The 40,601-nt window shown below is 30.3% G+C and carries 40 protein-coding genes, 1 tRNA gene, 2 pseudogenes and 1 other annotated feature; of the genes and pseudogenes, 11 read left to right on the forward strand and 32 right to left on the reverse strand.

The genetic code is table 11. The annotated features are described in order from the left end of the window. Window positions 1-328 (reverse strand): annotated as a pseudogene (locus tag HUU89_RS10325) (PTS sugar transporter subunit IIC); the annotation flags it as partial. A gap of 480 nt (window positions 329-808) precedes the next feature. After that, window positions 809-2,098, reverse strand: coding sequence for a phosphopyruvate hydratase (gene eno, locus HUU89_RS10330; protein WP_175301693.1), 1,290 nt, complete (start codon window positions 2,096-2,098; stop codon window positions 809-811). A gap of 396 nt (window positions 2,099-2,494) precedes the next feature. Here eno and HUU89_RS10335 point away from each other — a divergent pair, with 396 nt between their 5' ends. The 4 genes from HUU89_RS10335 to HUU89_RS10350 all read left to right on the forward strand — a co-directional run bounded on the left by HUU89_RS10335 (window position 2,495) and on the right by HUU89_RS10350 (window position 6,001). Then, window positions 2,495-3,187, forward strand: coding sequence for an iron-sulfur cluster assembly scaffold protein (locus HUU89_RS10335; protein WP_022001699.1), 693 nt, complete (start codon window positions 2,495-2,497; stop codon window positions 3,185-3,187). Between the two features lie 17 nt (window positions 3,188-3,204). Next, on the forward strand, window positions 3,205-4,203 hold the full coding sequence (locus tag HUU89_RS10340; RefSeq protein ID WP_022001700.1) for a GGGtGRT protein: 999 nt from the start codon (window positions 3,205-3,207) through the stop codon (window positions 4,201-4,203). Window positions 4,204-4,323: 120 nt separating this feature from the next. Next, on the forward strand, window positions 4,324-5,244 hold the full coding sequence (locus tag HUU89_RS10345) for an alpha/beta fold hydrolase (protein WP_175301694.1): 921 nt from the start codon (window positions 4,324-4,326) through the stop codon (window positions 5,242-5,244). A 238-nt stretch (window positions 5,245-5,482) separates the two neighbouring features. After that, window positions 5,483-6,001, forward strand: a complete 519-nt coding sequence (locus HUU89_RS10350; protein ID WP_175301695.1) for a TetR/AcrR family transcriptional regulator — start codon at window positions 5,483-5,485, stop codon at window positions 5,999-6,001. An 8-nt stretch (window positions 6,002-6,009) separates the two neighbouring features. On the opposite strand, the gene HUU89_RS10355 is transcribed toward HUU89_RS10350, so the two are convergent. From HUU89_RS10355 to HUU89_RS10385, 7 genes are all read right to left on the reverse strand, one after another. Beyond that, on the reverse strand, window positions 6,010-7,953 hold the full coding sequence (locus HUU89_RS10355) for an oleate hydratase (protein ID WP_175301696.1): 1,944 nt from the start codon (window positions 7,951-7,953) through the stop codon (window positions 6,010-6,012). Between the two features lie 91 nt (window positions 7,954-8,044). Next, a complete protein-coding gene (locus HUU89_RS10360) occupies window positions 8,045-8,845 on the reverse strand; it encodes a TetR/AcrR family transcriptional regulator (protein ID WP_254697760.1) in 801 nt (266 codons plus the stop codon). 143 nt (window positions 8,846-8,988) lie between these two features. Continuing rightward, a complete protein-coding gene (locus tag HUU89_RS10365) occupies window positions 8,989-9,243 on the reverse strand; it encodes a hypothetical protein (RefSeq protein WP_175301697.1) in 255 nt (84 codons plus the stop codon). A gap of 37 nt (window positions 9,244-9,280) precedes the next feature. Further along, window positions 9,281-9,430, reverse strand: a complete 150-nt coding sequence (locus HUU89_RS10370; protein ID WP_175301698.1) for a LysR family transcriptional regulator — start codon at window positions 9,428-9,430, stop codon at window positions 9,281-9,283. Between the two features lie 552 nt (window positions 9,431-9,982). Beyond that, window positions 9,983-11,716 carry an ABC transporter ATP-binding protein gene (locus tag HUU89_RS10375; RefSeq protein ID WP_175301699.1) on the reverse strand — a complete coding sequence of 578 codons (1,734 nt, stop codon included), beginning with the start codon at window positions 11,714-11,716 and terminating at the stop codon, window positions 9,983-9,985. Then, the gene (locus tag HUU89_RS10380) at window positions 11,716-13,503 is read right to left on the reverse strand and encodes an ABC transporter ATP-binding protein (RefSeq protein ID WP_217498473.1); all 1,788 of its coding nucleotides are present in this window, start codon (window positions 13,501-13,503) and stop codon (window positions 11,716-11,718) included. The genes HUU89_RS10375 and HUU89_RS10380 overlap by 1 nt, the downstream gene beginning before the upstream one ends. Before the next feature lie 68 nt (window positions 13,504-13,571). Beyond that, window positions 13,572-14,177 carry a TetR/AcrR family transcriptional regulator gene (locus tag HUU89_RS10385; protein WP_175301700.1) on the reverse strand — a complete coding sequence of 202 codons (606 nt, stop codon included), beginning with the start codon at window positions 14,175-14,177 and terminating at the stop codon, window positions 13,572-13,574. Window positions 14,178-14,289: 112 nt separating this feature from the next. Here HUU89_RS10385 and HUU89_RS10390 point away from each other — a divergent pair, with 112 nt between their 5' ends. The 3 genes from HUU89_RS10390 to HUU89_RS10400 all read left to right on the forward strand — a co-directional run bounded on the left by HUU89_RS10390 (window position 14,290) and on the right by HUU89_RS10400 (window position 16,373). Continuing rightward, entirely contained in the window at window positions 14,290-15,414 is a 1,125-nt protein-coding gene (locus tag HUU89_RS10390; protein WP_175301701.1) for a hypothetical protein, read from the forward strand. Continuing rightward, window positions 15,407-15,760, forward strand: coding sequence for a diguanylate cyclase (locus HUU89_RS10395; RefSeq protein WP_081918930.1), 354 nt, complete (start codon window positions 15,407-15,409; stop codon window positions 15,758-15,760). The genes HUU89_RS10390 and HUU89_RS10395 overlap by 8 nt, the downstream gene beginning before the upstream one ends. A 124-nt stretch (window positions 15,761-15,884) precedes the next feature. Beyond that, the gene (locus tag HUU89_RS10400) at window positions 15,885-16,373 is read left to right on the forward strand and encodes a hypothetical protein (protein ID WP_032090178.1); all 489 of its coding nucleotides are present in this window, start codon (window positions 15,885-15,887) and stop codon (window positions 16,371-16,373) included. 43 nt (window positions 16,374-16,416) lie between these two features. On the opposite strand, the gene HUU89_RS10405 is transcribed toward HUU89_RS10400, so the two are convergent. Together HUU89_RS10405 and HUU89_RS15455 are read right to left on the reverse strand one after the other, a co-directional pair. Continuing rightward, window positions 16,417-16,995, reverse strand: coding sequence for a transposase (locus HUU89_RS10405; RefSeq protein ID WP_175301702.1), 579 nt, complete (start codon window positions 16,993-16,995; stop codon window positions 16,417-16,419). Continuing rightward, window positions 16,986-17,390, reverse strand: a complete 405-nt coding sequence (locus HUU89_RS15455; RefSeq protein ID WP_175301703.1) for a transposase — start codon at window positions 17,388-17,390, stop codon at window positions 16,986-16,988. Before HUU89_RS15455 ends, HUU89_RS10405 begins: the two co-directional genes overlap by 10 nt. 161 nt (window positions 17,391-17,551) lie before the next feature. On the opposite strand from HUU89_RS15455, the pseudogene HUU89_RS15460 reads away from it, so the two are divergent. Then, window positions 17,552-17,680, forward strand: a pseudogene (locus HUU89_RS15460) (hypothetical protein); the annotation flags it as partial. Here HUU89_RS15460 and HUU89_RS10420 read toward each other — a convergent pair. Then, complete coding sequence (locus HUU89_RS10420) at window positions 17,677-18,873, reverse strand: pyridoxal phosphate-dependent aminotransferase (protein ID WP_175301704.1); 1,197 nt, start codon at window positions 18,871-18,873, stop codon at window positions 17,677-17,679. The pseudogene HUU89_RS15460 and the gene HUU89_RS10420 overlap by 4 nt on opposite strands. A gap of 174 nt (window positions 18,874-19,047) precedes the next feature. Between HUU89_RS10420 and HUU89_RS10425 the strand changes: the two genes are divergently transcribed. After that, window positions 19,048-19,791 (forward strand): SDR family NAD(P)-dependent oxidoreductase, encoded by a 744-nt coding sequence (locus HUU89_RS10425; protein WP_175301705.1) that lies wholly within the window; start codon window positions 19,048-19,050, stop codon window positions 19,789-19,791. Window positions 19,792-19,831: 40 nt separating this feature from the next. Here the strand turns inward: HUU89_RS10425 and HUU89_RS10430 are convergent, their stop codons facing one another. After that, window positions 19,832-21,532, reverse strand: a complete 1,701-nt coding sequence (locus HUU89_RS10430; RefSeq protein ID WP_048923931.1) for a carbon starvation protein A — start codon at window positions 21,530-21,532, stop codon at window positions 19,832-19,834. A gap of 60 nt (window positions 21,533-21,592) precedes the next feature. After that, window positions 21,593-21,825 (reverse strand) — a binding site (T-box leader). Between the two features lie 137 nt (window positions 21,826-21,962). Here HUU89_RS10430 and HUU89_RS10435 point away from each other — a divergent pair. After that, window positions 21,963-22,241: a hypothetical protein gene (locus HUU89_RS10435; RefSeq protein ID WP_032090184.1), complete on the forward strand. Its 279-nt coding sequence runs from the start codon at window positions 21,963-21,965 to the stop codon at window positions 22,239-22,241. Window positions 22,242-22,253: 12 nt separating this feature from the next. Here HUU89_RS10435 and HUU89_RS10440 read toward each other — a convergent pair whose 3' ends face one another. From HUU89_RS10440 to HUU89_RS10520, 17 genes are all read right to left on the reverse strand, one after another. Further along, a complete protein-coding gene (locus HUU89_RS10440; protein ID WP_175301706.1) occupies window positions 22,254-23,429 on the reverse strand; it encodes a polysaccharide deacetylase family protein in 1,176 nt (391 codons plus the stop codon). After that, window positions 23,419-24,321 (reverse strand): LysR family transcriptional regulator, encoded by a 903-nt coding sequence (locus HUU89_RS10445; protein WP_032090186.1) that lies wholly within the window; start codon window positions 24,319-24,321, stop codon window positions 23,419-23,421. The genes HUU89_RS10440 and HUU89_RS10445 overlap by 11 nt, the downstream gene beginning before the upstream one ends. Window positions 24,322-24,396: 75 nt before the next feature. Then, window positions 24,397-25,506 (reverse strand): metallophosphoesterase, encoded by a 1,110-nt coding sequence (locus HUU89_RS10450; RefSeq protein WP_175301707.1) that lies wholly within the window; start codon window positions 25,504-25,506, stop codon window positions 24,397-24,399. Between the two features lie 34 nt (window positions 25,507-25,540). Next, window positions 25,541-26,707, reverse strand: a complete 1,167-nt coding sequence (gene rho / locus HUU89_RS10455) for a transcription termination factor Rho (protein ID WP_175301708.1) — start codon at window positions 26,705-26,707, stop codon at window positions 25,541-25,543. A gap of 78 nt (window positions 26,708-26,785) precedes the next feature. Continuing rightward, the gene (locus HUU89_RS10460) at window positions 26,786-27,955 is read right to left on the reverse strand and encodes a MupG family TIM beta-alpha barrel fold protein (RefSeq protein WP_175301709.1); all 1,170 of its coding nucleotides are present in this window, start codon (window positions 27,953-27,955) and stop codon (window positions 26,786-26,788) included. Between the two features lie 76 nt (window positions 27,956-28,031). Further along, window positions 28,032-29,198: a cation diffusion facilitator family transporter gene (locus HUU89_RS10465; protein ID WP_175301710.1), complete on the reverse strand. Its 1,167-nt coding sequence runs from the start codon at window positions 29,196-29,198 to the stop codon at window positions 28,032-28,034. Then, window positions 29,195-29,536 (reverse strand): hypothetical protein, encoded by a 342-nt coding sequence (locus tag HUU89_RS10470; protein WP_032090190.1) that lies wholly within the window; start codon window positions 29,534-29,536, stop codon window positions 29,195-29,197. The genes HUU89_RS10465 and HUU89_RS10470 overlap by 4 nt, the downstream gene beginning before the upstream one ends. Window positions 29,537-29,594: 58 nt before the next feature. Further along, window positions 29,595-30,380 (reverse strand): histidinol-phosphatase HisJ family protein, encoded by a 786-nt coding sequence (locus HUU89_RS10475; protein ID WP_022001722.1) that lies wholly within the window; start codon window positions 30,378-30,380, stop codon window positions 29,595-29,597. Between the two features lie 81 nt (window positions 30,381-30,461). Next, window positions 30,462-31,946, reverse strand: a complete 1,485-nt coding sequence (locus tag HUU89_RS10480) for a family 1 glycosylhydrolase (protein ID WP_175301711.1) — start codon at window positions 31,944-31,946, stop codon at window positions 30,462-30,464. Between the two features lie 92 nt (window positions 31,947-32,038). Then, window positions 32,039-32,677 carry a bifunctional phosphoribosyl-AMP cyclohydrolase/phosphoribosyl-ATP diphosphatase HisIE gene (gene hisIE / locus HUU89_RS10485; protein ID WP_032090192.1) on the reverse strand — a complete coding sequence of 213 codons (639 nt, stop codon included), beginning with the start codon at window positions 32,675-32,677 and terminating at the stop codon, window positions 32,039-32,041. Further along, the gene (hisF, locus tag HUU89_RS10490) at window positions 32,677-33,444 is read right to left on the reverse strand and encodes an imidazole glycerol phosphate synthase subunit HisF (protein ID WP_175301712.1); all 768 of its coding nucleotides are present in this window, start codon (window positions 33,442-33,444) and stop codon (window positions 32,677-32,679) included. Before hisF ends, hisIE begins: the two co-directional genes overlap by 1 nt. Then, window positions 33,426-34,151, reverse strand: coding sequence for a 1-(5-phosphoribosyl)-5-[(5-phosphoribosylamino)methylideneamino]imidazole-4-carboxamide isomerase (gene hisA / locus HUU89_RS10495; RefSeq protein ID WP_175301713.1), 726 nt, complete (start codon window positions 34,149-34,151; stop codon window positions 33,426-33,428). The genes hisF and hisA overlap by 19 nt, the downstream gene beginning before the upstream one ends. Further along, window positions 34,145-34,753: an imidazole glycerol phosphate synthase subunit HisH gene (gene hisH / locus HUU89_RS10500; protein WP_175301714.1), complete on the reverse strand. Its 609-nt coding sequence runs from the start codon at window positions 34,751-34,753 to the stop codon at window positions 34,145-34,147. The genes hisA and hisH overlap by 7 nt, the downstream gene beginning before the upstream one ends. Further along, a complete protein-coding gene (hisB, locus tag HUU89_RS10505; protein ID WP_175301715.1) occupies window positions 34,754-35,341 on the reverse strand; it encodes an imidazoleglycerol-phosphate dehydratase HisB in 588 nt (195 codons plus the stop codon). It lies immediately after the preceding gene. 2 nt (window positions 35,342-35,343) lie between these two features. Next, complete coding sequence (gene hisD / locus HUU89_RS10510) at window positions 35,344-36,642, reverse strand: histidinol dehydrogenase (RefSeq protein WP_175301716.1); 1,299 nt, start codon at window positions 36,640-36,642, stop codon at window positions 35,344-35,346. 1 nt (window position 36,643) lies between these two features. Then, window positions 36,644-37,273: an ATP phosphoribosyltransferase gene (hisG, locus tag HUU89_RS10515; RefSeq protein ID WP_032090198.1), complete on the reverse strand. Its 630-nt coding sequence runs from the start codon at window positions 37,271-37,273 to the stop codon at window positions 36,644-36,646. A gap of 1 nt (window position 37,274) precedes the next feature. Further along, on the reverse strand, window positions 37,275-38,240 hold the full coding sequence (locus HUU89_RS10520; RefSeq protein WP_175301717.1) for an ATP phosphoribosyltransferase regulatory subunit: 966 nt from the start codon (window positions 38,238-38,240) through the stop codon (window positions 37,275-37,277). Between the two features lie 446 nt (window positions 38,241-38,686). On the opposite strand from HUU89_RS10520, the gene gdhA reads away from it, so the two are divergent. Continuing rightward, entirely contained in the window at window positions 38,687-40,030 is a 1,344-nt protein-coding gene (gdhA, locus tag HUU89_RS10525) for an NADP-specific glutamate dehydrogenase (RefSeq protein WP_032090200.1), read from the forward strand. 23 nt (window positions 40,031-40,053) lie between these two features. On the opposite strand, the gene HUU89_RS10530 is transcribed toward gdhA, so the two are convergent. Both HUU89_RS10530 and HUU89_RS10535 read right to left on the reverse strand, forming a co-directional pair. Beyond that, on the reverse strand, window positions 40,054-40,440 hold the full coding sequence (locus HUU89_RS10530) for a hypothetical protein (protein ID WP_119363492.1): 387 nt from the start codon (window positions 40,438-40,440) through the stop codon (window positions 40,054-40,056). Between the two features lie 27 nt (window positions 40,441-40,467). After that, window positions 40,468-40,543, reverse strand: a tRNA-Phe gene (locus HUU89_RS10535). Between the last annotated feature and the right edge of the window lie 58 nt (window positions 40,544-40,601).

Consider the following 40,601-nt stretch of genomic DNA (forward strand, 5'->3'; position numbering starts at 1 on the left):
CTGGAATGTAACCAGCTTTTTCAGCTCCCATGTTCCAAACACCGATTTCTTGGGCAATACCAAGAGTGATACCAACTGTGATACAACTGATTGTACAGAAGTTAACAGCTTGGAATGCTGGGTTTAAGAATTCTAAAGCCATAATTGGTTTGAAGAAGATACCTAACCCAGTACTTTCGTTAACCAATACGTTACACCATAAAACCCCAATTGCCCCAGCGATTGTTAAAGGCATGAAGTTTTGGAACGCATTTTTAATTGCAGATAAATATTTGTTTTGACCGCACCATGCACCAGCACGACCTAAGACATCTGCCATTTTGTCCATAATTATTTCCTCCCTTAATTAATTTTGACATGATTATCATAACGTGACATTTTTCTTTGTTAAAGGCTTACATTAGTTTTTGTTTTTTATTTACAACATTCTTTTCAACTTTTTAAAATGATGTAATTTATTTACATGTCTATATATAAAAAATCATTTGCAGCTGCAAATGATTTTCGTGTCATTTCCGCAAGTAGTCAAAAAAATACGGAAGGTATTTAATTTATTAAGTAAATGACAATCTTTATTTTATATATAGGATAAAAATTGTATACCTTTTTAAAATGTTTAGAGAGTTATTTTCATTAATTTCTCCTAATTAAATAAAGAATGTAATTTATTTACAAAAAAGATGACTTACATCACCTTTTTTATCTATATTATTAAAAGATAATATTTCTTATATGATTTAGTCTAAAATTGGGAAGTTACGATTTAATCGTTAAAGGGATATAACAATATTATCTTTTAATAGCAAAATTATTTATCTAATTGATAGAATGAATCAACGCCACCATATAAGCTTTGTTTTCCTAATTCATCTTCAATTCTTAATAATTGATTGTATTTAGCAATACGGTCTGTTCTTGATGCAGAACCAGTTTTAATTTGTCCAGCATTTGTAGCTACAGCAATATCAGCAATTGTTGTATCTTCTGTTTCACCAGATCTATGAGAAACAACAGCAGTATAATTTGCCTTTTGAGCCATTTGAATAGCTTCTAGTGTTTCAGTTAAAGTACCAATTTGGTTAACTTTAATTAAGATAGAGTTTGCAGTTTTCTTAGCAATACCTTCTTGTAAACGTTTTGTATTTGTTACAAAGAAGTCATCCCCTACTAATTGTACTTTTTTACCTAATTTTTCAGTTAAATATTTCCATCCGTCCCAGTCATCTTGATCAAGACCATCTTCGATAGAAATAATTGGATATTTTTCAACAAGTTCACCGTAGAAATCAACTAACTCTTTTGAAGTAAATGTTCTATTTCCTTCACCCGGTAAAACATATTTACCATCTTTATAGAATTCTGAACTAGCAACATCCATTGCAAGTTTAACATCTACACCTGGCTTATAACCTGCTTTTTCAATAGCTTCGATAACTGTTTGAATAGCTTCTTCATTTGATTTTAAGTTAGGAGCAAATCCACCTTCGTCACCTACAGCAGTATTTAATCCTTTATCATGTAATACAGCTTTTAAATTATGGAATACTTCAGCACCCATACGAATCGCTTCTTTGAATGTAGGAGCTGAAACTGGCATAATCATAAATTCTTGGAAATCAATGTTGTTATCAGCATGTGCTCCACCATTGATAATATTCATCATTGGTGTAGGAATAACATGAGCATTTTCTCCACCAATATAACGATATAATGGCATACCTAATGAATCAGCAGCACATTTAGCAACGGCAAGAGAAACACCTAAGATAGCATTTGCTCCAAGTTTTCCTTTATTATCTGTACCATCTAAATCAATCATTGCCTGATCGATTTCTCTTTGAGCAAAAACATCATATCCTAATAATTCAGGAGCAATCACTTCGTTTACATTTTTAACAGCTTGTAAAACACCTTTACCTAAATAACGTGATTTGTCTCCATCTCTTAATTCCACTGCTTCATAAATTCCTGTAGAAGCTCCACTTGGTACGATTGCTCTACCAAAAGCTCCACATTCACTTCTAACTTCAACTTCAACAGTTGGATTTCCACGAGAGTCTAATACTTCGCGTGCTTTAATACTTTGAATTAAATCCATTTTAATACTTCCTTCTTTCATTTTTGTTTTGTTTGTGTTTGTGATTTTTGTTTGTGATCTGGTATCAATAAAAAATGATTTATTAACACGAAGTTAGCCGTAACTAACTGTCTATAAGTTAGCATATACTAACCTTGTGTGTCAACCCTTTTTGACTACTTTTTTTCAACTTCAAATACTATTTTGTCCCTTTTTTTATAAAATATTCTTTGATAGATACAAAAAAATTTCTTTTTTCATTTATTTATCTTTCTTGTTTCATTGACTTTCTTTAATCGACACTTTATAATTTGTTCAGGTGAATTCCTTCACCTGAAGGAAGAAATTTATGTAGTTTTACGTTATTTCTTTTTTAATGTTTGTGATCATTAATGTGATGAAAGGAGAAAATAAAAAATGATTTATTCACATGAAGTTGAAGAAATGTGCACTGTAAATCGTGGTGCATCACACGGATGTGCTCCTATTCCTGAAGAAGGAAAATGGGTATATTCAAGAGAAATCAAAGATATTTCTGGTTTAACACATGGTATTGGTTGGTGTGCTCCACAACAAGGTGCATGTAAACTTACTTTAAATGTTAAAGAAGGTATCATTGAAGAAGCATTAATCGAAACTGTTGGATGCTCAGGTATGACTCACTCTGCTGCTATGGCTAGTGAAGCATTAGTTGGTAAAACTTTATTAGAAGGTTTAAATACTGACTTAGTTTGTGACGCTATTAACACAGCTATGAGAGAATTATTCTTACAAATCGTTTATGGACGTACTCAATCAGCATTCTCTGAAGGTGGATTGCCTGTAGGTGCTGGTCTTGAAGACTTAGGTAAAGGTTTAAGATCAATGGTAGGTACATCATACTCTACTAAATTAAAAGGACCTCGTTACTTAGAATTAACTGAAGGTTACATTACTCGTATCGCTTTAGATACAAATGATGAAATTATCGGTTACGAATTCGTTAACTTAGGTAGAATGATGGAAATGATTAAAGATGGAAAAGATGCTAATGAAGCTTTAGAAGCTGCTAAAGGTAACTACGGTAGATTCAACGATGCTGCTAAATACATCGATCCAAGAAAAGAATAATAGGAGGATACGAAAAAATGGCATTATTTGAAAGTTATGAAAGAAGAATTGATCAAATTAACGCTGCATTAGCTAAATATGATATCAAATCAATCGAAGAAGCAAAAGCTATTTGTGATGAAAAAGGTATCAACGTTTATGATATCGTAAAATCTACACAACCAATTTGTTTCGAAAACGCTTGTTGGGCATATACAGTTGGTGCTGCTATGGCAATTAAAAATGGTGATACTAAAGCAGAAGATGCTGCTAAAACAATCGGTGTTGGATTACAATCATTCTGTATTCCAGGATCTGTTGCTGATGATCGTAAAGTAGGTTTAGGTCATGGTAACTTAGGAGCAATGTTATTAAACGAAAATACTCAATGTTTCGCTTTCTTAGCTGGACATGAATCTTTCGCTGCTGCTGAAGGTGCAATCAAAATTGCTGAAAAAGCTAACAAAGTAAGAAAAAATCCATTAAGAGTTATCTTAAATGGTTTAGGAAAAGATGCTGCTAAAATCATCTCAAGAATCAATGGTTTCACTTATGTAGAAACTCAATTCGATTATTTTACTGGAGAAGTTAAAGAAGTATCTAGAACTGCTTATAGTGATGGTCCACGTGCTAAAGTTAACTGCTATGGTGCAGATGACGTACGTGAAGGTGTTGCTATCATGCATAAAGAAGGTGTAGATGTATCAATCACTGGTAACTCTACTAACCCTACTCGTTTCCAACATCCTGTTGCTGGAACATACAAAAAAGAATGTATTGAACAAGGTAAAAAATACTTCTCAGTTGCATCTGGTGGTGGAACTGGACGTACTTTACATCCTGATAACATGGCTGCTGGTCCTGCTTCTTATGGTATGACTGATACTATGGGACGTATGCACAGTGATGCTCAATTTGCTGGTTCTTCATCAGTTCCTGCTCACGTAGAAATGATGGGATTAATCGGTATGGGTAACAACCCAATGGTTGGAGCTACTGTAGCTGTTGCTGTTGCAATTGAAGAAGCTTGTAAATAATTAGGGTTTTCCTAAAAAAAGCTAAAAAGTCTTGATTTTATCAAGACTTTTTTTGTTATATTAATTCTTTATCATATCAAAATATTTGTTTTTTAGTTATAATATAGTTAGGTGATAAATATGTACAAAAGTTTTCAAATAAAATCAAATTATGATCAACTAAAATTAGATGGCATTATTATTTCTTGTGAAAGCCCAAAAGGAATTGTACAAATTTCTCATGGTATGTGTGAGCATAAAGAGAGATACATCGACTTTATGAATTTCTTATCAAATCAAGGTTATTTATGTATTATTCATGACCATCGTGGACATGGAAAAAGTATAAAAGACAAAAATGATTTGGGGTATTTTTATGATAATGGTCATCTAGCAATTGTTGAAGATCTCCATCAAATTACTTTGATGATTAAACAACAATATCCTTATCTCCCACTCTATCTTTTAGGACATAGTATGGGGTCTTTAGTCGTGCGCTGTTTTTGCCAAAAGTATGATCAAGATATTGATGGTTTAATTGTTTGTGGAAGTCCTAGTGATAATCTTCTTGCTCCTATAGGAATAAAAATAGCTCGTATCTATTCAAAAGTCAAAGATGATCATTATCGTCCTCAATTAATTCAAAATTTAAGTTTTCAAGCTTTTAATAAAAGGTTTCATACAGATATTCCTAACAGTTGGATTTGTAGTGATGAAAATATTGTAGATTCTTATAACAAAAATCCTTTATGTTATTTTACTTTTACCGCAAATGGCTTTGAATCTCTCTTTAATCTTGTAATAAATACATATCATAATGAAAACTGGACAATGTCTAATCCCTCTTTACCTATTTTATTTATTGCTGGTAAAGATGATCCTTGCATTACAAATGAAGTAAAATTCAACAAAGCTGTTTCCAACATAAAATCTAAAGGTTATATGTGTGTAGATTCCTATCTTTTTGAAAATATGCGTCATGAAATTTTAAACGAAAAGCAAAATCAGCTTGTATATCAATATATATTAGATAATTTAAACGCATGGCAAACAAATATATAAAAATTGTAATTTGAAATACTTATTAATCATTTAGATTATTTTTCAAATCATACCGTGATATAATAAATTAAATAAAAATGACTTGAAAGTGGCGATTAAGATGAACAAAGAAATAAATAATAATCTTCCTCTTAATATAATTGATATTTTTAACGCTTTGGAAAATAACTTCAGCAAAATTTATACAGTTGATTGACAAACAAAAAGTATTACCATTTATCGTTATAAAAATTCAAACATGAACGATGAAGAATTTCCTAAAGATGTTCTTCCTTTTGAAGAAGAAATAAAAAAATATATTGATAAATATGTTTTAGGAGAAGATAAAGAAGCTCATGTTTCAACATCCTCTTTTTATCGTCACTATAAAGATAAATATGACGTGATGAATGATAATTATAAAAGGATCTTAGATCAATATATGCATAGTAGTCAAAATCACAATTATGAAGATGTCTTCATTAATTTATTTAATATGAGTAAAGAGCTTCATTATTTAAAAAATGCTTTTGATTATACCGGTATCAATTCTTTAGGAGATTTTATCTACCAATATTCCTATAATACTGTTATTTGGATGTGTAAAAGAAAAAACATCCAATTTGAAGATAAAGATCTTCTTTTATTAGATGTTTTTTGTGGTGGCGCTTCTATCATGTACCAACATTATATTCTTGGTAAGTTTGATTTGTCTCCTCAACAAGCTGGTAAAACACTTTATCAAATGTTTCCTGACGTTTTTAAAATTTCATGGTAAAAAATCAATTACTTTTCATTTTCTTTTAAAATTTGATGCTCTTTTAATAATTTTTCAATAACCGTTCCTTTAATACTTCTTATTAAAGGCTTTTTGATTATATTTAAAGGACCTAAATTCATCTCTAAGGGTGATTTCCCATCCATTAATTTTACAGAACTATCTAAAAGTTCTCGAATATCGTAAACACTGCCCCATACTTCTGGAACACCTCGATCAACACCTAATAAACCATAAACAGCTTCCATCGCTGTTCTTACCGAATATTCTGTAGTAAATACAGTATCTCTTGGTGTATGTGCAAATTGTCCTAAAAAGGCAAAATTAGTTGCATCTTTAACAATAACATCCGGACGATCTTCTTTTCTTCTTGGCATAAAGAAAGCTGTAATATAAGGCATCATAGTTGGTATACAGATAGCACTGTTGGTTGCATAGTCTTCTATTAATTCTTCTGGAACACCAAGGTGATACAACCATTCCATGGTAATTTCTTTTCCTGTACAATCTTTCATTGGCTTTTTAACATAATCTCCTATTGTATCAGTAAACAATCCATAAACCCACACACAGACTTTATCTTTATCTTGTTGTTTAAATTGACCTTGACGATTAATGGTCCAACTTAAAAGCCATGATGAATCTTGACAACTGACAATACCTCCTGTAACAACATGTCCTGTTTTAGGATCTCTTTTACAAATATTCGTAATATAGGGAATAATCTTATCATCTAATGTTGTAACTGTTGCCGATTCCCAATTTGTTTTTTGAATATCACTACAGAATTTTTCAGGATGGCCAAAAGATTTATCTTGTTTAGCAATATTTTTCCATAAATTCCAACATCCACTTGTTCGCATTTCTGCATTTCCATTAGGAGCATGATTTTGATCTCCATAAATTGTACCCTCTGTACAGCTTCCATTGGTAATTAAAACCAAATCATTTTCGCTAAGGGAAATTCTTTTTTCTTTTCCTTTTACGTTACATTCAATCGTTTTAGCAACTTTTTTATCAGGTTTAATATCAAATAAAACATTCGTTACCTCTGTGTTAAATTGAAAATCAACCCCATGTTTTTCAAGATACTTTTGCATTGGTAAAATAAGTGATTCATATTGATTATAACGCGTAAATTTTAAAGCGCTAAAATCAGGTAAGCCCGAAATATGGTGAATAAAACGTTGAAAATAAAGTTTCATTTCTAAAGCACTATGCCAGTTTTCAAAGGCAAACATGGTACGCCAATACATCCAAAATGTTGAATCAAAGACTTCTTCATCAAAAACATCTTCAATCGTTTTATCATAAAGATCTTCATCTTTTGTCATAAACAGTTTCATGATTTCCATGCAACCTTTTTGACTTAAATTAAATTGTCCATTGGTTTTAGCGTCTTGTCCTCTGTTAATAGTTGCACGACATAAAGAATAATTTGGATCCTCTTTATTAAGCCAATAAAATTCATCTAATACACTGGCATCTTTGATTTCTAGTGAAGGAATACTTCTAAATAGATCCCATAAACATTCAAAATGATTTTCCATTTCACGACCACCACGCATGATATAACCTCTAGAAGGATCAAAAATACCATCACAGGCACCACCAGCAATATCCATTGCTTCTAAAATATGAATATTTTTTCCAGGCATTTGTCCATCTCTTACCAAGAAACAAGCTGCCGCTAAACTTGCTAGACCACTTCCTATTAAATATGCATTTTTATTTTCAACATTTTCTGGTTTTTTAGGTCTGGCAAAAGCTTCATAATTTCCATTTGTATAATAAATTCCTTTATCATTTTTATCATACTTTCCTAATTCTGTATTTCGATACGTATTTACCTTTTCATCCTTTTTATTATTCTTTACTTTTTTAGCAACAAGGACTGCTGATGAAACGGCCGTCACTGTTGTTGCAGCAATCGTTAAACTTTTACGATTCATAAACAACTCCACCTTTCTTTTTACACTTCAATCATAGCATTCCCTTATTTTAGATAAAATTTACAATAAAAAAGAAATGATAAATTTTTTATCATTTCTCCCTATTTGTAAAGTTTTGTATCGATAAATCGATTGTTCCTAATACCGTCATTTCTAAATCATCTAGAATCATTTGATAATCTTCATCCATTCCCGAATCAATCCAATCCAACATTACACCAACAAACCCATATTTATAAAAATGAGCAATAAAATCCTTTTGTTGATTTAAAATAAAAATATCTTTACTTCTTTCTTCAACAACAGATTCTATCAATTCATGAACAAGTTTGAATAATATCTTTTCAATTTTATCTCGAGAAATATCATGATAGACATTTAGAATAAATGGTTTATTAATATAAACCGCTTCAAAAATATTAGAAAGTCCTTCTTTCCAATGTGCATAATCTTTCTTTTCATTCAAAGCTTTTCGAGCATCTTCTATTAAAATCCATTCTGTTAAATCATACAAATCTTGAAAATGATAGTAAAAAGCCATGCGACTTATATGGCATTTATCCGTAAGATCTTTAATCGTTATTTTATGAAATGTTTTCTCTAATAAAAGTTCTTTAAATGCATCTTCTAATTGTAATTTTGTTCTATTTGACATATTTATCAATTCCTTTAAACAATCTTTTACTTGTTTTGATGGATTCTTCTTATAAAGCAAACCATAAGGCATCTGATAGTCCCATTCAACCGGTAAAGTAATTAAAGAAGGATGGATATTATCCCAAGCATCCAATGTTAATAAAAGACAACCTTCTTCTTCACAACGATTGAATGTATCTAAATCATAAAAGTAACCGACATCCTCTAAAATAATTTGAGGATAAAACATTTGCATATTCTTTCTAAAATCATCAATATTTAAACAATCCCCACTACTGACACATAAAAGTTTTTCATTATATAAATCCGTAATTGAAAGTTTTTTCTTTTTTGCTAGTGGATGACTTCTAGGCAGAGCTACACAAACGTTATAAGTTCCTAACTGTTTGCAAGAAGCAAAAATAGAATTTGACTTGAGTTAAAGGCACCAATTAAAAAATCAAATTTTATTCCTAACGATTGATAAACTTCCATGATTTTATCATGATCATCTTCATAAGGAACAACACGTAATTTATAACGTTGTATTAAGGTTTGTATACTATGCCATAAATCAATAAATTCTTTTGCCGAATTTAAAAATGAAGAACCAATATGAATCATAGAAGATGTTTTCTCTTGGATTTTATTCAAATAATTATCTGAATTTTCGATAGGTATTTTAGCTTCATCATAAATTTTTTTGTCCCTGTACTGTCAGTTTAATGCCACGATGGGTACGATTGACTAATTTTATGTAGAGATATTCTTCTAAAGCATTTATTTGTTTCATCACACTGATTAGTGTAATATACATTTTTTGTGTCTTAGTACTTTTCATAATAATTCTCCTCAGTTTTTACTTTTAGTAAATAAATTGTATCTTATACGGTTATTCCAATCAATAGAGAATAATTTATTTTAAAAGTCATAGAAAACAATGAAAAAGAATTTAGATTTGGCTGGATAAGATTATCTCAACTCTCTGAAGATCCAACAAATATTGATTTTGATCAATATAAAGATATTAAACCTCATGGTATTTCTTTAGCTTCTCTTTTAGAAACTTATAATAGTTGTATGGTTCAAGCTTAGAAGTAGAAGATGAAAAATTAAATCAACTTATAAAAGAAGCTGATGAATTTTTAGCAAATCATTCATTTGTAAATTACGATAGTAAATAGTAAATTAAAATAGAGTCCATTTTGAACTCTATTTTAATTTATTGCCTCTTTCCCTGTATTCCCTGTATCAATCATGTCAATTCCCCCTATTTCATGAATTTGTTATACAGTATAAATGATTATTTATTATCATGCAAGTATTTTATTACTGAAATATATTCTTATAAAGAAAAAACTTGAGCAAAAATAATCAAGTTTTCCTTTTAAATTTATTGATATTTCCATGCATTTGATTGCATTTGCATATCAACCATATGTTTATAAATCCCCTTTTGTTGTTTTAATTCTTGTGGCTTCCCTTGTTCAGCAACAACACCCTCTTTTAAAACAACAATTTTATCAACACCATCTACTGTTCTCATTCGATGCGCAATAACTAAAACTGTTTTATTTTCAATTAATTTAGAAATAGATTCTTGAATCAATGATTCATTATCTACATCTAATGAAGCTGTTGCTTCATCCATTAAGATAATTGGAGCATCTTTTAAGAAGGCTCTAGCAATAGAAATTCTTTGTCGTTGTCCTCCTGATAATTCAGAACCATTTTCACCAATCATTGTATTCCATTGATCAGGCATTTTTTCAACAAATTCATCACAATGCGCTAATTTTGCTGCAGCAATCACTTCTTCATCGGTTGCATCCTTTTTACCAATACGAATATTTTCCATAACTGTGTTATTAAATAATGTGACATCTTGAAAAACAATTGAATAAAGTTCTAATAATTTTTCAGGTTCAACCTTTGAAACATCCATTCCCCCAACGGTAATCTTTCCTTGATTAATATCATAAAAACGTGCAGCAAGTCGTGAAATGGTTGTTTTACCACCACCACTTGGCCCAATTAATGCTGTGACTTCTCCTTGTTTTGCGACAAATGATACATCTGATAATACTTTTTCTTTTTGATTATAAGAGAAAGCCACATGATCAAATACAATATCATAGCCTTCATTTGTAAGTGTATCAACTCCTGTTTGTTCTTCATGGGATAAAATCTTATCCATACGTTTACAATTCGTATCAAGACTAATCATAGCAGATAAATTTTGTAAAGAAATTTGTAAAGGTTCGTACATACGTGTCACAACAAGTAAAAACATAAAGAATGTAAGAATTGTAATTTCATCTTTTACTAATAAGTAACTTCCTACAAGGGTAACTGTTCCCATCCCAAGTTTTAAAACCATTTGAGCACTACAAACAAAAGCAGCATTCGTAAATTCTGCAAAGATAGCATGATTTTCAACAGCTTTGATTTTTTTATTAAGAGATTTCATATACGTATCACACATATTATTCGATCTTAAATCTCTTAATGTTTCTAATCCTTCTTGAATACCATCCAAACAATTGATACGATATTCATTTGTTTTTTCATGTGTTTTTCGCATTGCTTTTCTTGAATAAAGGACAATTGCAAATGCAATTGGCATCACCCAAATAGCAGCAAGAGCCATACGAAAATCAAAGAAGAATAAACTGATGACAATAATTGTTGTTGAAATCATGGCTCCTATTAATTCAGGAATCCAGTGAGAACTTGCTGTTTCTAAAAGAGCACAGTCAGACATGATCGTATTTGTAAGATCCGCTAAATCCTTTTTTCCAAAATAAGCTAAAGGAAGTTTTCTTAACTTTTCTGCAAGTGTACGACGTCTAACACCACTTTCAACATATGTTGATAAAAAAGTAGCACGATATTGAAATGTTGTCGTTAAAGCAATACAAATCAAGATTACAACACTCTCAACACTAAAGAAAGTAAGTTTTTCTTTAGGTAATTGTTGATCTAATAAATAAGATGATAATACATAAAGTAGTCCCACAGGGAGCATTAAAACAAGATTAGAAAGTGTCACTGCCACAAAGGCTCTTATCATGTCTTTTGCTCCTTTAGAAGATAAAGCATATTTATGTTTTAATTTTTCAATCATTATTCTTCGTCCCCTTTTTGTACTTTCCATTTTACAGATTGATTATATTGATGCCACATATGTGCATAAACACCTTTTGTCTCTAACAGTTCTTCATGTTTACCACTTTCAACAATATGTCCATTTTCTAATACATAAATACAATCTGCATTTGTAATCGTTGATAAACGATGAGCAATCATGACAACCGTTTTATTTTTTGAAAGTTTTTCAAAAGCTTTTTGAACAAGTACTTCATTATCAGGATCAGCAAAAGCCGTTGCTTCATCTAAAATAAGAATTGGAGCGTTCTTTAAAAAGGCTCTAGCAATCGATAATCTTTGACTTTCCCCACCGGAAACATAAACTCCTTTTGAACCTATAACGGTATGAACTCCATCAGGGAATTTATCAATAATATCTTGACATTGGGCATCTTTTAAAGCTTGGATAACTTCTTCATCACTTGCCTCTGGTCTTGACATACGAATATTTTCTAAAATACTCATTTTAAGTAAACGACTATCTTGGAAAACATAAGATACTTGATTCATTAATTCTTTTTGTTCAATATCTTTAACATCAACATGTCCTATTTTAATACTTCCTTCATTTACATCCCAAAAACGAGAAATAAGAGAAGCTACAGTTGTTTTACCACCACCACTTGGTCCAACTAAAGCAATATGTTCTCCTGCTTTAATATGCATACTTAAGTTGTCAATGGCTTTAGTAGAAGCATCTTGATACGTAAAGCTGACATTTTCTAAATCAATAGAAGCATCACTTGGTACTTGTATTTGTTTACTTTCAGGTAAAGGTTGTACATTCATAATTGAATTCATACGATTTAAAGCATCTTCTACAAGCATTTGCGATTCACCGGCATAAGCTACTTTCATTAAAGTCGTTGTTAAAATAGATGTAATTAAAATATAGAAAAAGAGATTCAAAATAAATTGATCTGTAATAGTATTTCCTGCAAATAAATAAGCAGCAATAATTAATGCCGCAAAGATTCCATTAGCAAAAGTTGTAAAACATACCATTGGTTTCATCATACTCTTTGTATAATCTAACGTCCATTTTTCATATTCATCAATTGCTTCTTTAAATCTTTTAAAAGAGAAAATTGTTTGTTCAAATGTTTTAACAACAGGTACCCCTCTTACATATTCAACAGCTTCTGATGACATCGTTTCCAAAGCATTTTGATATTGTTTCATATCTTCTGCCATCTTTGGTCCCATCATCGCTGTAAACATTAAGACAAAAGCAATAATTGCTGGAATAAGACTCATTAAACCTAGTCGCCAATCAAAGATTGCCATCATAATAAGTAAACCAATTGGTGTTGCTTTAGAAACAACTTTATCTGGCACATTATGTGCTAAAAAGGTTTCTGTTGTGGCACTTGATTCCATTACGATTTTTCTAATTTTTCCACTTCCTTGACTTTCAACATAGCCAAGAGGAAGTTTCATAATGTGTTCCATCATTTTCGTTCTCATTGTCGCTTGTACTCTAAAGGCTGCTTTATGCGAACACATTAAGGCTGCGATATAAAAAACCATAGCTAATAACGCAAATAAAACTGCATGCCATCCATAACTTTTGATATGGATTGCTTCATTAAAGTTTGGTCTTACTTCTAATACCTCTTTGATGATACGCCACATATCATAAAAAGGAACCAAAGCAATAAAGGCACTGATTGCAGCTAAAATACATGAAGCATAAACATAATACTTATGATTTCCTGCAAAGTGCATTAACTTCGATAATGTACTCTCTTTCTTTTCTTTCATAAAATCCCTCCTATTGGTTAGTTTTTGCTAACTATCGATGTTAACTTTAGACAGGTTTCCCTGTCTATTTACTCATCAATTCCCATAACTGCTTTCCAGCCAGCAACATTAAATAACTTTGTGCTATTCATAAATGATTGAGCTTCTTTATAGGAACAATCATGTGCAACAAGTTCATACATCGTTTGCCATCCTGCCCGGCAAAATACATGAATAAAGAATGGATCTACTGTAAAACCTTCTTTACCATATTTATCAACAAGCTCTTGGTAATAAGATTCTTCGATTTTTCCAAGTTCATCTAAAAAATGTTCATATTGAAAACCGGTAGAACAACAAAAAATCAATTTAAACTCTATAAAATGTTGATAAATATAATCTAAAACAAAATCTGTGCCTTCCTCTCCTTCAGAATTAGCTTGATTAAGATCAGGACTATAGGTTGCTTTTTGAATACTCTCGAGATAAATATCCATCAACCCATCCGCTGTTTCTTTGACGATTGCTGAAAACAAACCTTCTTTATCTTTAAAACGAGTATAAATAGAATTTGTACTAACTCCGCTTTTGGCAGATATATTTCTTAGACTTGCTTTCATAAATCCTTTTTCTAAAAATTCTTCTGTTGCACTTTTTAATAGGTTTTCTGTAACACCTACGGTTTCTTGCCTCATAGATTGCCCCCATCATTAAATAACACTGTTATTATAACACTGTTATTTTAAAACCGTCAATATTCTTTCGCTACCAAAAAGATGATATAATTATAGATAAGGAGGCATTTCTATGACTTATAAAATTGCTTTTTTTTCATCTGATTGGCTTTTTGAAATTGCCCAAGAAAAACAAAATGCGATCAATCAATTTTTAAATGATTATCAAGATATATCCATTGATATGTTTGAAATCTTTGGAAATTACGGTCTTGTTCACCCTATGGATAGCTTATTAGAACTCTATAAGCTTCCCGATATTAAAGATTATGACGTTTTGATTTTTCAAACAAACTCCAATTTTTATAAAGATTATCGCCAACAAATGATTGATGAAGCTCATAAATATCATATTCCTGTTGTTTCTATTAACGATCCTATTAAAGATTGCGTTTATGTAGGAACAGACAATCAACAAGCCATTTATAAACTTACTCAAACAATTTCAGCTGAAAGAAATTGTCAAAAAGTAGCTTATGTTTCTGGACCTATGTCTTCAAGAGAAGCACGACTTAGAAAAGCAGACTTTTTACAAGCAACTAAAGATTTAGAAGATATTCAAATCATTGAAGGTGCGAGTTGTGGTTATCCAACAAATGAAAAAGATGATTCTGAATTAAAAAAAGAATATTTATCTTATACTTATCATAGTAATTGTTTTTTTGAATCAACAGAACGTTTAGAAACACTCTTATCTCAGACATCTCATTTTTATGATTTATTTGATGTTTTTGAAAAAGAATCACAAAATTTTGGATATAAACAAATTTATCTGGTTATGAATTCAAAATATATTGATGAAATGTCTGAAAATATTATTCATTTTTCTGATAAAATGTATTTAATGGGTATGACTTATCACAAAAATTCACCTGATGAAAAACATATCTATCAAGAATTTTCTAAAAAAGAAGTTCTTCCTCAAGAATATAAATCACGTTATATGATTTATACTTCTTTAAGTAATAATGGTGTCGCTATTGGTTATTTAGCTTTTGATAATTACTCAAAAAATATTTCTATTAATTATATGACAATTATCTTAAAGCTATTAGGTCTTACTATTAAAAGTATACGAAAAAAACATGTTTTAAGTTTATTAAACAAGGAATTAGAAAATCTTTATGTTAAAGATTCATTAACCCATCTGAAGGTAGTGGGTTTCCGCCTATGGCAAACGAAAGGATTTAATTTATGAATCAACTAGAAAAAAACTTTATTATCAACTCATTGAAAAAGATCAACAAGCATTGATTTATTTTATTGATATGGATTTTATGAAAAAAACAAACGATCTTTATGGACATGATATGGGTGATAGTGCTATTAAAGAAATTGCTTCTATTATTTTAAAAGTCATTTCTAAAGAAGATATTGCGATTCGTTATGGTGGTGATGAATTTGTTATCATTACCAATTATTCATCGAAAGATCTTTCTACAAAAATAACTGATGAAGTGTTTTCTTTTTTGAATACCCACATTCCACAGGTGATTATCAAAATAAGAAATGATAGTTTAAATTTTTTTGGCTTTTATGTGTAAAAATGGTTTCAATAATTGGATTGACCTGTTGATTATGGGTAATTTAATCAAAATTAATTATATTAATTACGTTTTTCTTAAAAAGATCTAATTTTGAATATGATATATATGGAGAAAATTTTTGATGAAAGTTTTTAAAGAAATAATTGCTTATTTTAGTCATATGAATAATAAAAGAAGAACTTTAGTGTGGTATATTATATCATTGAGTATTGTTTTGATAGAATATCTTATTAACTCTAGACTAGACAAATTTGTCTACTTTCATCCGTTCATTAGTATAGTAATAAATATAGTTCTCTTAATAGATTTATTTTTTATACCTATTACTTTTATAGCAATTGATATATTAAAAGCACAAAAAAATTCTATTATAAAATTTTTTCAAATTATTTTATCAGGAATTGGTATAGGACTGTTATCTTTTACGGTTATTTTTGTTTACTCTTTCTTTAATAAATCATCATTTAACATTGATAGTGTAAGTATAGATTTTAGAAGTGATAAAATATATGTTGAAAATGTAGTTTGGTTAGAGGATAGTCACCATGTAGATGTGTATCAAATCGAAAACGCATTTTTTGTAAGGCGGATTGACAGTTATAAATTATAAAATGATAATGTTTTTTGAATCCCCATAATCAACAGGTGACGATTTAAGAGAAATGTGGAGCAGAAATATTCAGGATATATACTATCTGTCTATGACTGATAGGAAATGATTTCTGTAGGTATTTCTTGATTTTATCCATAACAGTCTTTCGCATATTTCTGTGGTTAAATCTATACTCCTGTTCATTCAGGAATAAAGGCATCTCTCTTTTAGTTATTCCATGATATATACCAGTAATATTATTTTTAATATTACCGATTATTATATTTAACCAGAGTAGTCTATGATTCTTTTCTTCGTAGCTGATCTTCTCGTTCTTTACCTGAATCTCTTCATTTAATGTATTAAAGCCTTTCTCGCCATCTGTATTAAGCAATGCAGCATGTGTTAATATACAACATTGTTCTATATTTTTCTTAAGTGACAGACCAGTATAATCATTGATGCGTCTTAACTTAATAAATCGGGGATAGTTATTCCCTTTATCTGTAGATAGAATACCAAGAATAGGCTGTTGCTCACTTGCACGACCCGCATTATTCTTGGATTTTGCACCAATATTAAAGACATCCGCCTCATAGAAAAGGCTGTTGAGCAGCTTCTCTGAATTGCTTAGTGACATAAGATTCTACACTCGTTCTCTAGAAGAAGTGCAGTCTTGTGGTTAACATCTAGTATTGAACATAAATTTATTGCACTGATTCCTTTATTTTCATTAAGGAAAAGGAAAACACCTAACAGAAGTTTGTATAGATCAAGTTTGCAGCTCTGAAAAATAGTGCCTGAAAGCAGAGAATGTTGCTTATGGCATGAGCTACATTCAAGAACATATGAAGTCTTGGTCTTTCCTACACGCTTGACTAGGTAATACTTATGACATCCGCAACGGTCACATGAAAATCCCCCAGGCCATTTCATGGATTTGAAGAATTCAATACAGTTACCAATATTGTTTGAATAATTTTGAGTGAACTGATAAAGAGAAGCTTTCTTTGGCTTTAATACTTTATTTGACATGTGGTTATACCTCCATCTGATTTCTAATCTAATTATAGAACGGATGGAAAATCCATGTATTCAATTCAGCTTCATGAACGCCGTCCAATCGGTGCTTATAGAATTTAATTTTCACTAACCTGTAGGTATTCAAATTTTCTTTTAATAAAACAAAAAAATATCCTTTTTCACTTTCAACAAGTATTGGATATTATTTAGCACATCAAAATGATGATTTTGAAACAGCTATTAATCAAGCGGATGCTTTAATGTATCAGATAAAGAAAGACAAAAAAGCTCAAAGAAATTAATCTTGAGCTTTTTTTACATCTGATAAAAGTTTTTTAATTCTAACAAATGCTTCTTCAATATTTTCTTTAGATGAAGCAAAAGAAATTCTAACAAAATCAATAAAGTCCTTACCAAAACCACTTGCTGGTACAACAGCTACGCCATAATCAAGTAACTTATCCGCAAATTCTTGCCCATTAAGCCCCGTTTTAGAAACATCAACCATAATATAGAAAGCCCCATGAGGTTTAATGTATGAAAGACTTTCACATTGATCTAATTGTTCCATAATAAATGTTCTTCTTTCATGGAAAGTATCTACCATATGTTGAACTTCTTCTTTTACATCTTCTTGATCAATTGCTTTTGCCATTCCTATTTGCGCAAATGTCATTTGTGATGTTGTTGTATATTGATGTACTTTTAAAATAGGCTCTATATTTTCTTGACTAGAAGCAATATATCCCATTCGCCACCCTGTCATAGCATACGCTTTAGAAAAACCATTAACAATAATTGTATAATCTTTCATGTTTTCAAATGAGGCAATAGAAACATATTGCTTTTCATAATCGAGTTGATTATAAATTTCATCAGCTAATATTAAAATATTGTTTTCTCGAGCTAGTTGGCATACCTTTTCTAATGTTTCCTTTTGATAAACAGCTCCTGTTGGATTACTAGGGTTATTGATAATCATCATTTTTGTTTTATTTGTAATTTTTGATTTCAATTCTTCAATATCAATTTGAAATTCATTACTTGCTTTTAATGGAATTTCTACAGGAATTCCCTCACATAATAAAACTATATTTTGATAAGAAACGAAGGCTGGTGTAAATATAATAACTTCATCTCCTGGTTCAATAAAAGCAAGACATGCATTATTGATTGCTTCACTACAACCACAAGTCATAATGATTTCTTGATCACTATCATAATCAACTGTTGTTTGTTCCTTTAATAATTGAGCTACTTTTTGTCTTAAACCTAAATATCCTCTATTAGAACTATAATGCGTTTGATTATTATTTAAAGCTTCTATTGTAGCTTTCTTAATTCCCTCTGGTGTATTAAAATCAGGTTCTCCTGCACATAAAGATACAACACTTTTCCCTTGACTTTTTAATTTTTCAACCTTTTCCATAACAACACGAATAGATGACATTTGTACTTGATCTATTCTTTTAGCGTATATATTTTCTTTTTCCATTTTGACACTTCCTTTTTGATAACTATTATATACTAATTATAGTCAAATACACAACAAAACATCTTAAATAAAAATACCTAATTTCTATAAAATATATCTATAAATTTTCTTCTTAATATCTATTAGATTTATCTATTTTTTGTTTTTATAATAAAGATAAGGAGGATTATATTTATGAATAAAGAATTTGAAGGAAAATATGCTGTTGTAACAGGTGGTGCGGGAGGAATCAGTTACGAAGCTGCAAAAACACTTGCAAAAAAAGGATTATCTGGTGTTGTTTTAGCTGATTTAAATATTGAGCAAGCAACAGAAAGTGCTAAAAAACTAGAAGAAGAAACAGGATGTCACTGTTATCCATGCAAAGTAGATGTTTCTAATCCTGAAGATATTGAACATCTATTTGAATTTGCATTAGAAAAAATGCCCGCTGTTCATATTTTGATTAATGGAGCTGGTGTTTGTCCAACAACCCCTATTGAAGATTTGGATGCTGATAAATGGGATTGGTGCATGAATATTAATTTAAGAGGTGCTCATTTATGTGTAAGAGAAGCCATCAAAACTATGAAAAAACAAAAATATGGAAAAATCGTAAACATTTCTTCTGTGGCTGCACGAATTGGAGGTATCGCTTCTTCTGTAAGTTATGCTGCAAGTAAAGGTGGTCTTTTATCTGCTACAAAAAGTTATGCAAAAGTTTTAGGAACTTATAATATTAATGTTAACGCTGTTTGTCCTAGTGTCATCAACACAAATATGACAGCTAATACAAATTACAGTGCTGCTGGTATCCCACTTGGACGTTTAGGCGAAACAGAGGATGTTGCAGAAGTTATTGCCTTTCTAGCAAGTGATGCCTCTAAATATATTACTGGTCAAGGTATAGATATAAATGGTGGTTCTTATATGAACTAAAACACAAAAAAAGCTTCATCATGAAGCTTTTTTATTATCTTTATTTTTCTTTAACAAGTTTACTTCCTGAGTTGAAACCAATCATTAATCCTAATGCAACAAGTAAGATTGCGACTACTAGTTGTAAACCATCAACCATTAAAACAAATCCACCTGTTACAAATAATTTCATAACGATTCCATAAATAGCTTGTACTAATGCTGTCATTGTAACGATAAACATTAATACCATTGGGATATATAACATAAATCCTTTTCTTCCAGTAACTTTTAAGAAAACAGCTAATGAAATTAAAACCATTGCAGCTAATAATTGGTTAGCTGATCCGAATAATGGCCAAATATTAACATATCCACCTAAACTTAATAAATATCCACAAACTAAAGAAATAATTGTTGAAACGTATTTATTAGTTAAAACTTTAACTAAACCACTTGGTTCTTGTCCTTCTTCTACTTCAAAGAATTCTTGGAAAGACATTCTTGAAATTCTTGCAACAGCATCTAATGAAGTTAAAGCAAGAGCTGAAACAAACATTGTCATAATGCATAATCCCCATGATTGAGGTAAACCAAGTTGAGCAACTAAACCAGTAACACCAGCTGAGAATTTAGTAAATGGTGTTGCTGTATCAGCTAAAGCCATATTAGCAAGTGTACTATCTAAGACACCAGATGCTTTTAAGTTTGGTAAAGCACCAACAATAACGATAACTAAGATAGCAAGTAATGATTCAAGTAACATAGAACCATAACCAACTTGTAACATATCTTTTTCGTTTTCTACTAATTTTGAACTTGTTTCAGATGAGACAAGTGAATGGAAACCAGAAACGGCACCACAAGCAATTGTAACAAATAATGTTGGGAAGATATAACTTCCTGAAGCAGATTTAAATCCTACAAAAGCTGGTGTTGTAATTGTTGGATTGCTTACAAATACACCAATAACAGCAGCAACGATCATTCCAATGAATAAGAATGTTGTTAAATAATCACGTGGTGTTTTAAGTAACCACATAGGTGTAACTGAAGCAAAGAAAATATATACAAAGACAACATAAATCCAAGTTGTTTTAGTAGCATATACTGGAAACATAATTCCAAGTGCTAACATAGCAATAATTAAAGCAATACCAAGAATCACTTTTGGTAAACCTTCTAGTTTAACTTTTTTCAAGAATAAACCAAAGGCCATTGCTACGAAAACATATAAAATTGAAATTGAAGCAGCACTCGCATTTGGTGCAAGTTTAGCTCCATCAGCACTAATTCCATTAAATGTTCCAGCAACCATATCAGCGAAAGCTGCAATAACAATTAATGTAAAAATCCAACAAAATAAGAAAAATAATTTTTTACCTTTACGTCCAATATATTTTTCAATGATTTGTCCCATTGATTTTCCTTCTGTTTTAACAGAAGCATAAAGTGCTCCAAAATCTTGTACAGCACCAAAGAATACACCACCAACGATAACCCATAAAAAGGCTGGTAGCCAACCAAACATCATTGCCATAACTGGTCCAGTTACAGGTCCAGCTCCTGCAATTGATGAGAATTGATGAGCAAAGACTGACCATTTGTTTGTAGGTACAAAGTCTGTCCCATCTTCTTTTGCAACAGCAGGTGTTGTTGCTTTTGGATCAATTCCCCATGTTTTAACTAAGTAACGACCATAGAATAAATAAGCCACTACTAAAATTAAAGCACTTAATCCAAGTAATAGTAAACCATTCATAAATGAATCCCCCTCTTTTAAATCAATCATCACATATAAAAAGGTTTTCGCTTAACTTTACGCTAAGACGAAAACCTTGTTCCGCGGTACCACTTAGATTGCGATATTTAATCGCCCCTTCACATCTTTTTATAATGCTATTTCTTTAACGCAGAAATTACGATTTCCCTACTTTTATTTCAAGATAATAGCTCACAAGTGATGGTCTTATATCATTACCTACATTCTTTCCACCAACCGAATGTTCTCTATAGGAAGCGGATGTAAAATCGTATCTTGTTCATCGCTCATTTATATGTATGTCTATATATTATACCTCTTTTTTTGTTTGTCAATAGTTTTTTATTTTAATAACTATATTTTTTATCAATAAATATTTTTTTCGTTCAGTCAACTCATCTTTTGATACATATAATATATTGGTGATTATATGTCCCTACCTTACATGAATACTGTTTTACTTAATCAGATGATTGTCATCATTTCACAATCATTTAATGAATGTTTTTCAAATGATGAACAGGCCATTATTGGCGCTTTTTTAACAACTCTAGGAGATATGCTCTCTTTAAATAGTGCTTATATCTCTTATTTACAAGATCAAAATTCCCTTTCTAAACAAAATCAAAATGATTATGATTTATTAGAAAAAAGTATTGAAAAAATAAAAGTAGAACTTAATAAAATGAAAAGTAATGTCCAAAAATGAACATTACTTTTATTAATTATTAACACTTTGATGTGGGGCATATGTCGCATCATCAATTCCTTTAAAAGTATAGCCTAAATTTTTATAGTGTTCAATAATAGCAGGTAAGGCTTGAACAGTGGTATCCTTAGCTTGTGTATCGTGGCATAAAATCATGACATTATTATCATGACATGATGTCCCGTTTCTAATCAACTTATCTACAGCTACATGATTTCCTGAAGCATCTGTTGAATCTCCATTCCAATCATAATATTGATATCCTTTTTCAACAACTTCTTTTGTAAGAGTTGACATAATTCCTTGACAATATCTTCTTGACACTGTATTTGAACTTCCACCTGGGAAACGAATATAATGTGGTACAAAACCGATTTCTTTTTTTACCATTTGCCCTACTTTATTTAAATCATCAAAATAAGCATCAACTGAAGCATAGACAGTTGAATATTCATGACTATACGTATGAAGAGCAATCGTATGTCCTGCATTATAAGCATCTTTAATCAAATAATTATAATCTTGATTTCTTCCTATTACAAAAAATGTTGCTTTAGCATCATATTTTGCAAGTATATCCATGATTTTTTTAGTATTTTCTGATGGACCATCATCAAATGTTAAATAAACAACTTTTTCATTAGATTGTTTATCACTACCAATTTTTTTAATTACATTTACTTTTCTTTTAACAGTTATTTTGTTTCCAGAACTATCTTTTGCCACATAAGTAACTTCATACGTTCCTTCTTTAGAAGTATCTAAATTTTTATCATCAATTTTATATTGGATATCTTCTAAACTATTATCACTTACTTCCACACCAGCTTTTAAATCAGGTGTTGTATTTAAAGAAACCGTCAAATCATCCAATCCCTTAAATACAGGTTTTTGTGTATCTACAACTTGAATCGTTGTTGTATATTCTCTATTTTTATATGTATATGTCACTTCATATTTTCCTAGCTTTTTAATATTTAAATTTTTGCTTTGACATGCTACATCTTTAACACTTCCATGTTCAACTTCACTAATATAGCTATTGGGATTAAACTTCCCATTAATTTCTACTGTCAGATTTTCTTTAAAATGCAGTTGTTTTTTTATAAATGTTTGATAAACAAATAAACCTATTCCTAAGACGATTACTCCAATCAAAGTAATCACTAATTTTTTTCTATTTTTCATATAGACTCCTACTCTTTTCTAAATATTCTTGTACTTTTTTAATAAACCTATCAATAACTGGTGAAAGACGTGTATATTTCTTCCATATAAAAACGGTATTTGTTGATAGTTCTGGATAAAAAGGAATGAAACAAATATTCTTTTGATTTAACACCTGATAGGCTCCTTCTACTGTAATCGCTGCTCCTTGATCATCTTGAATAAAAGGAAGAATTGCTGAAGCAAAATTATAAGAAAACATGCTGTGCAACGAAACATCCCCTTTTAACCAATTAGAAATTTCACTTTGAACAATTTCCCTATTTGTTAAAAATAATGGTAATTCTTTTAAATCCTCTTTTTTAACATAGGGCTTATTAGCCAAAGAATTAGTTTTTGAAACAATTATTCCCCATTTTTCTTGAAGCGGTATACGTAAATGATTATATTTTGAAATATCTACTGGTTCCAACAAAATCCCAATATCTACTAATCCTTGATCAACTCTTTCTTTAATCAAATCCGCATTTCCTACATAGATATCAAATTTTACAAGAGGGTATTCATCATGAAACTCTTCAATCACTTGCGAAAGAACCGTTTGTGAAGATGAAAAAATACCCGTTCCAATCATAATTTGACCAACCATTTCTTCTTCACTTTGAGTAATCTCTTGTTCTGTTTTATTAACAAGTGATAAAATTTCTTCTGCTCTTCTTCTAAGTAAAACACCCTCATCTGTAAGTTCTATTTTTCTTTTTCCTCGAATAAATAAAGGCTTCCCTAATTCATCCTCCAACTGCATTAATTGTCTTGATAATGTAGGTTGTGTCATATGTAGTTGCTTAGCTGCACGCGTAATATTTTTCTCACGCGCAACCATTAAAAAATACTGAAGTATTCTAAGTTCCATGATTTTTACCTTCCTTTTTATTTTAACCCATATTTCTTAAAAAAAATCTAAATTATTCTAAAGATTTCTAAAGAATTATATTTTTTCTAAATATCCGCTTTCTATCCAGCCTATTTCTTTATTTTTGATAATATAGGCAAATTTCCCATATAATCCTATTACTTTAACATCTTCATTTTCATGAACCGTTATAAAATGATCAATATAATCATCTAAACAATAAAAGTGTTTATTTTTCAAATAAATAAATTCATTTTTGATCCATAACATTTGGTTTGTATGAATAACTTTACAAAATGAAAATTCTTCTCTTTTTTCTAAAATTTCTATTTCAAAATTTGGCCAGGAAACCTTATGATTTTCCTTATTTTCTACAAATTTGTCTTGTTTTATTCTATAGATTGGTAAAGGTTGTACAAAATGATTCTTAAAAGTTAAATTCTTACCATCATTTTCAATAATAAGTGCATTCAATTGACTGATAAATTTAACCCCTGTTCCGCCATCAATACTAATTATTTTTTTATCAAAATCCATCAAAACATCATTTTTAATTTGATTTTGATAAAAATTTGACGTTGGTAAATGACCTACTATGACATATTTTTTTAAACAATGACCTACTTTTTGAAAATCTCTTTTTTCGATAAATGAAGAAAGCGGTGCATTTTGCCAATCATTTTTGTTTTCAATCCCAGCATGAATACATAAAAAATCATCGGTTTCTATTGAAGTAGGCAAACTCGCTATATAATTAAGTTCTTCTTGTAAAGATTCTCTTACAATTTTTTGTAAGATTTGTGGTTTTTCTTTCTTCAAATCTAAATGTTTTCGAGAAACAATTTGATCAATCATTCCACTTTTACCAATTTTACGTAAGTAATGTAACATTTCTTGACAAAGATCATCATCATTAATCAATGCATCTAAAGCATATTCACAATTACCTAGTAAAACATATACCCTTGGGCTTTTTTGTTGTAAATATTGAAGATAGTGTACTGTTTCTATGGCTTGTGTTCCCTTTTCTACAAAATCTCCATCAATAATCAAATAGTCTTGTGTAGTATATCGTGCTTCTTTTAAAAGCTGTTTGAAACGATCTAAATGACTATGAATATCAGAAACAACAATACATCTATAAGGTTTTTCTATATTTAGTTTTTCATGTCTTATTTCTATCATATATCACCTATTTAAAAAGGATAGAAATTCTATCCTACTTTCTTTTTAACATTGTTTCAATAAGTTCATCATTATTTTTAGTATTTCTAAATAATAAAAGCGCATCATCTAAATTTTGACTCGCACGTGTCCCATTTAATGAATAATGAATCATATGGTTCACTTGTAGTTCTTTTTCACTTAATAATAAATCTTCTCTTCTTGTTCCAGATTTAGCTATGTCGATTGCTGGAAAAATGCGTTTTTCTTGCATTGCACGAGATAATACAAGTTCCATGTTTCCTGTTCCTTTAAACTCTTCATAAATAACATCATCCATACGACTTCCTGTATCTACAAGAGCAGTTGCAAGAATCGTCAAACTTCCCCCTTCTCTCATATTTCTGGCCGCACCAAAAAATCTCTTTGGCATATAAAGACAGTTTGGATCTAATCCCCCTGAAAGTGTTCTTCCTGATGGCGAACAAATCAAATTATAAGAACGTGTTAAACGTGTTATACTATCTAATAAAATCATTACATCTTGACCATGTTCAACAAGACGTTTTGCTCTTTCAATGACCATTTCTGATACTTTTTTATGTCGATCTGGTGTTTCATCAAACGTTGAATAAAGAACTTCCACATTATCTCCTTCAACAGCTTCTTTAATATCCGTTACTTCTTCTGGCCTTTCATCAATTAATAAAATTAAAATATGTATATCTTTATTATTTTCTTTAACAGCTAAAGCTATATCTTTTAAAAGCGTTGTTTTTCCTGCTTTTGGAGGAGAAACAATAATTCCTCTTTGACCTTTACCAATAGGAGCAAGTAAATCTATCATTCTCATTGCTATTTTTCCATTTTTGCCAACACTAATTTTTTCATTTGGAAAAATTGGTGTTAAGCTTTCAAAGGATTTTCTTTTCATTGCTGTTTCTAAATCATAATGATTGATTTTTTGAATATGTAAAAGAGATCTAAACTTTTCAGATGCTTTTGGTTCCCTAACAACACCTGTAATAAAATCACCTGTTTTTAATTTAAATTTATAAATTTGTGATTGAGAGACATAGACATCATGAGGATCTGATAAATAATTTGCATTTCTAATAAAACCAAATCCATCAGGCAATACTTCTAAAAAACCTGTTGTAATGATTCCATCATCTAATGAATCTTTTGTATATTCTTTCTTTTCTTTTTTTGTATTTTCCATAATATCACCTCAACCATTATGTCATATTTTCTTCTTTTTAGCTATAAAAACAAAAGAAAAAGTAGATTTCTATCTACTTTATTCAACAAAGGTAAAAACATCTTTTGCTTTAAGATGTTCTAAAATAAAGATTTCATTTTCATCAATATGTCCTAATAAATTTCTTTGACCATCTACCTTCATTTCTTTTAAAACGATTTGAATTTCTCCTCGATAATGTACAAGATTGTCATTGACAATTACAACATCACCCCTTGTATAGTACGCTTTATCACAAGGACGACATGAAATTTCTTTTCCTTTATAAATCATTCTTGTCCAACGTGAACGTAACATATAATTCATACAATCACCTAAATCACTATGACTTGGATAATTAAATAAAATTTCTTTTTCCAAAGCAGTAATACCCTTATCTAAATGAATCTTAAAAGGTATTCTTTTAGTTAAACCATGGGGCACAAAATCTGCTAAAAAACCTAAAGATTCATTTTTAGGAATATCTACATACACTTGTTTCATTACTTGATCGATTGCTTTAAATTCTTCATCACTAGCATAGGCATTTCCAATGATTATTTCATCTACATTGTCTAAAGCTAAACAGTGTTTTAATTGAATTTCTATCGGCATATCTCGATGTTCTTCAATGGTTGGAAGACCATCACTCACTGGCCATGGTCCATGACTTCCTTTAACTAAACTTGAAATAAAGATAGCTACCGGAATATTTTTAGCTTTCCAATAATTATTAATATCATTAATAGTTTCTAAACTTGGAGCCGTATATCTTTCTGGATAGAAATTATGACATGTAGAAATATTTTCTAGTTTAGCTCCATTTTTAATAGCTGTTTCAATGATATCAATAAAACTTGTAGACATTTCAATTTTAATGCCTTCTTTATTATTAATAAGAGTGGCATCCCTTTCATCGTTAAAACTAAAATCCATTCTTAAAATATCTACCCCAATATCTTTAAAAACCGAAAGATCTGTTTCTGTTGCTTCTAATCTATGAAATAACTCACTATTACAGTCACCAGAAACAATCATGCCATATTTATGAACGATTTTTGTAAAATCTTTAAAATAAGCAATAATTTCTTCTTTTGTCCCTGGTACTGAAAACATGCTTGTAAATACTTTTTTAAAACCATAAGTCGATGCTTTTTTTAAATAGGCATCAATTTCTTCTAATGTTTCTTGTTCTGGATATAAAGAAACACCTAACATTACTTTTTTCATAAACATCCTCCTCATAAACATTATTTTATCATGTATATACAAGTATCACAATAAATAAAAAGAGGATTTCTCCTCTTTAAACAAAAGCATGATCAATTTCAATGACACAATGATATTCGTCACTGATTTGTTTGACTTCAGCACTTATTTTATTCTTTAAAATTTGATGACTAATTTGATCATTAGCTGGTATTAAAACATCAAATATTAAATTTGTATGATTCTTTCCTGGAACCATTCTAAAATCATGAATCGAATAATGTTCATCTATTCCTTTTACAATTTCTAAAACTTGTTGTTTTAAAGCTAATAACCTTGGATTATGCACATCCACTGGATCATAATGAATGGTCGTATGAATATGATATTTTTCTTGAATTGCTCTTTCAATATCATCGATTTCTTCATGAATTTTCATAATATCTTCTTGACAATCTACTTCCACATGAAGTGTCATAAACATTCTTCCTGGTCCATAATCATGCATCATTAAATCATGAATACCTAAAGGTTTATCATATGACATAATAAAATTTTCAATGTCATCTATCAAGGCTTTATCAGGTGCCAATCCTAATAAAGGATTGATTGTATCTTTAAATACATTAATTCCTGCAAAAATAACAATTAAAGAAACAATTGTCCCAATAATTCCATCAACTGGTAAATCAGTTATCAATGTAAGTATTAAAGAAACAAGTGTTGCAAATGTTGTCACAACATCATTTAAACTATCTTGTCCTGCAGCTTTTAAAGATGATGAATCAATTTTTTTACCAATTTGATTATTAAAATAATACATCCATAGCTTCACTAAAATAGAAAATATTAAAATCACTACTGCAACAAATGAAAACATAACTTTTTCAGGATTAAAAATCTTAACAACTGATTCTTTTAAAGATTGAATGCCTACTGCTAAAATTAAAAAAGCAATCACCATTCCTGCAATATATTCATAACGTCCATGACCATAGGGATGATCTTTATCAGGATGTTTATTAGCAAGTTTAAAGCCAAATAAAGAAGCTAAATTACTTCCTACATCCGATAAGTTATTTAAACCATCTGCTTGAATAGCAACCGAATGAACAATTAAACCAATTGTTATTTTAAAAATAACTAAAACAATATTGCATATAATGGACAAAATGGAACATAACGTTCCATAAGCTTGTCTTACTTTTTGATTTTTATAATCATCATAATTTTCAATAAATCTTTGTGTTAAAAAATGAATCATGATAAAACATCATAAACAAAAATATTTTGTTTATCTACCTTTATTAATTCAACTTCTTCTAATTCTTTTAAATATTTATTTACTTTTTCTTGATCAACTTCTTTATTAGCAAGTATTGCAAGATTTACTTGAATTTGGGGATTATCCACTTTAATATAAGCTGTATTTTCAGTTGTATAACCTGCTTTATTTTTCATTGTTTCTAGAATTGAAACATAAGCAAGTTTTGTTTCTAATCTTAAACTTTTATAATGATCAAATAATACCTTTGGCATATAAAATTCATCCTTTGATTTTTCAATAACTTCTTTTAAACTTTCTTTAGTATATAATTCCATACTTCTTCACTCCTTTTGTTTCTATATTATACCATATCTAGAAAAAAAGAACATTGTGTTAATCTCTTTTTCTTTGCGTAAATGTACTGACATCGTCAAAACCAATTTCCTGATATTTTTTTGCTACATTTAAACAATTTTCACCAACACGATCACTTGTATGACTATCAGTACCAATGGTAATAATACGTCCTCCTAAATCATAATAACGTTGTACCTGTTCGAAATTAGGAAATCCACATGTTTTTAAATCTCGATATCCCGATGTATTGACTTCAATACCTTTTCCTTTTTGAATAAGTGTTTTAAAGATTTCATCTATAATATCTTGATATTTTTGATGATCAACAGTTTTATCCTCATAAGGTCCATATCTTACAATATAATCTAAATGGCCTAAAACATTAAAACAATCGAAAGCTTTTACACATTTTAATGTTTCTTCAAAAAATTCACGATGTGCTTGTTCCTTTGTTTTTCCTTTAAAAAATTCACCATAATAAAATTCTGTATGATGAATCACATGAATAGATCCAATAACAAAATCAAAAGGATATTGTTGAATTAAATTTTCAATTTCTTCTTGATGATCTAAATCCAATCCCATTTCAATACCCCATTTAATTTTTATTTGATCTTTGAATTCCTCTTTTAAACTTTGAATCTCTTGATAATAGTTTTCAACATCTAATTCAAAAGAATCTATTGGATAATCAAAATCACGATGATCTGTAAAACAGATTTCATCTAAATTCATTTCTATCGCTTTTAAAACATGTTCTCTAGGATTTGCTTCACTATCCCCTGAAAAATGTGTATGCATATGATAATCTATAACTCTCATATTTTATCCTCCATTTTTCCTTATTATAACAAATAAGAGAAAATATTGCTATTTTCTCTTATTCATAAATTATCTGTTAAATTAATCTAAATCAGTTCCGTTTGATTCTATTACTTTTTTATACCAATAGAATGAATCTTTTGGTCTTCTTGATAAATCTCCAGTTCCATCATCATGTTTATCTACATAAATAAAACCATAACGTTTTCTCATTTCTCCAGTTCCAGCAGAAACTAAATCAATACATCCCCATGTTGTATAAGCAATTAAATCAACCCCATTATCACAAGCAGCTGACATTGCTTCAATATGTGGTCTATAGTAATCAATACGATAATCATCATGGATTGATCCATCTTCTTCTACTGTATCATAAGCACCTAGTCCATTTTCTACGACCATTAGTGGAATTCTATAACGGTCATAGATTTTTTCTAATGAATATTGAAGTCCTAATGGATCTAAAGCCCATCCCCAATCTGAATAAGTTAAATATGGGTTACGAATACCTGCCGCAAAGTTACCTTGTACTGTATCTTCTGTTTCATGAGTTGTCACATTGTTTGTCATATAGTAACTATATGTAAACATATCAACAACACCTTCTTTTAAGACTTTTAAATCTTCTTCAGTGATATCTAAATCTGTAATGTTATGTTCTTTCCAAATTCTCTTTGCAAATGGAGGATAAGCACCAAAGCATTGAACATCTCCACAATACCAGAAGTTTTCTTCCATTGTTTGTTGATTTAATAACATGTCTTTTGGATCACATGTATGTGGATATGTGATTGCTCCTGCAAGCATACATCCAATTTTGTTTTCAGGATCAATTTCATGTCCTAATTTAACGGCTTTTGCACTTGCCACAAATTGATAATGTAAATGTGTTAAACGTTTTTTGTAATCTTCATCAGTTGTCCCATCACCAAACATATTAATAACATTTAAAGTATTATTGATTTCATTAAATGTTAGCCAATATTTAACAAGTCCTTTGTATTCAGTAAAGACTGTTTTACAGTATTTTACAAAGAAATCAATGTATTGACGATCTTGCCAATCTCCATATTTTTCTACTAAATAAATTGGTGTATCAAAGTGATGAATCGTAACTAATGGTTCAATATTATATTTTCTTAATTCTTTGAAAACATCTCTATAAAATTCAATACCTTCTTGATTAGGTGTTTCTTCATCTCCACGAGGATAGATTCTTGACCAAGAAATAGACATTCTAAACATCTTGAATCCCATGTCTGCAAATAATTTAATATCTTCTTTATAATGATGATAGAAATCAGTACCTTCATGATTTGGATATAAGTATCCATCTAAACAAGCATAATGATCTCCACCTTCTGGTAAAGCATCATCAAAATGAACTTGTGGTGTTGCATGTGCATTTCCATCTTTATCGATCCAAGTTACTTTTCTTGGTTCTTTGACACTACCACCTATTGTAAAGTCTGTTAAGGCTGGACCACGTCCACCTTCATTCCATCCACCTTCATATTGGTTTGCAGCTGTTGCTCCTCCCCAAAAAAATCCTTCTTTAAATCCCATTTGAATTCCTCCTTTATCATTGATTATTATTATATTCATTTTCATGTATTCGTTTACATTTTTTCATAATATGAAACATAAAAAGAGAAGATTTAATAATCTCCTCTTGTATGAAATTCTTTTTTGTTTCCAGTTACTTGATGTCTTTCTTTAAGTTTATTTTGAATATCTTCTAAACTGACACCTCGATCATTCATTAAAACAAAAGTGTGGAATAATAAATCAGATATTTCTCCAACCAATTCTTCTTTATTATCATTTTTTGCTGCAATAATTGTTTCGCTTGCCTCTTCACCCACTTTTTTACAAATCTTATCAACCCCTTCATTCAATAAGTAATTTGTATAAGATTTTTCAACTGGATGAATCTTACGATCAGCAATTGTTTTTTCCAATTCTCTAAAAATATCTCTTGCATCATAAGCTTGTACTTCATTAAAGAAGCATGAATAAGCCCCAGTATGACAAGCCGCTCCTGTTTGTTTGACATAAATCAATAAAGTATCTAAATCACAATCTAAATACATTCCTTTAATATCTTGAAAATGTCCTGATTCTTCTCCTTTATGCCATAACTTTTGTCTGCTTCTTGAATAAAAAACAGTTTGTTTAAGTTCTAACATTTTATCATAAGCTTCTTCATTGACATAAGCTAACATTAATACTTCTTTTGTTTGATAATCTTGGACAATTGCTGGAATTAATTCCATTTTATTAAAATCTGGTCTCATTATCTTGTTCTCCTTACATTTATACCATGTTTTTTACATTCATTTCTTACATCTTCAACAGTTGCTTCATTAAAGTGGAAAAGTGAAGCCACTAATGCTGCATCAACATTTGTTTTTTCAAAAACATCAACAATATCTTGAACACTTCCACAACCACCTGAAGCAATAACTGGAATATCAACAGCCTTACAAACAGCATTAAGCATTTCAATATCATAACCCGCTTTAGTTCCGTCAGCATCCATCGAAGTAAGCAATACTTCTCCAGCACCTAAACTTTCGCATTTTTTTACCCATTCAATTAAATCTAAACCTGTATTTTCTCTTCCACCTTTAACATAGACATCCCATCCACTTTGGTCTTCTCTTTTTTTTGCATCAATAGCAATTACTACACATTGAACTCCAAATTCATCAGCTGCTTCTTTAATTAGTTGAGGATTAGCAATTGCTGCAGAATTAATAGAAACTTTATCAGCACCTGAGGCAAGAATCATTCTAAAATCATCTAATGTTCTAATTCCACCTCCTACTGCTAGGGGAATTGTTAGTTCTGAAGCCCCGCGTTCAATAATATCTTTCATAATGCCTCTATCTTCATAAGAAGCTGTAATATCCAAAAAGACAACTTCATCTGCACATTGTACGTCATATTTTTTAGCAAGTTCAATAGGGTCTCCAACATCTTTTAATCCAACAAAATTGACTCCTTTAACCACTTTCCCATCTTTGATATCCAAACAAGGAATTATACGTTTTGTAAGCATTTGATTGTCTCCTTTAAATCAATTTTCTTTTCATAATAAGCTTTTCCAACGATACATGCATAATAACCTTTTTGAGCAACTTTTTGAATATTATCAAAATCTTTAATTCCTCCAGAAACAACAAATTGAATTTGACTGTTTTTAGCAATTTCATCATACATTTCAAAATTAGGTCCTGTCAAAGTTCCATCTTTAGAAATATCTGTTGCTACAATATAGCCAACACCAATAGATTCCAAATATTGAATAAATTCAATATAAGGCATTTGACTTGTTTCTAACCATCCTGCTGTAGAAACAAAACCATTTTTAACATCTACACCGACAACTATTTTCTCACTACCATATTGTCTTAATACTTCTTTTAAAAATTTGGGGTCTTTTAAAGCTGCCGTTCCTAAAATAACACGATCAATTCCTACTTCATCTAAATAGAGTTGAACTGTTTTTAAATCACGGATTCCTCCACCAAGTTCTATTTTCATTTTTGTGCTATTTCTAATTTTTTTAATCGTTTCTAAATTTTTAGCAAAACCATCTTTAGCGCCATCTAAATCTACAACATGTAAATAAATAGCTCCTGCTTTTTCAAAAGTTTGAGCAAGTTCTTCTGGATGATCACTATAAACCGTTTTTTGATTATAATCTCCTTTAAATAAACGTACTGCTTGTCCATCTTTTAAATCTATTGCTGGAATAACTAACATTCGACCATCTCCTTAAACGCAAGTAATATTTTATGTCCAACCATGCCTGATTTTTCAGGATGGAATTGGCACCCAATGACATTTTTATTTTGCACTAAAGCTGTAACTTTAGTAGTTCCATAATCTGTATACGCTACAAGATTTTCATCTTTACAATGTGCCATATATGAATGTACAAAATAAACATCATCATTTTCATGTACATATTTCAAAATTGGTTGATGATTTGTTATATGTAATTGATTCCATCCCATATGAGGAATCTTTTCATCAATATCCATATAACGTACTGAACCTGGAATAAATCCTAGTCCTTTTGTTTCTTTTACTTCACACCCTTTTTCAAATAAAATTTGCATTCCTAAACAAATCCCAAGAATAGGAATTCCTGCCTCTTTTCGCTCTGTTAAAATATCAACTAAATGATACTTTTCTAAATTTTTCATCGCAGTAGGAAAAGTTCCTACTCCAGGTAAAACAATTCCCTTAGCTTCTTTAATAACTTTTTCATCTCTAGAAACAACAGCTTCAAGTCCAATTCTTTTAAAAGCACCGACAACACTTTTTAAATTTCCTACATTGTAATCAATAATAACAATCATTTATAAAACTCCTTTTGAAGAAACGATCTTATCTTTATTTTTTTCATCAATGCGTACCGCCTCTTTTAAAGCTCTTCCAAAAGCTTTAAAACATGCTTCGATTATATGATGAACATTATTTCCATAAGCCTCATTTAAATGCAATGTTGCATTCATATTGTAAGCAACCGCTCTAAAAAATTCTTCTGTCATTTCACTTTCATAATTTCCTAAATTAACTTTAGGAATATCTACATTAAAAACAAGGAAACTTCTTCCTGAAATATCTAAATTGCATGTTACTAGTGCTTCATCCATAGGAATTGTAAAATGCCCATAACGTGTAATACCCTTTTTATCACCTAAAGCTTCTAAAATAGTTTTACCTAAAGCAATTCCCATATCTTCAACGCTATGATGACTATCTACTTCTAAATCACCATGACAAATCATTTTGATATCCATTTCACTATGGAAAGCAAGCAAGGTCAACATGTGATCAAAAAAACCAATCCCTGTTTGAATCTCTGCTTTCCCTGTACCATCTAAATTAATTTCTAAACTAATTTGTGTTTCATTTGTATTTCTTTTTAGTTTGGCTTCTCTCATGATTATTCCTCCTCAAAACGTACAGCAATACTATTTGCATGAGCATCTAAACCTTCACTTTTTGCGAAAGTTTGAACATCATCTTTAAATGTTTCTAAAACATCTTTTGGATAATAACTATAAGATGAATATTTAACGAAATCATAAACACCTAATGCTGAATAGAATTTAGCTGTTCCTCCTGTTGGTAAAACATGGTTTGTTCCTGACATATAATCACCTAGAGGTTCTGGTGAGTATTCTCCAAGGAAAATAGAACCTGCATTTTTAATATAAGGAAGTGTATTGACTGGGTTTTCAACTAAAACTTCTAAATGTTCTGGCGCTAAATAATTAGATACTTCAAAAGCTTCTTTTAAGTCTTTTACAAGAATTGCTCCTCCATAATTTTGAAGAGATTCTTCAATAATTTCTTTACGTGATAAATAAGCCATTTGTCTTTTGAGTTCAACATTGACTTTTTCAACAAGTTCTTTACTTGTTGTTACAAGCATTGCACTAGCAAGTTTATCATGTTCTGCTTGTGACATTAAATCAGCAGCAATATATTTAGGATTCGCATTTTCATCAGCAATAACTAAAACTTCGCTTGGACCTGCCACCATATCAATATCGACAACCCCATAGCTTAATTTTTTAGCTGTCGCAACAAAGATATTTCCTGGTCCTACGATTTTATCTACTTTTTCAATTGTTTCTGTTCCATTAGCGATAGCAGCAACCCCTTGTGCTCCACCAAATTTATAAATAGTATCAACACCTGATACTTTTGCAGCTGCAACAATAACAGGATTAACTTTGCCATCTGCTTTAACCGGTGTAATAATGACTAAATCTTTAACTCCAGCAAGTTTTGCAGGAATGGCATTCATTAAAACTGTTGAAGGATAGGCAGCTGTTCCACCTGGAACATATAAAGCAACTCTTTCAATTGGTCTTACCATTTGTCCCATGATCACTCCGTTATCTTTATATAATGACCATGATTTATCAATTTGATTTTTATGGAATTCTGTAATTTGTTGTTTTGTTCTTTCAAGGATTCTTATGTAATCTTGATCCACTTGTTTTAAAGCTTCTTCTTTTTCTTGATTTGAAACAACGAAATCATTTTCATCTTTAATTTGATAACCATCAAATTTTCGACAATAGTTGATCAAGGCTTGATTTCCATTTTTTCTAATATCATTAATAATATCATTTACAGCATTATTAACTTCTATCGAAATTTCTTCTTTTCGATTATTTAATTTTTGTGCAATTTCTTTTAAATTCCCATCATATTCAATTACTTTAAGCATCTTAATTTCCCCCTATTACTTTTTCTAATTGATTTACAATATTCATAATTTCATCCTTCTTAAATTTAAAAGCTACCTTATTAACAATCATTCTTGTTGAAATATCACTTACTTTTTCAATTACTTCTAGACCATTTGCTTTAAGAGTTGAACCTGTTTCAACAATATCAACGATTGCATCAGAAATTCCTGTCACTGGTCCTAGTTCAACAGAACCTTCTAATTTAATAATTTCCACATCTTCTTGTTTAGAAGCAAAATATTTCTTTGCAACATTTGTATATTTGCTGGCAATCTTTTTACGACGATTAAATACTTTATTTCGATATTCTGGATAAGCAGCTACTGCGAAATAACATTTTCCTATTTCCAGATCAAGAAGTTCATAGTAATCTTCAAAATCTACATCATCCAACGTATCCTTTCCTACAAAACCAATATCAACAATCCCATGTTCCAAAAATGTAACAACATCATTGGGTTTACCAAAAATCATTGAAATTCCATCTTTTGTTTCAATTAATAATTCTCGATCTTTATTAAAAATAGGATCCATATCAAAACCTGCTTCTGCAAGCAGTTTACATACTTGTTTTTCGATTCTTCCTTTAGTAATAGCTATTTTAATCATGTTACTCTCCCTCTTTTTCAATGGCTTTTAAAATATGATTCATATGAAAGCAGAACCCAACAGCTGTTTTATCAACATTAAATCTAGGAAGCAAATCATCATAACGTCCTCCTGATAAAATTGGATTTGCACTTTGATCACTATATCCTTTAATCATAAAGCCTGTATAATATTTCATGGTTGGAACCATTCCTAAATCAAAAATAATTCCTTCTTTACTATCTAATGATTCATAAAGATCTTTTAATTCTTGTAATGCCCCTAACAAAACAGAATCTTGACATTTATCCATCATTTGATGAAGTAAATCAATATTTCCAAAACATGTTGGTAAAGATAACAGCAATTGATTCAAGCTTTCTTCAAAATCATTTTTAGAAACAAAACGTTTCATTTCACTAATATCTCTTAATCTTAAAATATCTTCTAATTCATTTCTTTGATTTCCCACCAATTCTAATAAACGATTATAGAATTTAGCAGAGCCCAATTCTAAAAGAATATTTTTTAATGAAATTCCTGGTAAAGATTCTTGAATCATTGTCATAACTTCCTTATCTCCTTGAAGTCCTGGCTTATTCATTAATTCTACACCACCTTGAAAAAACTCACTACTTCTTCCTTTATGCATTGTTTCTTTACGATAAACTTTTCCAAAATAACTATAGCGTGCTTCACCTGTATTGGCACTATTGGCATATAATCTAGCTAGTGGTATTGTAAAATCTAAACGCATGGCAACATTTTTACCTTCGTGATTGATGTATTGAAACATCTTATCAACAGTAAAACCACAATCCAATTTTGTATATAAATCAACATATTCAAATGATGGCATCAACACTTCATTGTACCCATGATTTGAAAAAACATGTCGTAAATGATTTTCAATTTCCCTTAATTTTTCTACATTTGTAATAATTGCATCTATGCTTTCTTCAGGTATCAAATATTTAAACTCTTCCATAAAAATCCCCCTTTATTAAAAAAAACGAGTCATCTAATGACTCGTTTCAACATCATTAGATACAGCTTAATTGTGATAGACAAAATGGGCTGTATCATAAATGATATAACCCTACTTTTTCCAATGATGGTGATGTAATTGTGTGTTATTTAGTATTTTCATAGTAATCACCTCTTGTTGTGCTTTATTCTAGCATAGATTGTATACAAAGAAAAGATAATTATGTATTTTTATGAAATATTTTATACTTTAAATACTTTATTGTATACAAATCATAAGTTGTAATTTTTTATTTTTTGATAATTGATTGTATACAATTTTTATCGTGATAAAACACGCTGTGTAGTATTTTTATTATCACGATAACTTATTTATATGATAATTTTTTCTTAATTTATTCATTTATTATTATTAAAGATGTATGATAGCCCTAGGAGGATATAACAATGGAATATATTGAAAGAGTATTAACAAACTTAAAAGCTAAAAATACTGATCAACCTGAATTTATCCAAGCCGTTGAAGAAGTATTAGAAAGCTTAGAACCAGTAATCAAAGCTCATCCTGAGTATGAAGATATGGCTATTTTAGAAAGATTAACTGAACCAGAAAGAACTTTAATGTTTAAAGTACCTTGGATGGATGATCAAGGTAAAGTTCAAGTAAACAGAGGATATCGTATTCAATTCTCTAGTGCTATTGGACCTTATAAAGGTGGTTTAAGATTCCACCCTTCTGTTAACCTTGGAATTATTAAATTCTTAGGATTCGAACAAATTTTCAAAAACTCATTAACAACACTTCCTATCGGTGGTGGTAAAGGTGGCTCTGATTTCGACCCACAAGGTAAATCAGATGCTGAAGTTATGAGATTCTGTCAATCATTCATGACTGAATTATATCGTCACATTGGACCTAGCGTTGACGTACCTGCTGGAGATATCGGCGTTGGTGGTAGAGAAATCGGATATTTATTTGGACAATACAAACGTATTAAAGATGCTTATGAAAACGGTGTTTTAACTGGTAAAGGTATGACTTATGGTGGTTCATTAATTAGACCAGAAGCTACTGGGTTTGGTGCTGTATACTATGGTAAAGAAGTATTAGCTCATTTCAACGATACTTATGAAGGAAAAACAATTGCTGTTTCTGGATATGGTAACGTTGCTTGGGGTGTATGTATCAAAGCTAAAGAATATGGAGCAAAAGTTGTTTCTATTTCTGGTAGAGATGGATACGTTTATGATCCTGATGGAATCAATACTGATGAAAAAATTGATTTCTTATTAAAAATTCGTTCATCAAATGATGTTAAATTAAAAGACTATGCTGAAAAATTCGGATGTGAATTCCATCCTGGTGAAAAACCATGGGGATTAAAAGTAGATATGGCTTTCCCTTGCGCTACTCAAAATGAAATTGGTGAAGAAGAAGCTAAACAATTGATCGCTAATGGATGTAAATACATCATCGAAGGTGCTAACATGCCAAGTACACCTGAAGCAATTGCTTACTTTACAGCAAATGGTGGTACTTTAGGACCTGCAAAAGCTGCTAACGCTGGTGGTGTTGCTGTTTCAGCATTAGAAATGTCTCAAAACTCTATGAGATATAACTGGACAAGTGAAGAAGTTGATGAAAAATTGCATAATATCATGAAATCAATTTTCAACAACTCTGTTGCTGCTGCTGAAAAATATGGATTAGGATTTGACTTAATCAAAGGTGCTAATATTGCTGGTTTTGAAAAAGTAGTAGAAGCTATGATTTCTCAAGGAATCTATTAATAAACAAAAAAATGGACAGGAGATTAAATCTCTTGTCCATTTTTATATTGATTAAATTTTTTATCTAATTCTTCATAAAATGATGTAGCGTTTACTAAATAAATATTTTTTGTATGATTATTAAATTGTAATTCAATTCGATGTTTTGAATTAAGTGAATATGCTGTTAAATCCTTAAATTCAATCATTTGAGGCATAAAACCGATCCCCTTAAAGAAATATACTAATAAAGCATCTTCAAAAACAGAAGCGTTAAAACGTATTAATAAAGTAGGAAGTACCCCTAACGCTAGTAATAAAACAACCACTAATTTCATTCGATCATAACGAAAATAAATTCCACTAAACGCACATAAAATAACCAAAATAATTGAAATAACGACCATTCTTAAATCTTTATATTTAAACATAACTTTTCTCCTTTAAAGATAAAAAAATGGTGGTTCCGGGCGGAATCGAACCACCGACACGAGGATTTTCAGTCCTCTGCTCTACCGACTGAGCTACGGAACCATCATTTGGCGGTCTGGACGGGACTCGAACCCGCGACCTCCGCCGTGACAGGGCGGCA

The organism is Faecalibacillus sp. H12 (assembly GCF_013361255.1).
Lineage (GTDB): Bacteria > Bacillota_I > Bacilli_A > Erysipelotrichales > Coprobacillaceae > Faecalibacillus > Faecalibacillus intestinalis.

Coding starts and splice junctions, on each gene's coding strand:
- eno (WP_175301693.1), bottom strand. CDS start 2,098: ATGGATTTAATTCAAAGTATTAAAGCACGCGAAGTATTAGACTCTCGT.
- HUU89_RS10335 (WP_022001699.1), top strand. CDS start 2,495: ATGATTTATTCACATGAAGTTGAAGAAATGTGCACTGTAAATCGTGGT.
- HUU89_RS10340 (WP_022001700.1), top strand. CDS start 3,205: ATGGCATTATTTGAAAGTTATGAAAGAAGAATTGATCAAATTAACGCT.
- HUU89_RS10345 (WP_175301694.1), top strand. CDS start 4,324: ATGTACAAAAGTTTTCAAATAAAATCAAATTATGATCAACTAAAATTA.
- HUU89_RS10350 (WP_175301695.1), top strand. CDS start 5,483: ATGAACGATGAAGAATTTCCTAAAGATGTTCTTCCTTTTGAAGAAGAA.
- HUU89_RS10355 (WP_175301696.1), bottom strand. CDS start 7,953: ATGAATCGTAAAAGTTTAACGATTGCTGCAACAACAGTGACGGCCGTT.
- HUU89_RS10360 (WP_254697760.1), bottom strand. CDS start 8,845: ATGCAAATGTTTTATCCTCAAATTATTTTAGAGGATGTCGGTTACTTT.
- HUU89_RS10370 (WP_175301698.1), bottom strand. CDS start 9,430: ATGAAAAGTACTAAGACACAAAAAATGTATATTACACTAATCAGTGTG.
- HUU89_RS10375 (WP_175301699.1), bottom strand. CDS start 11,716: ATGATTGAAAAATTAAAACATAAATATGCTTTATCTTCTAAAGGAGCA.
- HUU89_RS10380 (WP_217498473.1), bottom strand. CDS start 13,503: ATGAAAGAAAAGAAAGAGAGTACATTATCGAAGTTAATGCACTTTGCA.
- HUU89_RS10385 (WP_175301700.1), bottom strand. CDS start 14,177: ATGAGGCAAGAAACCGTAGGTGTTACAGAAAACCTATTAAAAAGTGCA.
- HUU89_RS10390 (WP_175301701.1), top strand. CDS start 14,290: ATGACTTATAAAATTGCTTTTTTTTCATCTGATTGGCTTTTTGAAATT.
- HUU89_RS10400 (WP_032090178.1), top strand. CDS start 15,885: ATGAAAGTTTTTAAAGAAATAATTGCTTATTTTAGTCATATGAATAAT.
- HUU89_RS10405 (WP_175301702.1), bottom strand. CDS start 16,995: ATGTCACTAAGCAATTCAGAGAAGCTGCTCAACAGCCTTTTCTATGAG.
- HUU89_RS15455 (WP_175301703.1), bottom strand. CDS start 17,390: ATGTCAAATAAAGTATTAAAGCCAAAGAAAGCTTCTCTTTATCAGTTC.
- HUU89_RS10420 (WP_175301704.1), bottom strand. CDS start 18,873: ATGGAAAAAGAAAATATATACGCTAAAAGAATAGATCAAGTACAAATG.
- HUU89_RS10425 (WP_175301705.1), top strand. CDS start 19,048: ATGAATAAAGAATTTGAAGGAAAATATGCTGTTGTAACAGGTGGTGCG.
- HUU89_RS10430 (WP_048923931.1), bottom strand. CDS start 21,532: ATGAATGGTTTACTATTACTTGGATTAAGTGCTTTAATTTTAGTAGTG.
- HUU89_RS10435 (WP_032090184.1), top strand. CDS start 21,963: ATGTCCCTACCTTACATGAATACTGTTTTACTTAATCAGATGATTGTC.
- HUU89_RS10440 (WP_175301706.1), bottom strand. CDS start 23,429: ATGAAAAATAGAAAAAAATTAGTGATTACTTTGATTGGAGTAATCGTC.
- HUU89_RS10445 (WP_032090186.1), bottom strand. CDS start 24,321: ATGGAACTTAGAATACTTCAGTATTTTTTAATGGTTGCGCGTGAGAAA.
- HUU89_RS10450 (WP_175301707.1), bottom strand. CDS start 25,506: ATGATAGAAATAAGACATGAAAAACTAAATATAGAAAAACCTTATAGA.
- rho (WP_175301708.1), bottom strand. CDS start 26,707: ATGGAAAATACAAAAAAAGAAAAGAAAGAATATACAAAAGATTCATTA.
- HUU89_RS10460 (WP_175301709.1), bottom strand. CDS start 27,955: ATGAAAAAAGTAATGTTAGGTGTTTCTTTATATCCAGAACAAGAAACA.
- HUU89_RS10465 (WP_175301710.1), bottom strand. CDS start 29,198: ATGATTCATTTTTTAACACAAAGATTTATTGAAAATTATGATGATTAT.
- HUU89_RS10470 (WP_032090190.1), bottom strand. CDS start 29,536: ATGGAATTATATACTAAAGAAAGTTTAAAAGAAGTTATTGAAAAATCA.
- HUU89_RS10475 (WP_022001722.1), bottom strand. CDS start 30,380: ATGAGAGTTATAGATTATCATATGCATACACATTTTTCAGGGGATAGT.
- HUU89_RS10480 (WP_175301711.1), bottom strand. CDS start 31,946: ATGGGATTTAAAGAAGGATTTTTTTGGGGAGGAGCAACAGCTGCAAAC.
- hisIE (WP_032090192.1), bottom strand. CDS start 32,677: ATGAGACCAGATTTTAATAAAATGGAATTAATTCCAGCAATTGTCCAA.
- hisF (WP_175301712.1), bottom strand. CDS start 33,444: ATGCTTACAAAACGTATAATTCCTTGTTTGGATATCAAAGATGGGAAA.
- hisA (WP_175301713.1), bottom strand. CDS start 34,151: ATGTTAGTTATTCCAGCAATAGATTTAAAAGATGGACAAGCAGTACGT.
- hisH (WP_175301714.1), bottom strand. CDS start 34,753: ATGATTGTTATTATTGATTACAATGTAGGAAATTTAAAAAGTGTTGTC.
- hisB (WP_175301715.1), bottom strand. CDS start 35,341: ATGAGAGAAGCCAAACTAAAAAGAAATACAAATGAAACACAAATTAGT.
- hisD (WP_175301716.1), bottom strand. CDS start 36,642: ATGCTTAAAGTAATTGAATATGATGGGAATTTAAAAGAAATTGCACAA.
- hisG (WP_032090198.1), bottom strand. CDS start 37,273: ATGATTAAAATAGCTATTACTAAAGGAAGAATCGAAAAACAAGTATGT.
- HUU89_RS10520 (WP_175301717.1), bottom strand. CDS start 38,240: ATGGAAGAGTTTAAATATTTGATACCTGAAGAAAGCATAGATGCAATT.
- gdhA (WP_032090200.1), top strand. CDS start 38,687: ATGGAATATATTGAAAGAGTATTAACAAACTTAAAAGCTAAAAATACT.
- HUU89_RS10530 (WP_119363492.1), bottom strand. CDS start 40,440: ATGTTTAAATATAAAGATTTAAGAATGGTCGTTATTTCAATTATTTTG.